General features: G+C 71.7%; 47 protein-coding genes and 1 tRNA gene (1 of these 48 running past the window's edge). 18 read left to right on the forward strand and 30 right to left on the reverse strand.

Going from position 1 to position 56,585, the window contains the following annotated elements; genetic code table 11:
* Nucleotides 1-37: 37 nt before the first annotated feature.
* From KUF83_RS32610 to KUF83_RS32625, 4 genes are read right to left on the reverse strand one after another with little or no spacing between them, the layout of a single operon-like run.
* A complete protein-coding gene (locus tag KUF83_RS32610) occupies nt 38-1,372 on the reverse strand; it encodes an AAA domain-containing protein (RefSeq protein WP_217458616.1) in 1,335 nt (444 codons plus the stop codon).
* Nucleotides 1,369-3,180 (reverse strand): hypothetical protein, encoded by a 1,812-nt coding sequence (locus KUF83_RS32615; RefSeq protein WP_254644704.1) that lies wholly within the window; start codon nt 3,178-3,180, stop codon nt 1,369-1,371. The genes KUF83_RS32610 and KUF83_RS32615 overlap by 4 nt, the downstream gene beginning before the upstream one ends.
* The gene (locus tag KUF83_RS32620) at nt 3,171-4,418 is read right to left on the reverse strand and encodes a hypothetical protein (RefSeq protein ID WP_217458617.1); all 1,248 of its coding nucleotides are present in this window, start codon (nt 4,416-4,418) and stop codon (nt 3,171-3,173) included. Before KUF83_RS32620 ends, KUF83_RS32615 begins: the two co-directional genes overlap by 10 nt.
* Nucleotides 4,342-5,325: a phosphatase PAP2 family protein gene (locus tag KUF83_RS32625; protein ID WP_217458618.1), complete on the reverse strand. Its 984-nt coding sequence runs from the start codon at nt 5,323-5,325 to the stop codon at nt 4,342-4,344. The genes KUF83_RS32620 and KUF83_RS32625 overlap by 77 nt, the downstream gene beginning before the upstream one ends.
* Before the next feature lie 208 nt (nt 5,326-5,533).
* Here KUF83_RS32625 and KUF83_RS32630 point away from each other — a divergent pair, with 208 nt between their 5' ends.
* The gene (locus KUF83_RS32630; RefSeq protein WP_217458619.1) at nt 5,534-6,130 is read left to right on the forward strand and encodes a histidine phosphatase family protein; all 597 of its coding nucleotides are present in this window, start codon (nt 5,534-5,536) and stop codon (nt 6,128-6,130) included.
* 35 nt (nt 6,131-6,165) lie between these two features.
* On the opposite strand, the gene KUF83_RS32635 is transcribed toward KUF83_RS32630, so the two are convergent.
* Nucleotides 6,166-7,677 (reverse strand): hypothetical protein, encoded by a 1,512-nt coding sequence (locus KUF83_RS32635; RefSeq protein ID WP_217458620.1) that lies wholly within the window; start codon nt 7,675-7,677, stop codon nt 6,166-6,168.
* A gap of 261 nt (nt 7,678-7,938) precedes the next feature.
* On the opposite strand from KUF83_RS32635, the gene KUF83_RS32640 reads away from it, so the two are divergent.
* On the forward strand, nt 7,939-8,376 hold the full coding sequence (locus tag KUF83_RS32640; RefSeq protein ID WP_374106220.1) for a hypothetical protein: 438 nt from the start codon (nt 7,939-7,941) through the stop codon (nt 8,374-8,376).
* A 253-nt stretch (nt 8,377-8,629) separates the two neighbouring features.
* A complete protein-coding gene (locus KUF83_RS32645) occupies nt 8,630-9,415 on the forward strand; it encodes a spermidine synthase (protein ID WP_254644708.1) in 786 nt (261 codons plus the stop codon).
* A gap of 67 nt (nt 9,416-9,482) precedes the next feature.
* Here the strand turns inward: KUF83_RS32645 and KUF83_RS32650 are convergent, their stop codons facing one another.
* A complete protein-coding gene (locus KUF83_RS32650; protein WP_217458623.1) occupies nt 9,483-10,007 on the reverse strand; it encodes a hypothetical protein in 525 nt (174 codons plus the stop codon).
* A gap of 154 nt (nt 10,008-10,161) precedes the next feature.
* Here KUF83_RS32650 and KUF83_RS32655 point away from each other — a divergent pair, with 154 nt between their 5' ends.
* The 3 genes from KUF83_RS32655 to KUF83_RS32665 all read left to right on the forward strand — a co-directional run bounded on the left by KUF83_RS32655 (nt 10,162) and on the right by KUF83_RS32665 (nt 13,951).
* Entirely contained in the window at nt 10,162-10,893 is a 732-nt protein-coding gene (locus KUF83_RS32655; protein WP_217458624.1) for a response regulator transcription factor, read from the forward strand.
* Complete coding sequence (locus KUF83_RS32660) at nt 10,890-12,344, forward strand: HAMP domain-containing sensor histidine kinase (RefSeq protein ID WP_217458625.1); 1,455 nt, start codon at nt 10,890-10,892, stop codon at nt 12,342-12,344. Before KUF83_RS32655 ends, KUF83_RS32660 begins: the two co-directional genes overlap by 4 nt.
* 137 nt (nt 12,345-12,481) lie before the next feature.
* Nucleotides 12,482-13,951 carry a cellulose binding domain-containing protein gene (locus KUF83_RS32665; protein ID WP_217458626.1) on the forward strand — a complete coding sequence of 490 codons (1,470 nt, stop codon included), beginning with the start codon at nt 12,482-12,484 and terminating at the stop codon, nt 13,949-13,951.
* A 170-nt stretch (nt 13,952-14,121) separates the two neighbouring features.
* On the opposite strand, the gene KUF83_RS32670 is transcribed toward KUF83_RS32665, so the two are convergent.
* The 4 genes from KUF83_RS32670 to KUF83_RS32685 all read right to left on the reverse strand — a co-directional run bounded on the left by KUF83_RS32670 (nt 14,122) and on the right by KUF83_RS32685 (nt 18,968).
* On the reverse strand, nt 14,122-15,543 hold the full coding sequence (locus KUF83_RS32670) for a GH1 family beta-glucosidase (RefSeq protein WP_217458627.1): 1,422 nt from the start codon (nt 15,541-15,543) through the stop codon (nt 14,122-14,124).
* A 163-nt stretch (nt 15,544-15,706) separates the two neighbouring features.
* Nucleotides 15,707-16,621, reverse strand: coding sequence for a carbohydrate ABC transporter permease (locus KUF83_RS32675; RefSeq protein WP_217458628.1), 915 nt, complete (start codon nt 16,619-16,621; stop codon nt 15,707-15,709).
* Nucleotides 16,618-17,646, reverse strand: a complete 1,029-nt coding sequence (locus KUF83_RS32680; protein ID WP_217458629.1) for a carbohydrate ABC transporter permease — start codon at nt 17,644-17,646, stop codon at nt 16,618-16,620. Before KUF83_RS32680 ends, KUF83_RS32675 begins: the two co-directional genes overlap by 4 nt.
* Nucleotides 17,643-18,968 (reverse strand): ABC transporter substrate-binding protein, encoded by a 1,326-nt coding sequence (locus KUF83_RS32685; protein ID WP_217458630.1) that lies wholly within the window; start codon nt 18,966-18,968, stop codon nt 17,643-17,645. The genes KUF83_RS32680 and KUF83_RS32685 overlap by 4 nt, the downstream gene beginning before the upstream one ends.
* Nucleotides 18,969-19,418: 450 nt before the next feature.
* On the opposite strand from KUF83_RS32685, the gene KUF83_RS32690 reads away from it, so the two are divergent.
* Nucleotides 19,419-20,474, forward strand: a complete 1,056-nt coding sequence (locus KUF83_RS32690) for a LacI family DNA-binding transcriptional regulator (protein ID WP_217458631.1) — start codon at nt 19,419-19,421, stop codon at nt 20,472-20,474.
* A 190-nt stretch (nt 20,475-20,664) separates the two neighbouring features.
* Here the strand turns inward: KUF83_RS32690 and KUF83_RS32695 are convergent, their stop codons facing one another.
* From KUF83_RS32695 to KUF83_RS32715, 5 genes are all read right to left on the reverse strand, one after another.
* Nucleotides 20,665-21,354, reverse strand: coding sequence for a hypothetical protein (locus KUF83_RS32695; protein ID WP_217458632.1), 690 nt, complete (start codon nt 21,352-21,354; stop codon nt 20,665-20,667).
* 168 nt (nt 21,355-21,522) lie between these two features.
* Nucleotides 21,523-21,595 (reverse strand) — tRNA-His (locus KUF83_RS32700).
* A gap of 107 nt (nt 21,596-21,702) precedes the next feature.
* Nucleotides 21,703-22,305, reverse strand: a complete 603-nt coding sequence (gene orn, locus KUF83_RS32705; protein WP_217458633.1) for an oligoribonuclease — start codon at nt 22,303-22,305, stop codon at nt 21,703-21,705.
* 130 nt (nt 22,306-22,435) lie between these two features.
* Nucleotides 22,436-23,668, reverse strand: a complete 1,233-nt coding sequence (locus tag KUF83_RS32710) for a helix-turn-helix domain-containing protein (RefSeq protein ID WP_217458634.1) — start codon at nt 23,666-23,668, stop codon at nt 22,436-22,438.
* Between the two features lie 386 nt (nt 23,669-24,054).
* Nucleotides 24,055-24,390 carry a hypothetical protein gene (locus KUF83_RS32715; RefSeq protein WP_217458635.1) on the reverse strand — a complete coding sequence of 112 codons (336 nt, stop codon included), beginning with the start codon at nt 24,388-24,390 and terminating at the stop codon, nt 24,055-24,057.
* 409 nt (nt 24,391-24,799) lie between these two features.
* On the opposite strand from KUF83_RS32715, the gene KUF83_RS32720 reads away from it, so the two are divergent.
* Nucleotides 24,800-25,324, forward strand: a complete 525-nt coding sequence (locus KUF83_RS32720) for a universal stress protein (RefSeq protein ID WP_217458636.1) — start codon at nt 24,800-24,802, stop codon at nt 25,322-25,324.
* A 180-nt stretch (nt 25,325-25,504) separates the two neighbouring features.
* Nucleotides 25,505-26,068: a GPR1/FUN34/YaaH family transporter gene (locus KUF83_RS32725; protein ID WP_217458637.1), complete on the forward strand. Its 564-nt coding sequence runs from the start codon at nt 25,505-25,507 to the stop codon at nt 26,066-26,068.
* Between the two features lie 189 nt (nt 26,069-26,257).
* On the opposite strand, the gene glmS is transcribed toward KUF83_RS32725, so the two are convergent.
* The gene (glmS, locus tag KUF83_RS32730; protein ID WP_217458638.1) at nt 26,258-28,075 is read right to left on the reverse strand and encodes a glutamine--fructose-6-phosphate transaminase (isomerizing); all 1,818 of its coding nucleotides are present in this window, start codon (nt 28,073-28,075) and stop codon (nt 26,258-26,260) included.
* 11 nt (nt 28,076-28,086) lie between these two features.
* The gene (locus KUF83_RS32735; protein ID WP_217458639.1) at nt 28,087-28,344 is read right to left on the reverse strand and encodes a hypothetical protein; all 258 of its coding nucleotides are present in this window, start codon (nt 28,342-28,344) and stop codon (nt 28,087-28,089) included.
* Nucleotides 28,345-28,506: 162 nt separating this feature from the next.
* Here KUF83_RS32735 and KUF83_RS32740 point away from each other — a divergent pair, with 162 nt between their 5' ends.
* Nucleotides 28,507-30,069, forward strand: coding sequence for a metallophosphoesterase family protein (locus KUF83_RS32740; RefSeq protein WP_217458661.1), 1,563 nt, complete (start codon nt 28,507-28,509; stop codon nt 30,067-30,069).
* A 69-nt stretch (nt 30,070-30,138) separates the two neighbouring features.
* Here the strand turns inward: KUF83_RS32740 and KUF83_RS32745 are convergent, their stop codons facing one another.
* Entirely contained in the window at nt 30,139-31,002 is an 864-nt protein-coding gene (locus KUF83_RS32745; RefSeq protein WP_217458640.1) for a DUF4429 domain-containing protein, read from the reverse strand.
* 62 nt (nt 31,003-31,064) lie between these two features.
* Between KUF83_RS32745 and KUF83_RS32750 the strand changes: the two genes are divergently transcribed.
* Nucleotides 31,065-32,660 (forward strand): beta-N-acetylhexosaminidase, encoded by a 1,596-nt coding sequence (locus tag KUF83_RS32750; protein ID WP_217458641.1) that lies wholly within the window; start codon nt 31,065-31,067, stop codon nt 32,658-32,660.
* Between the two features lie 88 nt (nt 32,661-32,748).
* On the opposite strand, the gene KUF83_RS32755 is transcribed toward KUF83_RS32750, so the two are convergent.
* The 6 genes from KUF83_RS32755 to KUF83_RS32780 all read right to left on the reverse strand — a co-directional run bounded on the left by KUF83_RS32755 (nt 32,749) and on the right by KUF83_RS32780 (nt 39,978).
* Nucleotides 32,749-34,521, reverse strand: coding sequence for an IucA/IucC family siderophore biosynthesis protein (locus tag KUF83_RS32755; protein WP_217458642.1), 1,773 nt, complete (start codon nt 34,519-34,521; stop codon nt 32,749-32,751).
* Entirely contained in the window at nt 34,518-35,093 is a 576-nt protein-coding gene (locus KUF83_RS32760) for a GNAT family N-acetyltransferase (protein ID WP_217458643.1), read from the reverse strand. The genes KUF83_RS32755 and KUF83_RS32760 overlap by 4 nt, the downstream gene beginning before the upstream one ends.
* Entirely contained in the window at nt 35,090-36,382 is a 1,293-nt protein-coding gene (locus KUF83_RS32765) for a lysine N(6)-hydroxylase/L-ornithine N(5)-oxygenase family protein (protein WP_254644705.1), read from the reverse strand. The genes KUF83_RS32760 and KUF83_RS32765 overlap by 4 nt, the downstream gene beginning before the upstream one ends.
* Nucleotides 36,366-37,808, reverse strand: a complete 1,443-nt coding sequence (desA, locus tag KUF83_RS32770) for a lysine decarboxylase DesA (protein ID WP_217458644.1) — start codon at nt 37,806-37,808, stop codon at nt 36,366-36,368. The genes KUF83_RS32765 and desA overlap by 17 nt, the downstream gene beginning before the upstream one ends.
* A gap of 137 nt (nt 37,809-37,945) precedes the next feature.
* Nucleotides 37,946-38,803, reverse strand: coding sequence for a siderophore-interacting protein (locus tag KUF83_RS32775; RefSeq protein ID WP_217458645.1), 858 nt, complete (start codon nt 38,801-38,803; stop codon nt 37,946-37,948).
* Nucleotides 38,804-38,928: 125 nt separating this feature from the next.
* Nucleotides 38,929-39,978, reverse strand: a complete 1,050-nt coding sequence (locus KUF83_RS32780; RefSeq protein WP_217458646.1) for an ABC transporter substrate-binding protein — start codon at nt 39,976-39,978, stop codon at nt 38,929-38,931.
* A 491-nt stretch (nt 39,979-40,469) separates the two neighbouring features.
* On the opposite strand from KUF83_RS32780, the gene KUF83_RS32785 reads away from it, so the two are divergent.
* A complete protein-coding gene (locus tag KUF83_RS32785; protein WP_217458647.1) occupies nt 40,470-40,682 on the forward strand; it encodes a hypothetical protein in 213 nt (70 codons plus the stop codon).
* A gap of 3 nt (nt 40,683-40,685) precedes the next feature.
* Here KUF83_RS32785 and KUF83_RS32790 read toward each other — a convergent pair whose 3' ends face one another.
* From KUF83_RS32790 to KUF83_RS32805, 4 genes are read right to left on the reverse strand one after another with little or no spacing between them, the layout of a single operon-like run.
* Nucleotides 40,686-41,846, reverse strand: a complete 1,161-nt coding sequence (locus KUF83_RS32790) for an acyl-CoA dehydrogenase family protein (RefSeq protein ID WP_217458663.1) — start codon at nt 41,844-41,846, stop codon at nt 40,686-40,688.
* Nucleotides 41,847-41,857: 11 nt separating this feature from the next.
* Nucleotides 41,858-42,814 (reverse strand): hydroxymethylglutaryl-CoA lyase, encoded by a 957-nt coding sequence (locus KUF83_RS32795; RefSeq protein ID WP_217458648.1) that lies wholly within the window; start codon nt 42,812-42,814, stop codon nt 41,858-41,860.
* Nucleotides 42,811-44,805 (reverse strand): acetyl/propionyl/methylcrotonyl-CoA carboxylase subunit alpha, encoded by a 1,995-nt coding sequence (locus KUF83_RS32800; RefSeq protein WP_217458649.1) that lies wholly within the window; start codon nt 44,803-44,805, stop codon nt 42,811-42,813. The genes KUF83_RS32795 and KUF83_RS32800 overlap by 4 nt, the downstream gene beginning before the upstream one ends.
* Nucleotides 44,806-44,848: 43 nt before the next feature.
* Complete coding sequence (locus KUF83_RS32805; protein WP_217458650.1) at nt 44,849-46,465, reverse strand: carboxyl transferase domain-containing protein; 1,617 nt, start codon at nt 46,463-46,465, stop codon at nt 44,849-44,851.
* A 122-nt stretch (nt 46,466-46,587) separates the two neighbouring features.
* Between KUF83_RS32805 and KUF83_RS32810 the strand changes: the two genes are divergently transcribed.
* The 3 genes from KUF83_RS32810 to KUF83_RS32820 all read left to right on the forward strand — a co-directional run bounded on the left by KUF83_RS32810 (nt 46,588) and on the right by KUF83_RS32820 (nt 49,434).
* A complete protein-coding gene (locus tag KUF83_RS32810) occupies nt 46,588-47,178 on the forward strand; it encodes a TetR/AcrR family transcriptional regulator (protein WP_217458651.1) in 591 nt (196 codons plus the stop codon).
* Between the two features lie 171 nt (nt 47,179-47,349).
* Nucleotides 47,350-48,507: an acyl-CoA dehydrogenase family protein gene (locus KUF83_RS32815; RefSeq protein WP_217458652.1), complete on the forward strand. Its 1,158-nt coding sequence runs from the start codon at nt 47,350-47,352 to the stop codon at nt 48,505-48,507.
* Between the two features lie 45 nt (nt 48,508-48,552).
* Entirely contained in the window at nt 48,553-49,434 is an 882-nt protein-coding gene (locus KUF83_RS32820) for an acyl-CoA thioesterase II (RefSeq protein WP_217458653.1), read from the forward strand.
* A gap of 75 nt (nt 49,435-49,509) precedes the next feature.
* Here the strand turns inward: KUF83_RS32820 and KUF83_RS32825 are convergent, their stop codons facing one another.
* Both KUF83_RS32825 and KUF83_RS32830 read right to left on the reverse strand, forming a co-directional pair.
* Complete coding sequence (locus KUF83_RS32825; RefSeq protein ID WP_217458654.1) at nt 49,510-50,307, reverse strand: phosphatase; 798 nt, start codon at nt 50,305-50,307, stop codon at nt 49,510-49,512.
* 369 nt (nt 50,308-50,676) lie between these two features.
* Complete coding sequence (locus KUF83_RS32830; protein WP_217458655.1) at nt 50,677-52,221, reverse strand: PucR family transcriptional regulator; 1,545 nt, start codon at nt 52,219-52,221, stop codon at nt 50,677-50,679.
* A 199-nt stretch (nt 52,222-52,420) separates the two neighbouring features.
* On the opposite strand from KUF83_RS32830, the gene KUF83_RS32835 reads away from it, so the two are divergent.
* The 3 genes in view from KUF83_RS32835 to KUF83_RS32845 are tightly spaced (at most 53 nt apart) and all read left to right on the forward strand, a layout consistent with a single transcriptional unit that may run on beyond the window.
* Nucleotides 52,421-53,884 (forward strand): sodium:solute symporter, encoded by a 1,464-nt coding sequence (locus KUF83_RS32835; protein ID WP_217458656.1) that lies wholly within the window; start codon nt 52,421-52,423, stop codon nt 53,882-53,884.
* A gap of 53 nt (nt 53,885-53,937) precedes the next feature.
* Nucleotides 53,938-54,939: an agmatinase gene (gene speB, locus KUF83_RS32840; protein ID WP_217458657.1), complete on the forward strand. Its 1,002-nt coding sequence runs from the start codon at nt 53,938-53,940 to the stop codon at nt 54,937-54,939.
* Nucleotides 54,936-56,585: the 5' portion of a thiamine pyrophosphate-binding protein gene (locus KUF83_RS32845; protein WP_217458658.1), read on the forward strand. It continues 36 nt past the right edge of the window; the window shows 1,650 of its 1,686 coding nt (coding positions 1-1,650); it begins with the start codon at nt 54,936-54,938; the stop codon falls past the right edge of the window. The genes speB and KUF83_RS32845 overlap by 4 nt, the downstream gene beginning before the upstream one ends.

Raw genomic sequence — 56,585 nt, forward strand, 5'->3', positions numbered from 1 at the left:
GCCGGACGTGTGTGTCGTGCGCCCACTTGTGGCCCCTTCACGCCTTCCACGCGACCCGGTGTTCCGAGAGATGGGACAGCACCGCGTGGTTCGCCTCCCAGCCGTCGGGGAACTTCACCGTGACGCCGAGCTGGACCGGTTCCGTGGAGGGGTGGTCGTCGAGGAGGTCCGTGACGCCCGCTCGGCAGACGACGATGCAGGCGTGGCGGTGCCGGGAGGCCAGGACGCACAGGCGGCCCGTCTCCAGGTGGAAGGCCGTCGCGTCGGGGCGGCCCGACAGGGGGTGCAGGACGACGGTCACGTCGAACTCGCGTCCCTGCAGACGGTTCGCCGTGTCGACGGTCACCTCCGGCACACCCAGCTCGGCCAGCGCCGCGCGCACGGCCGCCGCCTGGTCCCGGTGGGCCGTGCCGACCGCGATGCGGTCGGCGGTCAGAGGGGCCGGGTCCGGTGCGCGCTCCGACGTCGCCGCGCCGCCCCGGTCCAGGAGCCGGCGTACGACCAGGGCGAGCGCCCGGATCGCCTCCGGGTCCGTGCGCGGGGTGTGCCGGGCCGGGAGCTCCAGCAGACCCCAGCCCGATTCCGCCGCCTCGTCGATGACCCGGTCGGGGCCCGAACCGTCCGACGGGACGGCGAAGGCGAGCCGGCGGTCTCCGTGACCCGTGCCGCTGCGGAACGGTGTGAAGGGGTAGAACGCGTCCGAGACCAGCGGCGCCGCCGACGCCGGCAGCCGCCAGGAGACGGGGAGCCGGTGCTGCGGCAGCTCCGGGTTGTGGGCGAGGAGTGTCGTCACGGCCGAGGCCGACGGATCGTAGGACAGCCCCGCCCACTGCTCCGAGCCGACGATCGCGAACGGGTCCAGCTGGCCCGGGTCGCCCACGAACAGCGCCCGCTCGAACAGCCCGGCCACGGCCAGCAGCGCGTCCGACCGCATCTGGTACGCCTCGTCGACGATCGCGTGCCCCCACGGCTCGACGCCCTTGACGTGCGCCCACTTCGCGGCCGTCGAGATGACCACGTCGAGCCCGGCCAGGTCCCCGGCCTTCGCGGACTTGCGGACGTGTGGCAGGTCGTCGAGCGCCTTGTCGTACGGGTCGGAGTCGCTGCTGTGCAGCCGGCCGACGGGCAGTTCGGGGTTCTTCTCGGCCAGCCGCAGCACCAGGTCGTCGACCTGCGCGTTCGTCTGGGCGATGACCATCAGCGGGCGCCCCGCTTCCGCCAGTTCGAGCGCGGCCCGCACCACGAGCGTGGACTTGCCGGCGCCGGGCGGCGAGTCCACCACGACCCCGCGGTCCGTCCCGCGCAGGGTGTCGCGCAGGATCGCGTCGGTGGCGCGGGCGGCCTCGGCCCCCGGGTCGAACACGGTGGTCACAGGACGTCCTCCTCGGTCACGGCGTCGGGCCGCGGGGCGGTGTCGGGCTCTCCGGGCGGCCCGCCGTGCGTCCACGGGGTGTCCTCCGGGTCGGGCAGCTTCGCGCCTCCCCGCTGCTCGTGCTCGAAGAGCGTGAAGCAGAGGAGGTCGCCCTTCTCCGGCACGGATCCGGGCTCGGGTTCCTTGCCGCGGCCCATCTTGTCGACGACGCGCAGCACGACGAGCGTGCCGCCCCGCCTGGAGGCGGCGTCGTGCTCGGCGGCGGCGCCGTGCTCGGAAGAGCCGCCCGAGTCCGGGAAGCCGTTTGAGCCGCCCGAGCCGCCCGAGCCGCCGGAACTGCTGGAAGCGAGCGAGCTGTCGGAGCCGGGGGAGTCGCCGGAGCCGTCGGAGTCGCCGGAGTCGCCGGAGGCGTCCGCCCCGAGCGCGCCGTTCGCCCCGCCAGATCCGTCGTCCTCGTACCCCACGAACTCCGCCGCCTGCGGCTTTCCGCCGAGCGAGCGGAAGACCCTGGCCCGCTCGCCGAGATGCGGCCGGTCGTCCGTGCGCACGGTCACCAGGGGGCGCGGGCTGGGCCGCTTCCCCTCGCCGTACGCCATCACGACATCGGTGACCTCGCCCGCGAAGGCCTCTCCCGCGAGCCGCCGTCCGGCCATGACCAGCGGGTCGTCGAGGGCCTCCTGCGCCTCCAGGCGGGCCTGTTCGCGCTCGCGCGTGGCGAGTTTGTTCGCCGCCGTGACCGCGTCGTCCCGGCGCGGCTGCGGCGGCTCGCCGGCGAGGACCCGGTCCCGGTGGCCGGTGAACGACCAGCGGTCGCGGGTCCACCGCTCGGCGGTGCGCGGGCCCTCGGGCAGGGTCCGCAGCAGGTCCAGTCCGTGCCACACCGCGTCCCACGTGGGGCGGGTGCGGCTCGCCACCAGCTCGCGGATGTGCCGCTCGGCGGCCGTGAGTTCACCGAGCCGGTCGTCCGCCTCGATGCCGTCCTCGGCGGCCGCGAGCGACGTACGCGCGCGGTCGTAGCGCTCGATGGCGGGAGCCAGCAGCTTGTTGTCGAAGGCCGGGTCGGTGGCGGGCCCGGCGGGCGGGTGGACGAGCTGCCCCTGGGCGTCCCGCAGCAGCTCGGCCCGCAAGGCCGCCTCGGCGCCGGATCCGGCGTCCGGCGGGTCGATCCAGGCGAGCAGTGCCCCCAGGTGCTGGTCCTCCAGGGTGGACTGACCGGTGGCCCAGTGCCGTGACAGCACGTCCGTGAGCGCGAGCAGGAGCGACGAGCCCGGCACCCGCGCACGCTCCCCGTAGTGCGTGAACCACCGTCCGAGCAGCGGCACGCGCGGCGGTGCCGGATGCGGTGTCTCCGGGTCCTGCTCGGCGGTGCGCCTGAAGCGCATGGAACGCCCGAGCAGCCGTACGAAGTCGACACCGGCCCGGCTCGGCAGGATCAGCTGCGGTGCGTCCGCGCACAGCTCGACCTCGACCTTGACCCGCTTGCCGGTCTCCGGGTCGGTCTCGCTGCGCTCGGCGGCCTCGACGTCCTGCGCGTGGTCGTCGATGTACGGCAGGACGACGCCCGCCAGTTCCGCGAGGAACGCGAACCTCAGGTCGCGGTCCCGGGGCTGCGGTACGACGAGCAGCCGCGGCGCGTCGCGGTCCGTGCCGACGAGTGCGCCCAGCGGGGCGCCGGCCTCCCCGGCGGTGGTGAGCGGCACGAGGACGAGCGGCCGCTCGACGAGGTGCCGGTGCCGGACGGTGGCGAGGGGCTGGGCCCGGCCGCTCTCCACGGCCTCCAGCCGGGCGAGGGTCGCGATCAGGGACATACGGCTCCCTCCCGGCCGGTTCGCCCAGCGAGCGGTGAGGGGCCGCCCGCGAGTGGGCCGGGGCCGGTCGCGCGGCTCTCCGCGCCGCCCACGACGGGGGCCGCGACGCCCAGGGCCTCGGCTCGCAGCCTCGCCGCCCTGCGCAGTGCCGCGACCGTCGGGTCGGCCGGGTCGCCCGACTCGCCGCGGGCCGCCGACAGGACGTCGCCGACCGACGTCAGGCCGCCGAGCTCGGCCCGCAGGGACCGGCCGAGCGAGGTCACCGCACCCTGCGCGCGGGAGCGGTCGCGGCAGTGGAAGGCCAGTTCGCACGCGGAGAGGCACTCGGGGGCGTAGGTCGCCGGGACCGACTCCACCGCTGCCGTCAGGTCGGCGGCAGGGAGATCGGGGGCGAAACAGGTGCCCTCGGGGAGCGCGTCGGCGATGTCCTCGATGCGGGTGAGGCGCTCCAGCTGGCGGCGGGTCACCGAGCGCTGCTTGCGGACGTCCACGGCGGACGCGGTGGGAAGGTTCGAGAAGTCCTTCGGGCAGACCAGCAGCACCGTGTGCCGCACCTCGGGCGGGGGATCCAGCCGCTCCGCGACCTGCTCCAGCGCCAGTACGTACACCGCGGCCTGGCGGGCCGCCGCGCCCACCTTGGCCGCGTCCGCCGAACCGTCCAGCATCGGGAAGGACTTGATCTCGACGACCGTCCAGCGGCCGTCGGGATGCACGACCACCGCGTCCGGCTCCAGGAAGGCGGGGGAGCCCGCCACGTCCAGGGCGAGCAGCGGGTGGTCGAGCAGTGTCCAGCCGCCCGCCGCGGTGGCCTCCCGCAGGGCCAGGGCCGTACGGGCCGTGCGGCCCTCGGGGCCGACGGCGGTGAGGTCGGGAACGGCTCCGGCCGTGGGCGGCTCGGCCTGCGCGTCCAGCCGCTCGTGCACGAGCCGCAGCAGCTCCGCGCCGCCGTCGGCCTTGACCCGCGCCTCGAAGGCGTTGCCCCGCATGAACGCGAACTGTGACTGGCCGAAGGCCGACGGCGAGCCGAGCGCGCTCGCCAGCACCGCCTTGTTCACGCCCGCCCCGTCGAGGATCGCGCGCCGCCGGCAGCCCGGATTCGCGGCGAGTGCCGCGAGGGCGCGCGCGTCCAGCGGCTGCGGCGGGACGGCCGGACCGCGCAGCTCAGCGAGCCGCTGCCGGAGTCCCGTCCCCGGCGTCGGTGGGACTCGCTCCCGGTTCGGCTCCCGGCTCGGCGGCACCCGGGGTGGCTGGGACCTTGCGCTGTCGGGGAATTCGCTCACTCGCGGAAGTCTGGCACCCCGCACTGACAATTGAGGAACCTGCGCCGTGCGGGACGCCTGTGGGGCCGCCGCGGGCGTGCGGGAAGGGCCGGATCCCGAACCGCGCCCGGACCGTGTCCGCGAGCCGCAGCACCGGCCGGGTCAGCAGGAACCCGACGCCCATGACGGCGAAGCCGGCGACCGCGTCGAGGAAGTAGTGGTTGGCGGTGCCCATCACCACGATGGTCGTGATCAGCGGGTACAGCACGCCCGCGACCTTGGTGAGCCGTGTGCCGCCGTACATCCAGAGCATCACACCGCACCACAGGGCCCAGCCGCAGTGCAGGCTGGGCATCGCCGCGTACTGGTTGGTCATGCCGCCGAGGCCGCGGGGCGCGCTCGCCTCGCCGCCCCACCAGCCGTAGTCGCTGTACTGGGCCATCGTGTCGACGAACCCGTGGCCCGCCGACAGCAGTCGCGGCGGGCAGGTCGGCAGCAGCGTGAAACCGATCAGGCCGATGAACGTGGACGTCATCAGCCAGGTCCTGGCGGCTCTGTAGCGCACCGCACGCGACCGGAACAGCCAGACCAGGACCGCGGGCGTGACCAGGTAGTGCAGTGACGCGTACCAGAAGTCCGCCGGGATGCCGATCCACGGCTCACGCGTGAAGAGACGGTTCAGCGGGTGCTCGGCGTTGAGGAAGAAGAACTTCTCGACGCGCAGGATCGCCAGGCCGTGGTCGACGGCGCTGGTCACGTCCCCGCGCGCGAGGAGCCGTCCTGCCGAGTACGCCCCGTACACCAGCAGGATCAAAGGCAGCTCGGTCCACCAGCGGAGGCGGGTACGTGGCGCCGCCTCGGTGCTCGGTGCATCGGTCAGCAGCATCCGATCCCTCCCCCTCCTGCTCTCCCCCGGCCGCAGTTCCGCGGACCAATGTACGGTCTGTGCGCTTCCCCTGTGGGGGCGCCCCCGGTGCTCAAAGACGCAGAGATCGCTCTCGGGGTTGCTCCACCGGCACGTGCGCGATGATGGAGTGATCCACCCCTCGTTCTCCTGCGGTTCACCGCTCGATCCTCCCGGAAGGGCTCTCTTCATGGCACCGCGCATCCTGCTGGCCCGGCACGGACAGACGGAATGGTCGCTGTCCGGCAAGCACACCGGCAGGACCGACATCCCGCTCCTGGACGAGGGCAGGCGCGGCGCCAAGCTGCTCGGCGAGCGTCTGCACCGGGCGCCGCTGAACGGACTTCCCGGAGCGGAGGTCCTCACCAGTCCGCTGGCACGCGCGCGTGAGACGTGCGAACTCGCCGGCTTCGGCGACCGCGCGGCCCCCTGGGACGCGCTCATGGAGTGGGACTACGGCGCCTACGAGGGCCTGACCCCCGACGAGATCCGGGCCGGGCGTCCCGACTGGCTGATCTGGCGGGACGGGGTGCCCCGGGGCGAGACCCTCGCGGAGGTCACCGCGCGCGCGGACGAAGTGGTCGAAAGGGTCCGCTCCGGGGAGCGTGACGTGCTGGTCTTCGCCCACGGCCACATCCTGCGCTCGATCGGAGCCCGCTGGCTCGGCCTCGGCCTGGACTTCGGGGCCCGCGTCCGCCTCAACCCCACGTCCCTCTCGGTCCTGGGCTGGGCCTACGGAGAGCCCGCGATCGAGACCTGGAACGACTGCGGCCACCTGACCGCGTGACCCCGTCGCCGCCCCGGCCCGCGCACGGGCTCCCGCTATGCCGTCCGTGGCAGGGCCCCGTGGCGTTCGAGGAAGTCGGAGACTCCCGAGGCGCGGCGGTGCGGCAGCAGGACCCTGGCCGTTCCCGCCAGCATCGTCTGCACCCGGGACGACTGGACCTCGTCCAGCAGGTCCAGGACGCGCAACCCGGCCGCGGCGGCCTCGTCGGGGTGCCCGGCGCGGGCGAGGTCGTCGGCGAGTTCGGCCGTGTAGAGCGCGAGGTTGCGCGTGAAGTGCGGGTCCTGGAGGCGGGTCGCCCGGCGGGCCTGGTGGGCGGCGCGCGGCCAGTCGCCCAGCGTCGACCAGCACTGCGCTTCGAGCCCTGCCAGTTCGGCGTCTCCGTAGAAGCTCATCCACTCCGGATCGGCGTCACAGGGGCCGCGCCCGTACAGGGCCTTCGCCCGCGTCAGTGCCTGCTCGCAGCCCGTCCGGTCGGCCAGCCCCGCCCAGCCGCCCGCCTCGCGCAGCGAGAGCAGCGACAGGAGCCGGGCCGAGCCGAGGGGCCGCGCCGCGTACTGCGCCGCCTGCGCCGCCCGCACCGCCTCGCGCGGGCGTCCCGCGTCCCGGGCGAGGAACGACGTGTTGCAGAAGGCGTGCGCCTCCAGGGCCGGGTCCCCGGCCACCCGGGCCGTGGCCAGCGCCTCCGCGTAGTGCGAGCGCGCGTCGTCGAAACGCCCCGAGTCGTGTGCCAGCCAGCCCACGGAGATGGCCAGTTCACCGGCCCCCGTGTGCAGCCGCTCGGCGGTCGCCTGCCGCGCCGCACCGGCGTCCAGCAGGGCGTACGCGGACCGCAGCGGAGCCGCCGCCCGCCGGTACAGCCCGTCGGCGCCGTGCCGGTCGTCCAGCAGCCGGATCTTGCGTACGGCCTCTTCCAGCGCCCCTGCCTCGGCCTCGCCGGCCCGGCGCACGGGACGCTCCGCGGCCGCGGCCGCGGAGCCGAACGCGAGCCCCCATGGGCCCAGGGAGGCGGCCGCCACCGTGGCGGTGCCGCCGCTCATGAATGCGCGACGTTGCACGTCGCTCTCCTCGTGGTTCTGATCGTCGATCTCGTGCGGGTCGCACGATTGATACGGGTGATACGGGTGATACGGATCGTGCGGATCATGCGTGCCGTGTGTCGCTACATACGGCTCGCACCCCCCGTCCGTCTCATGCGGGGCGTACAACGGGCTCGTGGTGTGTGGAGCGGGCGCCATCCCGGGGTTGCGCGCCCCCCGGCCACGCACCGCCGAACGGGGCACGAAGCCCAGGTCGGCCAGTGTCCGGCCGGGGAACATGTGCAGGAACACCCGCTCGTACGCGTAGTTGGGGCAGCGGATCTCGCCCGCCTCGACGCGCCCGATGTAGCGGGCGTCACAGCTGACCTGCTCCTCGATCTCCCGGGCGGCCCGCCGCACCGCCGCGGCGAACTCGCCCGGCGAGCGCTGCCCGCGCAGGCGCCGGAAGGCGAGATTCGGCCGCGGCGGCCGAGGCGACTGTGACGACGAGGTCATCGGTGACGACGCCATGGCCGGGCCCTCTCTCACGAACCGTCGAACCATGCCGGAACCAGGGCGAGTTGATCATGAAGTCGATCGAGCCGTACCCGTGTTTCCAGCGGGCACGAACGTACCCGCTGTGACGAGACCACCACGCGGGGTTTGGCTACAAACCGGATATCTCATCCCTGATCTGCCATGAACTGCCATCCTTTGCGGCCGAGTTTCGCCGTAGCCGTTGACGTGGTGGGGCGTTGAACCATGCGGTGCGCTCGATCGAGGAGGGGTTCCGTGGTGGAGGCCAGGATGGAGACCAGGCAGGGCGTCGATTCGTGTCCCCCGCTCGGGCCGTGCGGCGGTGAGCGTGGCGAGGGCTCCGGGGATCCCTGCGATCTCGTCACCGTGCCCGCCCGGCAGGGGCTGGAGGCCGTCGACATCCTGCGCAGGGGCGCCGCCGCCGAGGCGGTCGGTCCCGTGCTGCACGACGACACCTGCGGCACGCTCGGATTCCTGGTGCCGCCGGGGACGGCTTCCGCCTGGGACGTCCCGGGCAGTACGTGCACGCGGACGGACGGACGGGGGGTCCGGCTGGCGCCGGAGCCGCCGGTCGAGGGATCGGACTGGCTGCTGCCGCCCGGCGAGGCCGACCTGGCCACGGATCCGGCCGTGCTGCGGGCCGCGCTGGGGGAGGCGGCCCGGTTGATCGAGGCCGCGGACAACTGCCGTTGAGGACGGCCGCGCGGTGAGTCGTGAGCTGTGGGCGAGCCGGTGGACGCCGGCCGCGCCCGGCGGCGGAACCGCACGACGCCGCAGCTCCGCGCTCCTGGAGGAGTGCCGCCGCTGAGCCGGGCCGTTCCGGCGGGTCGATAATGGGCGGATGGCGAGGGCGAAGAACAAACGTGCGGACGACAGACGGGCGGGTGGCAGGCGCGTCGACCCCTCGGCCGTCGTCGAGAGCGTCGACGGAGGTCTCGCCGAGCTCATGCCCGACCGGGAGCGTGCGCGGGCCTGGACGCTGCTCATCGACGGAGCCCCGCAGTCGCACGTCGACCTCGACGATCCCTCGTACCTGAGCTTCGAGTACCAGCGCCGGCTCGGTCATGTCATCGATCTCGTCGCCCCGCCCGGCAAGCCCGTGCAGGCCGTCCACCTCGGCGGCGGCGCCTTCACGCTCGCCCGGTACGTGGCCGCGACCCGGCCCCGCTCCACCCAGCAGGTCGTCGAACGGGACGCGGCGCTCGTCCGACTGGTCCGGCGCGAACTGCCGTTGGACCCGAACGCCCGGATCAGGGTGCGGTCCGTCGACGCGCGCGAAGGGCTCGCCAAGGTGCCGGACGACTGGGCCGACCTGGTCATCGCGGACGTGTTCAGCGGGGCGCGCACACCCGCCCATCTGACATCGGGGGAGTTCCTCACCGAGGTGCGCAGGGTCGTGAAGGCGGGTGGCCTGTACGCCGCCAACCTCGCCGACGGCCCGCCCCTGGCGCATCTGCGCGGCCAGATCGCCACCGCCGCCGGCGTCTTCCCCGAACTCGCCCTCGTCGCCGACCCCACGGTCCTGCGCGGCAAGCGCTTCGGCAACGCCGTCCTGGTCGGATCGGACCGGCCGCTGCCCGTCGCGGAACTGACCCGGCGCGCGGCCTCCGACCCCCACCCCGCACGGGTCGAACACGGCAGGGCCCTGCGGGACTTCACGGGCGGAGCGGCCCCGGTGACGGACGCCGCGGCGGTCGCCTCACCGGCGCCCCCGCCCTCGGTCTTCCGGTAGCCGTACGACCGGCCGGGGGCCCCACGGGCAGTCGGCCCACCCGAGCCGGTCGTACGGCTACCGGCGCTCAGTAGTCGTTGATGTCGACCCGCGGCGCGGAGTCGTGCCACGTGCAGAACACCGACACCCGGTCCGCTCCGGAGGAGAACTCCACCCGGATCCACGTCTCGGTCTTCCACACCTGCATGGACCACCCGGACGCGGGCGTCGCGGACACCAGGGACGCCGACGACGGGCCGAGGTCGAAGACGACCCGGCCCCCGTCGGTGTCGTAACTCCTCACCGCGCCCGAGGCGCCGGCGCTCGGAGTGGGACTCGCCGGCTGCGAACGCGAGGGCGACGACGAGGGCGTGGCCGACGGGGAACGGCTCGCACTCGGCTCGCGGCTCCTCGACGGCTCGGGCCCGGGCCGACTCGTGGAGGAGGACAGCGGCTTCGCCCTCTGCGCGGTCCCGTCCGCCGTGATCGGCAGCGCGCGCGGCGGGTCGTAGGCCGTTCCCGTCATCACCGTGTGGACACCCCACCACGACAGCGTGACCGCCGCGCCCGTGGCGAGCGACCAAGCCAGTACGTGTACGAGTCCTCTGCGCATCGACGGCCATCCTGCCCCACGCGCCCCGTGCGTGTCCCCTGTGCGGTCCCGTCCGGGACCCCGGCGAACCCGCCGGGAGCACGCCCGGAGCGCGGCGCGGGCAGTTGTCCACAGGCCCCGGCTCGCCTGACTCGTATGGCGTACGGTGCGGGCCATGGCAAGTGTGCTCGTGGTCGAGGACGACCAGTTCGTACGCTCGGCCCTCATCCGGCATCTGACCGAGGCGGCGCACACGGTGCGCAGTGTCGGTACGGCCCTTGAGGCGCTGCGCGAGGTCGCCCATTTCCGCTTCGACGTGGTGATCCTGGATCTCGGCCTGCCCGACCTGGACGGGTCGGAGGCGCTGAAGATGCTGCGCGGCATCACCGACGTGCCCGTGATCGTCGCGACCGCGCGGGACGACGAGACGGAGATCGTCCGACTGCTGAACGACGGGGCGGACGACTACCTCACCAAGCCCTTCTCGGTCGAGCATCTGGCGGCCCGGATGGCGGCGGTGCTGCGCCGCGCCCGGTCCTCGGCAGGGGAACCCCCGCCCTCACCGGAGATCCGGGTCGGCGGCCTCGCCATCGACCCCCTGCGCCGCCAGGCCGAACTGGACGGCGTACGACTGGACCTGACCCGGCGTGAGTTCGACCTGCTGGCCTTCCTCGCGGGGCGGCCCGGCGTCGTCGTGGCCCGCAGGGAGCTGCTCGCCGAGGTGTGGCAGCAGTCCTACGGCGACGACCAGACCATCGACGTCCATCTGTCCTGGCTGCGGCGGAAGCTGGGCGAGACGGCGGCCCGGCCGCGATATCTGCACACCCTGCGCGGCGTCGGCGTGAAGCTGGAGCCGCCGGGACCGTCCGGGGCGCCGGGGCCGGCGGGCATGGGGCCGGCGCGATGAGATGGGCGCTGGTCAAGGTCTGTGTGGCCGTCACCGCGATGGTCGTGGTGGCCTTCGCGGTCCCGCTCGGGCTGGTGATCAGGGAGATGGCGAGGGACCGGGCGTTCTCGAACGCCGAGCGGGAGGCGGCGGCCATCGCCCCCGCACTCTCGATCACCACGGACCGGGACGAGTTGGAGCGGGTCGTCGCCTCCGCCGGCTCGGACGCGGGGATGGCCGTGCACATACCCGCGAGCGACGGCGACGGCGACGGCAGAGACAGCGGCAGCGGGGGTGACGGCGGCGGCGAAGGGCAGCAGGCGGTCGACATCGGACGGCAGCGTGCCGCCGACAAGGACATCGCCACGACCCGGAAGCTGGGCCGGGCCTCCACCACCGAGGTGCCCGGCGGCTCCACGCTGCTGCAGCCCGTCGCGCTGAGCTCGGGCGAGATCGCCGTCGTCGAGGTGTACGTCCCCGAGTCGGAGGTCACCAACGGCGTGGCCACGGCCTGGGCCGTCCTCGCCGGGGTCGGTGTCGCGCTCATCGTCGGCTCGGTCGCGGTGGCCGACCGGCTCGGCGTACGGATGGTGCAGCCCGCGCGGCGCCTGGTGGAGAGCGCGCACGAGCTGGGGGAGGGGAAGCTGGGCGCCCGCGTGCCCGAGGAGGGCCCGACCGAGCTGCGGCTCGCGGCGGTCGCCTTCAACTCGATGGCCGACCAGGTCGTTCAACTTCTCGCGAACGAAAGGGAGTTGGCGGCCGACCTCTCGCACCGGCTGCGTACACCGCTGACGGTGCTGCGGCTGAACGCGGCCTCGCTCGGCGACGGGCCGGCCGCCGAGCAGACCCGGGCCGCCGTCGCGCAGCTGGAGCGCGAGGTCGACACGATCATCCGGACGGCCCGTGACGCCAAGCCGCAGACAGCGGCGGTCGGGGCGGGCGTCGGGTGCGACGCGGCCGAGGTGGTCCGGGAGCGGATGGACTTCTGGTCGGCGCTCGCCGAGGACGAGGGGCGCAAGGTGCGGGTGGCCGGGGTGGACCGGCCCGTACGGATACCCGTGGCCCGCGCCGACCTGGTCGCCGCCCTCGACGCCCTGCTGGGGAACGTGTTCCGGCACACGGCCGAGGGCACCGCCTTCGCGGTCGACGTGCACAACGGCGAGGACGCCGTGATCGTCCTGGTCTCGGACGCGGGGCCCGGGATAGCCGACCCGCGGGCGGCGATGGCCCGTGGCCGCGGATCCGGCGCCGACGGCTCGACCGGACTCGGGCTCGACATCGTGAGCCGGCTCGCCGAGTCGACCGGCGGGGACGTCCGGATCGGCCGCTCCGTCCTCGGCGGGACCGAGGTCAGGATCTGGATCCAGCTGGACGGGCGGGAGCCGGTGCGGCGGGGTCACCGGGGAGCGGTGCGAAGGCGCCGGCGCACGAAATTGGTCTCGACCTTTAATCGTCCCCGATCGCATCCTTAAGCGCACCCTAAGATCCGCAACCGCCGTCCGGATCAAGCGTTTTGCCCGGTTCCGGGTCGCTAGCGTGCTGCCGCACCCCCACCCTCGGTCTCCTTCGCGGGCAACCGGGGACCCCGTACAGCGAAGGCAGGCACGCGATGAGCACGCACCGGCGCACGGTCAGTGGCAGGAACAAGGCGATCGGCGGTGTGGTCGCCGCGGCCGTGGTCGGCGGCGGAGCCCTCGCGTTCTCCGGTACGGCACAGGCGGCCGGGGTCGGCGCCGCGTACACCAGGACCAGCGACTGGTCGACCGGCTACACCGCGCAGTACGTCGTCACGAACGACAGCGGCGGCGCGAAGAAGGACTGGACACTGGAGTTCGACCTGCCGGCGGGGGCGAAGCTCGGGTCCCTGTGGAACGGCGAGTCGAAGGTGAGCGGCCGCCACGTCACCGTGAAGCCCCCGTCCTGGGACAGGGACGGGCTCGCCAGGGGTGAGACGGTGACCGTCGGATTCGTGGTGAACGGCACCGGTGACCCGACCGGCTGTCGAGTCGACGGCGCCACCTGCTCGGTGGACGACGGGGCGACGCCCGAGCCCACCGGCCGCCCGACGCGGCCCCCGACGGCGACGGCGTCACCGGAGCCGACGAAGCCCACCGCGACCGCCACCCCGACCCGGAGCACGAGCCCCACCCCGACGCCCACCGGGACCACCGGCGGCGGCACGGCCGACAGCGCCGGATTCGCGCCGTACGTCGACACCTCGCTCCACCCCGCCTTCGACCTGCTCGCCCACTCGGCGGCCACCGGGGTGAAGGAGTACACCCTCGCCTTCGTCACCGACGGCGGCGGCTGCACCCCCGAATGGGGCGGCGTCACGGACCTCGGCAGCGACGCGGTCGCCGCCCGGATCGGCGCGCTGCGCGCCCAGGGCGGTGACGTCCGCGTCTCGTTCGGCGGCGCGGCCGGCTCCGAGCTGGCGCTGAACTGCTCGACGGCGGACGCCCTCGCGGCGGCGTACGGCAAGACCGTGGACGCGTACGGGCTCACGAAGCTCGACTTCGACGTGGAGGGCGGCGCGCTCCCGGACAAGGCGGCTAACACCCGCCGCGCGAAGGCGATAGCCCAGCTCCAGCGCGAACACCCGGACCTGGACGTCTCGTTCACGCTCCCCGTCATGCCCGAGGGCCTCACCCAGGACGGCGTGGACCTGCTCGCCGACGCCCGGTCGAACGGCGTCGGCATCGACACCGTCAACATCATGGCGATGGACTACGGACCGGCGTACAGCGGCGACATGGGCACCTACGCGGAACAGGCCGCCACGGCGACCCAGGCGCAGATCAGGGGAGTCCTCGGCCTGTCCGAGTCCGCCGCCTGGAAGACGGTCGCCGTCACCCCCATGATCGGCGTCAACGACGTGACGACGGAGATCTTCGGGGTCGACGACGCCACGCAGCTCGTGGACTTCGCCAGGACGAAGGGGATCGGCCGGCTCTCCATGTGGTCCGCCACCCGTGACAAGCAGTGCCCGGGCGGCACCAAGCCCTCCGCCGACGCGACCTGCAGCTCGGTCCTCCAGGACACCCACGCCTTCTCGAAGGCCCTCGCCGCCTACAAGTAACCCCCGAGCGGCAGCCCCGGACGCCCCCGCCGGCCACGTACGGACGGGGGCCACGCGCCCCGGCCGGTCTTCCCCCCACCCGGCCGGGGCGCGCAGGCACACCGCGGGGCGCGGCACTCCCCTCACTCGTGCCGCGCCCCGCCCCGCCCGCTTCCCCCCAGGAGGGGCGTCTATTCGACCGGGTTCACCGGCGGAAGCTCCCCGGTCCGGGCCGCCTCGCGGTACCAGAGGGCACTCGACTTGGGCGTACGCGCCTGCGTCGCGTAGTCCACGTACACCGCGCCGAAGCGCTTGCCGTAGCCGTACGCCCACTCGAAGTTGTCCATCAGGGACCAGAGGTAGTAGCCGCGCACGTCCGCCCCGTCGGCGATCGCACGGCGGACCGCGCGCAGGTGCCCGTGCAGGTACGCGATCCGCTCCGGGTCGTGGACACGGCCCTCCGGGTCCGGCTTGTCGTCGTACGCGGCGCCGTTCTCCGTCACGTACAGCGGCAGACCCGGCGCCTCGCGCGTGTAGCGCATGATCAGGTCCTGCAGACCTGTCGGGTCGATCGTCCAGCCCATCTCCGTGCGCTCACCGGGAGTCTGGTGGAAGGCCACGTCGTCCGCGCCGGGCCAGGGGGAGAACGAACTCGACCCGTGGCCGTCCGCGCGTGGCCCCGACGCGTCCTTCGGCGCCGCCGACACCAGCGTCGGCGTGTAGTAGTTCAGCCCGAGCGCGTCCAACGGCTGGTTGATCAGGGCGAGATCGCCGTCCAGCACGTACGACCAGTCCGTCACCGAGGCCGTCGCCGCGAGCAGGGTCTCCGGGTACGCGCCGTGCAGCATCGGGCCGTGGAAGACACCGTTGGCCAGGTCGTCGATGCGCCGGACCGCGGCCAGGTCTGCGGCATCCCGCGTCAGCGGCCTGACCACCGAGGAGTTGAGGCTCACCGCGATGCTGTTGCGGGCGGGCATCGCGGCGCGCAGGGCCGTGGTGCCGAGGCCGTGCGCCAGGTTGAGGTGGTGCGCCGCCCGCAGGGACGCCTCCGGGTCGGTGCGGCCGGGCGCGTGCACTCCGGACCCGTACCCCAGGAACGCGCTGCACCACGGCTCGTTGAGCGTGATCCACTGCTCGACACGGTCGCCGAGCGCCTCACCGACGATCTGCGCGTACTCGGCGAAACGCAGCGCCGTGTCCCGCTCGGGCCAGCCGCCCGCGTCCTCCAGCTCCTGGGGGAGGTCCCAGTGGTAGAGGGTGAGCGCGGGCTTGATGCCGTGGGAGAGCAACTCGTCGACCAGGCGCCGGTAGAAGTCGAGGCCGCGCTGGACGGCGGGGCCGCGGCCCGTCGGCTGCACCCGGGACCAGGACACCGAGAAGCGGTACGCGGTCAGGCCCAGCTCCGCCATCATCGCCACGTCGTCGCGGTAGCGGTGGTAGTGGTCGTTGGCGATGTCACCGGTCTCGCCGCCGGCCGTCTTGCCGGGCGTATGGCTGAAGGTGTCCCAGATCGAGGGCGTGCGGCCGTCCTCCCGCACCGCCCCCTCGATCTGGTACGCGGAGGTCGCCGCACCCCAGAGGAAAGCGGGCGGGAAGGTCACAGGCTCAGGCATGGAAGCGCTCCCATGGGAGGAAGGTCGTAGGAGACCAGGGGTATGGGGTCGGAGGGGGGAGGGGCCGAGGCGGCGGTGACCCGGCCCGTCGGCCGGTCGCTGCGGCTCGGCCCCGTCGGGCGGGCGCCGGAGGGTCGGCGCCGTGGGGCGGAGGTGTGGTGGCTCAGCCCTTGATCGCGCCCTGCATGATCCCGCCCACGATCTGCTTGCCGAACAGCAGGAAGGCGATGAGCAGGGGCAGGGTGCCGAGGAGCGCGCCCGCCATGATCACCGCCTGGTCGGGAACGTAGCCGGTGCCGAGCGAGTTGAGGGCGACCTGCACCGTGGGGTTCTGCTGGTTGAGCGCGATGATCGGCCACAGGAAGTCGTTCCAGGCCATCACGAACGTCAGCAGCCCGAGCACGGCCATCGCCGGCCGCGCCGCGGGGAAGACGACGTGCCACACGATGCGCAGACTGCTCGCGCCGTCGACCCGCGCCGCCTCGATCAGCTCGCTGGGCAGCGCCTGCACCAGGTACTGCCGCATGAAGAACGTGCCGAAGGCGCTGACCAGGGTGGGCAGGATGACCGTCTGCAGCTGGTTGGACCAGCCCAGCTCGCTCATCCACAGGTACAGCGGCACGACCGCCAGCTGCGGCGGGATCATCATCGTGCCGATGGTCAGCAGCAGCAGGACGTTCGAGAACTTGAACCGCAGCTTGGCGAAGGCGAACCCGGCGAGCGTGGAGAACAGGACCGTGCCGACGGTGATGGTCGTGGCGACGATCGTGCTGTTGAGCATCGCGGTGCCGAGTCCGCCCTGCTCCCACGCCGCCTCCAGGTTCTTGAAGAGGTTCCCGCCGATCCACAGCGGCGGGGGCGTCTCGGCGAGCCGCTGGTTGGTGCGCGAGGCCGCGACCACCGTCCACAGCAGCGGCGCCAGCGAGACGAGCGCGAAGACCGCCAGGACGACATACGTGACGGGCCCCGCGTGCAGTTGCTTGCCCGCGCCGAGAAACCGGCGGCGCCCGGGGCCGGCCCTGTTCTCCTTCTCCGCCGCATCCATCACCTGAGGGGGTGTCAGTTCACGTGTGGTCATTGTGACTTCCTCAGCCGTCGGGTGATCAGCAGGTTGACCGCGGCGACGATCAGCAGGATCAGGAACATCGTCCAGGCGATGGCGGACGCCTTGCCGAGGTTGCCGATGATCCAGCCCTGGTCGTACATGTAGAGACCGAGCGTCTGGTACTGGTGCTCGGAGCCGCCCTTGGAGCCGCTGGCCCCGCCGAACAGCAGCGGTTCACCGAAGAGCTGCGTCGCGCCGATGGTGGAGACGACCACCGTGAACAGGATCGTCGGCCGCAGCATCGGGATCGTCACATGGCGGAACTGCTGCCAGCGGCCCGCGCCGTCCAGGGCCGCCGACTCGTACAGGTCGGCGGGGATGGCCTGCATCGCCGCGAGGTAGATCAGGGCGTTGTAGCCGGTCCACCGCCAGATCACGATGGAGGAGACGGCGAACTGCGAACCCCAGGTGGACTCACGCCAGTTGACCGGGTCGACCCCGACGAAGTCCAGCAGCCAGTTGATCATGCCGCCGTCCCACGAGTACAGCAGCACGAACACCAGGGTCGCCGCCGCCACCGAGGTGGCGTACGGGGTGAGCATCACGACCCGCCACACGGTCGAGCCGCGCAGCTTGTAGTTGAGCAGGTGGGCGATGCCGAGCGCCATGATCAGCTGCGGCACGGTCGAGATGACACCGATGGTGAAGGTGTTCTTCAGCGCGGTCCAGAAGAAGTCCGAGGAGATCAGGTTCCGGTAGTTGTCCAGGCCCACCCAGGTCTGCTGGTCCAGGTTGGACAGCTGCACGTTGTGCAGCGAGTACCAGGCCGTGTAGAGCAGCGGGATCAGCCCGAAGGCGCCGAAGAAGATGAAGAAGGGGGCGATGAACGCGTACGGCGACGCCTTCATGTCCCAGCGGTACAGCCGGCTGCGCCAGGAGTCGGGGCCCCGGGGCGGTGTACCGCGACCTTGAGCACGGCGCGCCGCGCCCGGCTGGTCACCGGGCGCGGCGTCGGCGCTCGACGCGGATCGCGCGAGAGCCTGCTTGGAGCTGGTCACTGGCCGAGCACGTCCTTGATCTCCTTGGTGGCCGCGTCCCAGCCCTGGGCCGGGGACTTGCCCTTCTGCTCGACCTGAAGGATGCCGATGTCAGTGATGGCGGTACCGATCGGCTGGTCCTTGACGCCGAAGATCTGCGTCGGGATGGTCTTCGCCGAGTCGGAGAAGATCTGCGTGATCGGCGCGTTCGAGAAGAACGCCGTCGTGGCGGCCTGCGGCTTCAGGCTCGGGTACGCCGCCGGGATCGACGGGAAGCTCGCCTGCTTGGCGAAGACCTTCGCCTGCTGCTCGGGGGCGGTCAGCCACTTCGCGAGGGCGATGGCCTCCTTCTGGTGCTTGCCCGCCGTGGGAACGCCGACGAACGCGCCGCCCCAGTTGGCCGCGGTGGGCGCCGCGGCGATGTCCCACTTGCCCTTGCCGGCGTCACCGGACTTCTCCTGGATGTAGCCGATCATCCAGGCGGGGCAGGCCACGGTCGCGAACTTGGCGTTGGCGAAGGCCTGGTCCCACGGCTTGTCGAACTGCTTCAGCTTCGCCGACATGTCACTGGTGGCCACCTCCATCGAGGCGTCCCAGGCCGTCTTCACTCCCGAGGACTTGTCCCAGATGACGTTGGCGTCCTTGTCGTAGTAGCGCTCGGGCTCCCCACCGAGTGCCGCGTTGTAGACCGAGGAGGCGGAGTCCACGAACTTGGTGCCCTTGGGCGCCTTCTTCATGTAGTCCTTGCCGACGTCCACGTACTTGGACCAGTCGCCCTTCCACTGCTCGGCGAGCTTGGTGCGGTCCGTCTCGAGGCCCGCCGCCTTGAAGAGGTCCTTGCGGTAGCAGACCGCCATCGGGCCGATGTCGGTGCCGAGGCCGATGGTCTTGCCGTCCTTGGTGGTGGCCTGGGCGGTCTTCCAGTCCAGCCACTGGGACTTGTCGACCTCCTTGCCGAGGTCGACGAACTTGTCCGCCTGCGTCTGCACCGCCTCGGCGATGTTGCCGATCTCGATGGCCTGGAGGTCGTCGGTCCCGGAGCCGGCCTGCAGACGGGTGAGGGTCTTCGGCCAGTACACGTCGGTACGGGTGGTGACGTTCTCCTTGATGGTGATGTCGGGGTTCTGCTTCATGTACTCGTCGTAGAGGCCGGCCTGCTTGTAGCCGAAGACACCGAAGGTGCCGACGGTCAGCGTGGTCTTGCCGCCGCCGCTGGTACCGCCGTCCGAGTTCGACGAGCCGTCGTCCCCGTCGTCGGCGCAGCCGGCCAGCAGCCCCGTCGTAAGTGCGGCGGCGGCCGCGAGGGCCACCAGCCTGCGGGACCCGCGGGTACTCGTGCGCATTGCGTCCTCCTGTTGCCTGACGTGCCGACCCCCCGGCCAACTGCATTGTTGGGCCCGTGTGTTCACGCTGCGGCTCGGGCGGGGAACGTGCGGGATGTGTATGTGTCAGGTACTGTGGGAGCGCTCCCACAGGTGATGTGTTGAAGGTTCGTCGCTCGGCGCGGGGGTGTCAAGGGAGAGGACATAGAGATATGTCTTCAGTTATCGGGCTGTTAGCTAACGGCGGTTGGGTTCGGGAGAGTAGGTCTCCGACGGTTTCGGAAAGGCTTCGGGACGGCTCCGGATCGGCCTCGGAGTGCTTCGCCCCGGACTCGCCGAGGAGCCCCGGGCGGGGCGCCGGGCGGGTACGGCCGGGGCGCGGAGGACCCGTCTCCGGGAGCCCGGCCCCGATCACGACTGTTACATTCCAGGCCAAGCGCGGTGCGAGCCGTGTCGGACGGGAGGCGGACCATGGCAGTCCACGGAGCGCGGAGCCGGAGCGGCGGGCGGCCGACCCTCGAGGAGGTCGCCGCGCGCGCCGGGGTGGGCCGCGGCACGGTCTCCCGTGTGATCAACGGCTCTCCGCGGGTCAGCGACGCCACCCGGGCGGCCGTCGAGGCGGCGGTCGCGGAGCTCGGTTACGTGCCGAACACGGCCGCCCGCGCGCTCGCCGCCAACCGCACCGACGCGATCGCCCTGGTCGTTCCCGAGCCCGAGACGCGCTTCTTCGCCGAGCCGTACTTCTCCGACATGCTGCGGGGCGTGGGCGCGGCCCTCTCCGACACCGAGCTGCAGCTGCTGCTGATCTTCGCCGGCAGTGACCGGGAGCGGCGGCGGCTGGCCCAGTACCTGGCGGCGCACCGCGTGGACGGGGTCCTGCTGGTCTCGGTCCACGCGGACGACCCGCTGCCCGATCTGCTGGCCCAGCTGGAGATCCCGGCGGTGATCAGTGGTCGCAGGTCGGCGGACGAGACGCTGCCGTCCGTGGACTCGGACAACTTCGGCGGCGGCCGTTTCGCCGTGGAACACCTCATCGCCCAGGGCCGCCGCACCATAGCCCATCTCGCCGGACGCCTCGACGTGTTCGGCGCCCAGCGCCGCGTGGACGGCTACCGCGCGGCCCTGCGCGACGCGGGCCACGAGGTCGACGAACGGCTGATCGTCCCCGGGGACTTCACGGAGGAGGGCGGCCGTCGCGCGATGAAGGAGCTGCTCGCCGTCTGCCCGACCCTCGACGCGGTCTTCGCCGGGTCGGACGTCATGGCGGCCGGCGCCCGGCAGGTCCTGCGGGAGGAGGGCCGCCGTATACCCGAGGACGTGGCCCTCGTCGGCTACGACGACTCGGCGATCGCCCGCCACATGGACCCGCCCCTGACGAGCGTGCGCCAGCCGATAGAGGACATGGGCCGCGCGATGCTCGACCTGCTGATCGACGAGATCGCGGACCGCCGCCCGGCGGTCTCCCGGGGCCTGGAGCGGCGCCAGCTGGTACTTCCCACGGAGCTGGTGGCACGCCGCTCGTCGTAGGGCGGGCGGTGGCAACCGGGCGGGCGGCGGACGAGGCCCGGCCGTCGGGCGGTACGGCGCCGCCGGGCGGGCGCCGGTCGGCGGGCTACGGCGGCACGGGCGGGGCTGTCGTCATCGCGGCAGGGACGGGCGGGGACAGAGCAGGGACAGGGCAGGGGTCGCGCTGTCAGTCGCGCTGTCAGTTGCGCTGTCATCGGGTCAGGGACCACACCGCCCAGGCGACGAGGACCGCGCCGACGACGACCAGCGCGGCGGACACCGGTCGCGGCAGGCGAGCCCGGGCCCGAGTCGGTGAGGGGGGCGGGCCCGACGGCCTGTCGGCCGCTCGGTAGGCCGTCCCGGGCTGCGCGTAGGGAGCCACGTTGGGGGCCTGGCCGTCCCAGCCTCCGCCGGCGAGTCCCCGTTCGAGGAGACCCGTGGCATACCGCCGCCACCGCGCTCCCGCCGCGTCCGTGAACTCCACGACCCCGAGCGCCGGGTTGTGCACCACGTCGCTCACGGGCAGTACGGCACCGGCCCCCTGCCCGGCGTGCAGAAGACCGCCCGCGAGGCCCGTCGGAAGCGGCAGGCCGTCGTAGCGCGGGGCGACCTCCCTGATGGGCTGGTCGCTGCCGTTGGTCACCTGCAGTTCCCATCCGGCCCACTGCTCGGCCAGCGGCGACCGCCGGCTTCTCATCATGACCTGGACCAGGGACGCCTGGGCCACCTCCGCCCGGTGCGAGGCCTCCCGCACGAGTCGGCTCTCGCGCTCCGCGACCGCCCGTTCCAGCGACGCCACCCGGGCCGCCTCCCGGACGGAATGCCGGTGTCCGGCGTAACTCGTCACCACCCCGGCCACACCCACCACGGCCCCGACGACCGCCACGACTGCCTCAAGCATGGTCATCACTCTGGCGGGGTGCGGGAGGGCAGTCCAGTACACCGGTCGATCCGAGCAGGCCGTGCGGGGGAGCGGGGCCTGTCGTACGGGACGCGGGCACACGGTCCGCCGCTCCGGAAAGCACTCGAGGGCCGACCCGCTCTCGCGGATCGGCCCTCGAACCATCAGGGTGAGTGACGGGACTTGAACCCGCGACTTCCTGGACCACAACCAGGTGCTCTACCAGCTGAGCTACACCCACCATGACCGGCAATTCCTCTGGTGATTCACCATGAGTGGTTCACCGACCGGCCGAGAAAAAGTGTACAGGGTCTCAAGGGGTGCTCGCGCCCGAGTTCCTGGAGGGGGTCACTGCGCGGGCAGGACGTGCTTCGAGGCGATGGTGCGGGCCGTGTCGGAGTCGGGTCCGGGCTGGGGTACGAAGATCGCCTCGCGGTAGTAGCGGAGCTCGGCGATCGACTCGCGGATGTCGGCCAGCGCGCGGTGGTTGCCGTTCTTGTCGGGGCTGTTGAAGTACGCCCGGGGGTACCAGCGGCGGGCCAGCTCCTTGACGGAGGAGACGTCGACGATGCGGTAGTGGAGGTACGCGTCGATGGCCGGCATGTCCCGCAGGAGGAAGCCGCGGTCCGTGCCCACCGAGTTGCCGCAGAGCGGGGCCTTGCCCGGCTCCTTGACGTGCTCACGGATGTAGGAGAGGACCTGCTCCTCGGCGTCCGCCAGGGTCGTGCCCGCGGCCAGCTCGTCGAGGAGGCCCGAGGAGGTGTGCATGGCGCGCACCACCTCCGGCATCGTCTCCAGCGCGGCGTCCGGCGGGCGGATCACGATGTCCACCCCCTCGCCGAGCACGTTGAGCTCCGAGTCCGTCACCAGCGCGGCCACCTCGATGAGCGCGTCGTCCGACAGCGAGAGACCGGTCATCTCGCAGTCGATCCACACCATGCGATCGTTCATGGGGTCACCCTACGGCCCGCTTCCCCGCCCGGGCAGGCCCGGGACCTCGGCAGTCGTGGTCTCGGGCCGCACACGGCGCCGGCCCCGGACCGCAGAGGGTCCGGGGCCGGTACACAACGCCACCACGTGGCTACGGCGCGCTTCGCTGTCCCGGCAGACTGTGCCGCCCGGCCGCGTACAGCTCCGCCCCGGCCCGCCCCGTCTCCGTGGAGAAGGACGACGTCGCCGGGCCGACCGCGTGGGCGGCCGCCGTACGACGGGTCTGGAACGGGACGGGTGCCTCGTGCTGCGGCACCGGCGGCGGCGGTGGCGCGGAGCCGTCCGGATCCGTCTGCTTCTCACCCTGCGGGCGGCGCGCCCGGTACGCGGCGCGGTACGCCGCGGGTGAGGAGCCGAGCTGGCGGCGGAAGTGCCCGCGCAGCGCGACCGGCGAACGGAATCCGCAGCGTCCGGCGACCTCGTCCACGGAGTAGTCGGACGTCTCCAGGAGCCGCTGCGCCTGGAGCACCCGCTGGGTGATCAGCCACTGCAGGGGAGCGCTCCCGGTGAGCGAGCGGAACCGGCGGTCGAACGTACGCCTGCTCATGTACGCGCGTGCCGCCAGCGTCTCCACGTCGAACTGCTCGTGGAGGTGCTCCAGGGCCCAGGCGACGACCTCCGCGAGCGGGTCGGCGCCGATCTCCTCCGGTAAAGACCGGTCGAGATAGCGCTCCTGGCCGCCACTGCGCCGGGGTGGCACCACCAGACGGCGGGCCAGTGCTCCGGCGGCCTCGTTGCCGTGGTCCGTCCGCACTATGTGCAGACAGAGGTCGATCCCGGCCGCCGTGCCCGCCGACGTCAGTACGTCGCCGTCGTCCACGAACAGCTCACGGGGATCGACGTGCACCGACGGATAGCGCTTGGCCAGCGTCGGTGCGTACATCCAGTGTGTCGTCGCCGGACGGCCGTCCAGCAGTCCGGCCGCCGCCAGGACGAAGGCGCCGGTGCACAGCCCGACTATGCGGGCGCCCTCCTCATGTGCCCGGCGCAGTGCGTCGAGCGCCTCCTCCGGTGGCGGTGAGGTGATCGACCGCCAGGCCGGCACGACGACGGTGCCCGCCCTGGAGATCGCCTCCAGCCCGTTGGGCGCGGTGAGTTCCAGGCCTCCTGTGGTCCGCAGTGGGCCATCCTCACCGGCACACACCAGTAGTCGGTACCGCGGCACGCCGGCGTCCTGGCGGTCAATCCCGAACACCGACAGCGGTATCGAACTCTCGAAGATGGGGCCGCCGCTGAACAGCAGCACCGCGACGATCTCCTTGCGGCGTCGCCCGGAAAGCTTCCGGGCCGCGGCTTCCGGCGCGGCAGTGGAGTCGTGGCTCATACTGCTAAGCCCCCCTCGGTGGTCGCGGCTCCCTCTACCTTTCGGGTCTGTCGCTCCAACACGTTTCCCCTCGGTCCTGCACGAGTCCCCCGCCGTAAGACGTCAAGATCGAATCTACTGTGTCGCATGGTGCCGAGGTGGCCAGTTCAGCACTCGGCAGATTGTCGACATGGCAACTTGGCGTGAAGCATTCGATCACGAAGCGTTGCACTCGTGGGCCGCACAGGGAAGTGCGCCTCGTCCCCGTGGCCGGTCCCCATAGGGTGCGGGCACCTTACTGGACCCTTTCGGTGCAGGTCGAACGAGGGTTGGGGGCCCGTTCGGCCAAGGGATGCGCGGTGTGCAGAAGTTGGCTGAAAACCAACGGGCCCGTGCGTACAAACCGGTCAGTCGACCGGACCGCTTCCGCCCGCGTGCCGGCCCCCGCGACGGGCGCCCGCGCCGACCTTCTCGTGCCGCACATGATGGGGTGTCTGCTCCTCGGTGCGCAGCCGCACCGCGCCGCGCTCGGACCGGCGCAGCAGGACCCGGCAGGCCCCGGTCACCGCGGCGAGGCCGAGGGCCGTACCGGCCGCGCCCGCCAGTGAGGTCCCGTAGCCGACGAGGACCACCGGGACGAGGACGCAGCTGAACGCCGCCCAGCGGACCACGTCGCTCACCGTGTCCTGGGCTGCGGGCGTCCCGGAGGGCGGGCGGGGCGCGGTCGAGGGTCGTCCGGACACGGTGGTGCTCCCTGAAGCGGTGGCTTACCGGGGTTCAACGCGTGTTCGACCGGCCGGTCACGGGGTGTTTCCCCGGGATGCCCCGGCAGGCTCCGCGGGCTTCACCCCGGGCCGGAGCGGCGCCCGCGGCTGCGCGGTCCGCTGATCGCGCGGTTTCGGCCCGCCGTCGAGGGGTGCGGGGCCTGCCCGGGGGCGCCCTGTGCAAACCGCCTGTACGGGGCAGCAACCATTGCGTTACGGGCGCCCTCTCGTGCATGCTCCGGGGAACCCTCCCGTGCCGAGAGCGGGATATGGGCAGAGGAGGCGTGCCGCCGTACCCTTGGGGGTATGGGGTTGGGAAGATGATTCCCGGACACAGCCCCGCCGTATCTGTCGTCCCACCCACGAGGATCCGAACGCCGAGACACTCATGGCCGGTCACGAATTCGAACCCGCGGACCGCAAGCGCCCCGTCGCCGATTCCACGGCGGCCGAGCCCTTGGCGGCGGAAGAGGCACGTCAGTCCTGCGACCCCGCTTTCAAGCACGGTGTCGTCGTGGGCTTCGACGGCTCGACGTCCAGTGAGCGCGCCCTCGCGTACGCGATCGGAATGGCCTGCCGCTCCGGCTCGGGCCTGATCATCGTCCACGTCGCCAACCGGCTGCCCACCACCGTGTGGGCCGGCTGCGAGCCGCCGGTCTTCGTCGACGTGCCGGACCACCGCACCGAGGTGCTCGGACTGGAGCTCGCCTGCGCGGAGTACCTGGCCGAGGTCCCCTGGATCCTTGTCGAGCGCGGCGGCGACATCTGCCACGAACTCGAAGAGGTGGGGCGGGAGTACGAGGCCGACGCCATCGTCGTCGGCTCGACCCACGGCATCGTGGGGCGCATCTTCGGCTCGGTCGCGGGCCGGCTCGCGAAGCGCGCGCAGCGCCCGGTGGTCGTCATTCCGTGATCCGGCGCTTCCGCCGTTGTCATACCGTAACTCGACGTTGTCCCAGGTGAGATGAGCCGTGGGAAGCGTCAACCCCCTTTGCCCGTCCGGTGAATCTACTGGCGCGTAAATGTGTTTGTGCGCTTGTGAAGGGCATAAAGGGGTCACCGCACAACAGCACATGCACGAAGGGAGCCCGCCGTGGACAATGACGTCTCCGCGGGAAGCACCACCACGATCCTCGGCCACCTCGCGCTCGGACTCACCCTGCTGGCCTTCGGCCTCGGGCACACCGGGATGATCGACGGCGTCACGGCGGCCGACTCCGTCCCCCTCGCCACCTACGTGGGCGGCATCGCGCTCTTCGTAACCGGTCTCATGGCCTTCCGCGACCGCGACGCGTTCACGGGCACGGCCTTCGCCGGACTCGGAGCCCTCTGGTTCACCTGGGGCGTCGCCGCGGAAGCCTCCGGCAACGCCGCGGGACTGTTCCTGCTGCTCTTCGCACTCGTCGCGCTCAGCCTGACCCTCGGGGCGTCCGCCTCGGCTCCGCTGACGCGGGGCGTGTACGGGCTGCTGTTCGTGGCGATGCTGCTGCTCGCCGTCGCCCGCTTCGGCGACTCCGCGGGGCTCGCCGAGGTGGGCGGATGGTTCGCGGCGGTCGGCGGACTGGCCGCGTGGTACGCGGCGACCGCGGCGCTGGCCCACTGGCCCGCGGCCCTGCCACGACGTGCTGCCGGCCGGGGCGTGACGGCTCCTGGCTGACGGCAGCCGGCCGGGGTAATGGGCGGCCCCGGCGACGAGAACGGACCCTCCGTGTCTGGTGGCGACACGTGAGGGTCCGTTCCGTCTGTCGGACCTCCGCGGGGGCATGGAGGGATCGCGCCCACGCGGCGGAGCCGTGGATGTCACAGCCCCGCGCCCCCTGAGGGGCGCGGCCCTGTACGGGGAGGCCTACTCCACCGTCACCGACTTCGCCAGGTTCCGCGGCTTGTCGATGTCGCGGCCGAGGAACAACGCCGTGTGGTAGGCGAGGAGTTGGAGCGGGATGCCCAGCAGGATGGGGTCGAGTTCGTTCTCGTTCTTCGGGACGACGATCGTCTGGTCGGCCTTCTCCTGCTCTTCGTGGGCCACGGCGAGGATCTTGCCGCTGCGGGCCTTGATCTCCTCCAGGGCCGCGCGGTTCTTCTCCAGCAGGTCGTCGTTCGGGACGATCGCGACCGTCGGCAGCGCGGGCTCGATCAGTGCGAGCGGGCCGTGCTTCAACTCCGAGGCGGGGTAGGCCTCGGCGTGGATGTACGAGACCTCCTTCAGCTTCAGCGAGGCCTCACGGGCCACCGGGTAACCGCGGACCCGGCCGATGAAGAGCATCGAGCGCGCCTCGGCGTACTGCTCGGCGAGCTTCTTGATCTCGTCCTCCTGGGCGAGGATCTCCGTGATCTGGCCGGGCAGCTTCCGCAGGCCCTCGATGATCCGCTTGCCGTCGGAGACCGACAGGTCGCGGGTGCGGCCCAGGTGCAGCGCCAGGAGCGCGAAGGCGACCGTGGTGTTGGTGAAGCACTTGGTGGAGACCACGCACACCTCGGGCCCGGCGTGCACGTACATGCCGCCGTCGGCCTCGCGGGCGATGGCCGAGCCCACGACGTTCACGATGCCGAGGACGCGGGCGCCCTTGCGCTTCAGTTCCTGCACCGCGGCCAGGACGTCGTACGTCTCACCGGACTGCGACACCGCCACGTACAGGGTGTCGGGGTCGACGACCGCGTTGCGGTAGCGGAACTCCGAGGCGGGCTCGGCGTCCGCGGGGATACGGGCCAGCTCCTCTATCATCTGGGCGCCGATCATGCCCGCGTGGTACGAGGTGCCGCAGCCGAGGATCTTCACCCGGCGGATCAGACGCGCCTCACGGGCGTCCAGGTTGAGGCCGCCGAGGTGCACGGTCGAGAACCGGTCGTCGATCCGGCCGCGCAGCACCCGGTCCACGGCCTCGGCCTGCTCGTGGATCTCCTTGTGCATGTACGTGTCGTGGCCGCCCATGTCGTAGGAGGCGGCCTCCCACTCCACGGTGGTCGGCTCGGCCGTGGTGCGGGTGCCCTCCGTGGTGTACGTACGGAAGTCGTCGGCCTTCAGGGTGGCCATCTCGCCGTCGTCGAGGGTGACGATCTGGCGGGTGTGGGTGACGAGTGCGGCGATGTCCGAGGCGACGAACATCTCCTTCTCGCCGATGCCGAGGACGACCGGGGAGCCGTTGCGGGCCACCACGATGCGGTCGGTGAAGTCGGCGTGCATCACGGCGATGCCGTACGTGCCCTCGACGACCCGGAGGGCCTCGCGGACCTTGTCCTCCAGCTTCTCGGCCTGGGAGCGGGCGATCAGGTGGGTGAGGACCTCGGTGTCGGTCTCGGAGAGGAACTCGACGCCGTCGGCCTCCAGCTTCTTCCGCAGGTCGGAGGCGTTGTCGATGATGCCGTTGTGGACGACGGCGACCTTGTTGTCGGCCGACATGTGCGGGTGCGCGTTCTCGTCGGAGGGGGCGCCGTGGGTGGCCCAGCGGGTGTGGGCGATACCCGTGGTGCCCGCGAAGCGCTTGGGGACGCGGGCCTCCAGGTCGCGGACGCGGCCCTTGGCCTTGACCATCTTCAGGCCGGCCGTCTTCGGGGACGTCACGACGATGCCCGCCGAGTCGTAGCCGCGGTACTCCAGGCGCTGCAGGCCCTCCAGGAGGAGCGGCGCCACGTCACGCCTGCCGATGTATCCCACGATTCCGCACATACAGAAGGTTCCTAGCCGTAGACGATGCGGCGCACCTGCCGGAGCGTGAGCTCCGGGGGTGCGACCGCGCGGTATTTGAGGTCCGCCGTGATCCTTTCGAAGATCGCCGAGTTGACCAGGCCCTGTGCCTGGAGCTCCCGGTGGCGGCGACGGACGAAGTCCTCGGTCGTCTCGTCGAAGTAGGCGAGCACGTCCTGGATCACCCGCAGTGCCTCGCCCCTGCTGAGGGGCGAGGAGCGCGTCAGGTGATCAACAAGTTCGTCGTGCACCCGTCGATCCTGAGGTAAAGGGCTGGCAATCGCAAGAATCCTGCCCGATTTCGGGCAGGAGGCTGTTGAAACTCTTATGGGGGCCTGTTCGGGGCCTGTTCACTCTGTGGTCCGCGGCGCGATGGTTGCCAGGAGCACCTTTCGGCCATGGACACTCCACGCATGGGCGTACCGGACGAGCTCGCCGCGCGCATGAACATGGCCGAGCAGCACGAATACCTCCGCGCCAGATTCTCGCGGCGCACGATGATCAGGGGCGGCGCCGTCACACTGGGCGCCGTCGCGGGCGGGGCCTTCGTGCCCGGCGCCGTCGCACAGGCCGCCGTACCCACGCGGACGGCCACGAAGGCCGAGAAGGTCGACGGCGCTCTCGTCGCCCCGTTCGGCCGCCACCTGGCCTGGGGCAACGACCCCCGCACGGAGATCACCGTCTCCTGGCAGGTCCCGGTCGCGGTGAAGAAGCCCTTCGTCCGCGTCGGCGCCCACCCCTGGGACCTCTCCCACAAGATCGACGCCGAGGTCCGCACCCTCTTCACCCCGGCCGGCGTCGGCGCGAGCGGCAACCACACCCAGTACTACGTGCACGCCAAGCTCACCCACCTGCGGCCCGGCCGGACGTACTACTACGGAGTCGGCCACGCGGGCTTCGACCCGGCCGAAACCCATCTGCTGGGCACGCTCGGCACCTTCACCACCGCTCCCGCGCACAAGGAGCCGTTCACCTTCACGGCCTTCGGCGACGAGGGCGTCAGCTACCACGGTCTCGCCAACAACAGCCTCCTGCTCGGCCAGAACCCGGCCTTCCACCTGCATGCCGGGGACATCGCGTACGCCGACCCGTCCGGCTCAGGCCAGGCCTCCGACACCGGTTTCGACTCGCGGGTCTGGGACCAGTTCCTCGCACAGACCGAGTCGGTGGCCAAGTCCGTGCCGTGGATGCCCGCCTACGGCAACCACGACATGGAGGCCTGGTACTCGCCGAACGGCTACGGCGGCGAGGAGGCCCGCTGGAACCTCCCGGACAACGGGCCCGACCGGAAGAACCTGCCGGGCGTCTACTCCTTCGTCTACGGCAACACGGCGGTCGTCTCCCTCGACGCCAACGACATCTCCTTCGAGATCCCGGCCAACCTCGGCCTCTCCGGCGGCACCCAGACCAAGTGGCTGGAGGCGCAGCTCAAGAAGTTCCGCGCGGACAAGGACATCGACTTCGTCGTGGTCTTCTTCCACCACTGCGCGTACTGCACCTCCACCGCGCACGCCTCGGAGGGGGGCGTGCGCCAGGAGTGGGTGCCGCTGTTCGAGAAGTACACGGTCGATCTGGTCATCAACGGCCACAACCACCAGTACGAGCGCACGGACGTCATCAAGGCGGGCAAGGTCGCCAAGAAGCTCCCGATCGGGGGCACGGCGTACCCCGAGACCGACGGTGTGGTGTACGTGACGGCGGGCGCGGCCGGGCGCAGCCTGTACGCGTTCACCGCCCCCCTCTCCTACGAGGGGCACGAGAACGAGGTCGACTCCGTCGCCTCCTTCATCAACACCAAGGAGGGCAAGGTCGACGAGACGGTCACCTGGTCGCGGGTGCGCTACCTCGACTACTCGTTCCTGCGGGTGGACGTGACACCGGCGTCACGGGGGCGTCTCGCCACGCTCAAGGTGCGGGGGATCGCGGAGACGGGCGAGGAGGTCGACCACTTCACCGTGGCGCGTCGGGTCCGCTGAGCCCGGCGTGCCGCGGCGGCCGTGGGCGGGCGGGGGTCGGGCGAGCCGTCCCCCGCGCCCCCGGAGGGACTACATGCCCCTGAGCACCGCCTGTTTGGCCAGGGTGAACTCCTCGTCCGTGAGGACGCCGGTCCGGTGCAGGTCGCCCAGTTCGCGCAGGCGGCGCAGCAGGGCGTCGTGGTCGGGAGCAGGGGCGGCGGCGAGCTGCTTCGGCGGCGCGTCCGCCGCCGCCGTGGCCGACGGATGCGCCAGCCGGGCCTGGACCGCCGCCGCGACCAGGGCCATCGGGTCCTTCTTGAAGCCCCACAGCTCCACGGCGTTGGGGTCGTACTTCGGCGGTACCTTCGTGGGCGCGCCCCGGACGGTGAAGCGCAGGTGTCCGCTCTCCAGGCCGACCGCGGGATGCCACTCCACGGACCGGATGTCGGCCAGGTCGAGCGTGCGGGCGCCGGCGGCCGCCTTGGCCTCCTCCGTCTTCCAGTTCCACTCCAGGTGGACGCGCTCCCCGTCGAAGCTCACGGTGCCGTCACCGGCGGAGACCGACAGGGGCACCGCGGGACCGGGCAGCAGATAACGGTCGACGGCGGTGGCCGGTACCTCGTTCAGGAGCAGCGCGCCCCGGATCTCGTCCACGAAGTACTCGGCGACGCCGTAGCGGTCCGACTCGACCGTCAGCTGGTAGGGGTCGGCGGAGTCCACGAGCCGACCGCCGGTCGCCTGGAGCAGCGGATCCGCGCCCTCGCGCAGCCGGAGCCTGAGCCGGCCCGACTTCCTGCCCTGCTCGAACGAGACTCCCGCCAACGCGGCCAGCGGGACCGTCAGTTCACCCAGCGTCCTGCGCAGCGGGCCCACGCTCTTGTCGCGGCCCGGTACCAGCAGCAGAGCCTCGCCGTCGAAGGTCCAGGTGCCGTTCCGCTGGATGATTTCCGCCATGAGGGGGATTGTTTCACCGGCTCTGCGGGAGAGTGGTCTATACCCATTCGAAGGGAGCGCATGTGAGACAGCACAGAACGCCCCGTCTGCTCGGTACGCTGCTGCTCGTGGCAGCCGCAGGTATCTCCGTGGTCGGCGCGGCACCGTCCGCGGCCGACCGTACAGTCACTCCGCTGAGCCGGGTGGTCCCGGCTCCCGCCTCGGTCGACCCGGGCGGATCCCCCTACCGGATCACCGGCGCCACACGCATCCGCGTGGACGACTCACGGGAGTCCCGCCGCATCGCCTCGTACCTCGCCGGAGTCCTGCGCCCCTCGACCGGCTACCGCCTCCCGGTCACGGACGGCCCGGGCGACGACGGCATCCGGCTCCGCCTCACCCGCAAGGACGCCGCTCTCGGCGAGGAGGGCTACCGGCTGAAGAGCGGGAAGGGCGCTGTCACCATCACGGCCCGGGAGCCCGCCGGGCTCTTCCACGGCGTGCAGACCCTGCGCCAGCTCCTGCCCGCCGCCGTCGAGAGCGACTCCGTGCAGCCGGGCCCCTGGCCGGTCGCCGGCGGCACCGTCACGGACACCCCCCGCTACGGCTACCGCGGCGCGATGCTGGACGTCTCCCGGCACTTCTTCACCGTGGACCAGGTCAAGCGCTACATCGACCAACTGGCGCTCTACAAGATCAACAAGCTGCACCTGCACCTCAGCGACGACCAGGGCTGGCGCATCGCGATCGACTCCTGGCCGCGGCTCACCACGTACGGCGGGTCCACCCAGGTCGGTGGCGGCGCGGGCGGCTTCTACACGAAGGCCCAGTACAAGGACATCGTCCGGTACGCCTCCTCGCGGTACCTGGAGGTCGTGCCCGAGATCGACATGCCCGGGCACACCAACGCCGCACTGGCCTCGTACGCGGAGCTGAACTGCGACGGAGTCGCCCCGCCGCTCTACACCGGCACCGAGGTCGGCTTCAGCTCGCTGTGCGTCGACAAGCCGGTGACGTACGACTTCGTGGACGACGTGATCCGTGAGCTGGCCGCGCTCACACCGGGCGAGTACCTCCACATCGGCGGCGACGAGGCCCACTCGACGAGCCACGAGGACTACGTGGCGTTCATGGACAGGGTCCAGCCCGTCGTCGCCAAGTACGGGAAGACCGTGGTGGGCTGGCACCAGCTGACCGGGGCGACCCCCGCGAAGGGCGCGCTGGCCCAGTACTGGGGCCTGGACGGTACGAGCGCCGCCGAGAAGGAGCAGGTCGCGAAGGCGGCCCGGAACGGCACCGGGCTCATCCTCTCCCCGGCCGACCGGGTCTACCTCGACATGAAGTACACCGAGGACACCCCTCTCGGCCTCGACTGGGCGGGCCTGGTGGAGGTGCGGCGGTCGTACGACTGGGACCCGGGCAACTACCTTGCCGGGGCGCCGGGTTCGGCCGTACGGGGTGTCGAGGCGCCGCTGTGGACGGAGACCCTCTCGACCTCGGCGCACCTCGAGTACATGGCGTTCCCGCGGCTGCCGGGCGTGGCCGAGCTGGGCTGGTCGCCCGCCTCGACGCACGACTGGGACCGTTACAAGGTGCGGCTCGCGGCACAGGCACCGCGCTGGGACGCGCTGGGCATCGACTACTACCGGTCGCCGCAGGTGCCCTGGCCCGCCGACTAGTCGACGCGACGGCGGGCGCCCCCTGGGACCGTACGTGGGGACGCCCGCCTGCTGGTGGGGCCGCGGGGCCGATGCCCGCGACCGGTGACTACAGCCCCGCGATGGGGTTCTTCAGGCTTCCGACGAGCTGGAGGGCCCCGGCCGGATCGGCGAGGTCGACCATCTGCTCGTTGTCGCGCAACTGGAGCCGGTTGAGGCAGGACAGCGCGAACTCGGGCGCGAACATGTCGTACTGCGCGAACTTGTCCGCGAGTTCGGGCGTGGCCGCCTGGTAGTCGCGTACGCAGTCGGCGACCGTCCGCCAGAAGTCGGCCTCCTCCAGGACGCCCTCGCTCGCCAGGTTCGCGGCCAGGAAGCGGAAGAAGCAGTCGAAGACGTCCGTGAAGAGCGACAGCAGCTTCTTGTCCTCCGGCACGTCCACGCGCAGCCGCTCGACCGTCGGCGGCAGGACCGCGTCCGGGTCCATCACGGCGATCTCCTCGGCGATGTCCTTGTAGATCGCCCGCTCGACCACGCCGTCCTTCAGGACGAGGATGACGTTCTCGCCGTGCGGCATGAACACCAGGTCGTACGCGTAGAAGCTGTGCAGCAGCGGCGTGAAGTACGCGCGCAGATAGCGGCGCAGCCACTCCACCGGCGGCAGCCCCGAGCGCTCGATCAGCGCGGCCGCGATCGAGGAGCCCTCGTGGTCCACGTGGACGAGGGAGGCCATGGTGGCCAGGGACTCGCCGTCCCCGAGCGAGGAGACCGGGCTCTCGCGCCACAGGGCGGCGAGCATCTTGCGGTACGGGGAGTAGCGGTCGGTGGCGGCCTCGTACTCCAGGTGCCGGTAGCCGACGGCCGCCCGCTCCCGGATGATCGACAGGCCGGTGGACCGCAGCAGCGGGTCGTTGTCGATGAGCTGCGCCAGCCAGTCGTTGATGGCCGGGGTCGCCTCCATGTACGCGGCGGACAGCCCGCGCATGAAGCCCATGTTGATGACCGACAGGGCCGTCTTCACATAGTGCTTCTCGGGCGCGCTCCTGTTGAAGAACGTCCGGATCGACTGCTGGGCCAGGTACTCGTCGTCGCCCTCACCCAGGCACACGAGGTGCTGCTGGGCGACCTCGGCGGCGAAGGTCACCGTGAGCTTGTTCCACCACTGCCAGGGGTGGACCGGGATGAAGAGGTAGTCGGCCGGGTCGAGGCCCTGGTCGCGGAGCGTGCCGTGGAAGCGGTCCACGGTCTCCTTGCCCAGCTCGTCCCGGAGGAACGACTCGTACTCGATGCCCACGCCGGCCGTGAACGCGGCCCGCGAACGGTGCGCGGCCAGCCACACCAGCCGTACGGGGCTCGCCGTCTCCGGCGCGTACGACAGGTACTCGTGGACACCGAAGCCGAGCCGTCCGTTGTTGGCGACGAAGCAGGGGTGGCCCTCGGTCATGCCCGTCTCGATCTCCTGGAAGCCGCTCTCCGCGAGCTCGGCGGAGGTGAGTTGCGGCTTGGTGAGCTTGTAGCAGGTGCCGGAGAGCGTGGAGGAGATCTCCTCCAGGTACACCGGCAGCACCTTGTCGCTCAGGCCCAGCGACTTCTTCAGCTCGATGAAGAAGTCCAGTGCGGCGAGCGGGAGTTCGGCGCCGTCACGGGTCCGCGTGATCGAGTCGGCGTCGACCTGCCAGTGGTCGAGGAGGTGCTCGGCGGCGGTGAAGCGGTAGTGGGTGAGGCCGTCGTCGCTGCGGACGACGTACGAGCCGTCGCCCCGCGCCTCGGGCGAGATCAGCCGCTCGTGGGCGAACTCGGCGAGCGCTTTGCGGATGAGGAGGCGGTTGGCCCGCGCCCAGCGGTGGGGGGACAGGTGCGCCACGGCGTCGGACAGGGTCATACGGCCACTCCTCGGGTCGCCAGGCTGCGTCGGTGCAGGAAGCTCTCGCGTGTGCAGAAGGAGAGCAGCGCACGCTTCTCCGGCTTCTGGATCTCGTGCGCCGGTACGAAACCGACCATCTCGTTCAGTGCGTGCACCGCCTTGTTGGTGACGTCCGGTTCGACGACGACCCGGCGGGTGCGCGGGTCGGCGAACAGCTCGTCCATCACCGCGGTGATGACGGCCCGGGTGAAGCCGTGCACGGGCCGGTCGGTGGGGGCGACCAGGAAGTGCATGCCGACGTCACCGGGCTCGGGCTCGTACAGCCCCACCAGCTCGATGTACCGGGGGTCGTACTTCTCCATCAGGAACGCGGGCCGGCCGTCGTGGAGGCCGAGATACGCGTGATGGTGCTCGCTCGCCGCGATGGACATGTACTCCCGCTCCACGTCCTGCAGCTTCGCGTCCTGCATCAGCCAGAACGCCGCCTTGGGGTGCGTCACCCAGGAGTGCAGCAGCTCGGCGTCCTTGAGGGGGTCGAGCGGGCGGATGCCGAGCGTGCCCACGGTGTTGCCGGTTCCGGCGGCGCTCATACGGCGAACTCCTGGAACGCGATGGACTTCTCCACCGGGTAGTACTCGGTGCCGAGCAGCTCCCGGATGATGCACGCGTTGCGGTACGCGCCCATGCCGAGGTCCGGTGACGTGATCGAGTGGGTGTGGACGCCCGCGTTCTGCAGGAAGATGCCGCGGCCGGTCGTGTCGATGGCGTAGTTGCGGGCCACGTCGTGGTTGCCCTGCTCGTCGTACAGGATGCGGTCGCGCACGGGCTTCAGGAAGGCGGGCTCCACGTACTTGTAGCCGGTGGCCAGGATCAGGCCCTCGGACTGCAGCTCGTAGTCCTTCTCCTGCTCCTCCTGGCGCAGGCCCAGGGTGTACGTGCCGTTCTCGTGAGCCACCGTGCCGAGCGAGGAGTTGGTGAGCAGGCGGGTGGGGACCGGGCCGCCGAGGTTCTTCTGGTAGAGCAGGTCGAAGATCGAGTCGATCAGCTCGCCGTCGATGCCCTTGAACAGGCCCTTCTGCTCCGTCTGGAGGCGGTAGCGGGTCCGCTCGGGCAGCGCGTGGAAGTAGTCGATGTACTCCGGGGAGGTCATCTCCAGCGTCAGCTTGGTGTACTCCAGCGGGAAGAACCGCGGGGAGCGCGTGACCCAGTTCAGCCGGTAGCCGTGGACGTCGATCTCGCTCAGCAGGTCGTAGTAGATCTCGGCGGCGGACTGCCCGCTGCCGACGAGCGTGATCGACTTCTTGGCCTGCAGCTCCCGCTTGTGCTGCTGGTAGCGGGAGTTGTGGATGAAGTCCCCGCCGAGGCCCTCGCAGGCCTCCGGTATGTGGGGCGGAGTGCCGGTGCCGAGGACGAGGTGGCGGGCGCGGAACACGTCACCGGCCGTCGTGCGGACGGCGTACACGTCGTCCTCGTACGTCACCTCCTCGACCGTCGTGCTGAAGCGGACACCGGAGAGCTTCGAGGCGGCCCAGCGGCAGTAGTCGTCGTACTCGACGCGCAGCGGGTAGAAGTTCTCGCGGATGTAGAACGAGTACAGACGGCCCGATTCCTTCAGGTAGTTGAGGAAGGAGTACGGGGACGTCGGGTCGGCCAGGGTGACGAGGTCCGACATGAACGGGGTCTGGAGGTGCGCGCCCTCCAGGAACATCCCGGAGTGCCACTCGAAGTGGGGCTTGGACTCCAGGAAGACACCGTCGAGCTCGTCGATCGGTTCGGTGAGGCAGGCGAGGCCGAGGTTGAAGGGGCCCAGGCCGATACCGATGAAGTCGTGGATGCGCACGGCGGATCCAGGAAGCGCGGGTTCAGGAAGCGCGGTCAAGGGACTCTCCCAGGTACTGCTCGGCGTGGCCGGCGATCAGGTCGAGCACGGCGGAGATGTCGTCCGTCGTGGTCTCGGGATTGAGCAGGGTGAACTTGAGGAAGTGGCGGCCGCCGACCTTCGTGCCGGCGACCACCGCGTCGCCGGAGGCGAACAGGGCCTTGCGGGCGTACAGGTTGGCGCGGTCGATCTCGGCCGGGTCGGTCACGGCGGCCGGTATGTAGCGGAAGACCAGGGTGGAGAGGGACGGCTCGACCACGACGTCGTACCGCGGGTCGGCGGCGAGCAGCTGCCAGCCCTTCTCAGCCAGTTCGCAGACCTCGTCGAAGAGCTGCCCGATGCCGTCGGCGCCCATCACGCGCAGCGTCATCCACAGTTTGAGGGCGTCGAAACGGCGGGTGGTCTGCAGGGACTTGTCCACCTGGTTGGGGATGCGCTCCTGCACCGCGCGGCGCGGGTTGAGGTACTCCGCGTGGTAGGTGGCGTGTCCCAGGGTGGCCGCGTCGCGGACCAGGACGGCGGACGAACTCACCGGCTGGAAGAAGGACTTGTGGTAGTCCACGGTCACGGAGTCGGCGCGCTCGATGCCGTCGATGCGGTGCCGGTTCCTCAGGGACGCGAGGAGGCCGCAGCCGTACGCCGCGTCCACGTGCATCCAGGCGCCGAACTGGTCGCACAGCTCGGCGATCTCGGGCAGCGGGTCGATCGAGCCGAAGTCCGTGGTGCCGGCGGTCGCGACGACGGCCATCGGGACCAGACCCTCGCGCCTGCAGCGCTCCAGCTCGTGGGCGAGCGCGACCGTCTGCATGCGCTTGTCGCTGCCGACGGGGATCGACACGACGGAGTCGGCGCTCAGACCGAGCAGTTTGGCCGACTTCCTGACACTGAAGTGGCTCACCTCGGAGGCGAAGATCCGCAGTTCGGCGTGCGAGCTGCTCTTGGCCTCCTCGCGGGCCAGCAGCAGCGCCTGGAGGTTGGACTGCGAGCCGCCGGAGGTGAACACGCCGTCGGCGGCGGGCCCGAAGCCGATGCGCTCGTTGGTCCAGTCGATGAGCCTGCGCTCGATGAGGGTGCCGCCGGCCGACTGGTCCCAGGTGTCGAGGGAGGAGTTGACGGCGGACAGGACCGCCTCGCCGAGCACGGCGGGTATGACCACCGGGCAGTTGAGGTGGGCGAGGTAGCGGGGGTGGTGGAAGTAGATCGCGTCCCGGAGGTAGACGTCCTCCAGCTCGTCCAGCACCGCGGTGGTGTCGTGCAGGGGCTTGTCGAGGTCGATGCCCTCGATGCGGGGCGCGAGGGCGTCGACCGTGACACCCGTGAACGGACGGTCGGTGGTGGCGAGTTTGGCCGCCACCCGCTCGATTCCTTCGGTCACGGAGCGGCGGTACCGCTCCGCGGTCGTGTCATTGAGCAGGTGAGAGCGCATGGGGGAGTCCTCCGGGGGCAGGAGAGAAACGGGCGCGGGAAGGGAAGTGGGGGGCGGGGTTCAACTTAGGTTAGCCTAACCTAAGTTCCTGTGAGGTTCGGCTCCACCCGCCACGCTGCGACGTGGCCTCCCTCACGTCACCCGCCCTGCTCGCGCAGCTGCTCCTCGCTGAGCCCGCGCCGCCAGTAGCCGACGAACGTGACGCGCCTGCGGTCGATCTCCCGCTCCCGTACGAGATGACGCCGCAGCTCCTTCACGCGGCCGGACTCACCCGCGATCCAGGCGTACGGAGCCCGCGCGGCGGGGAGCCGGGCGGCGCGGATCGCCTCGACCGCTGTGGGGGAGCCCTCGTCGCGCACGAGCCAGGTGATCTCCGCGTCGGCGGCCGTGACGGGCGGTACGCGGTCGCCGGCGTGCGGGACCTCCAGCCAGACGCGGGCTTTCGTCCCGGCCGGCAGCGACTCCAGGATGGCCGAGGCGGCGGGCAGGGCCGTCTCGTCGGCCCAGACGACGACCAGGTCGGCGTCGGCGGGCGGACGGAAACGAATCGCCCCGTTGTCGGCGACGGACGGGCCGAGCAGCGCGACCCGGTCACCGGCCCCGGCACCGGCGGCCCAGCGTGAGGCCGGGCCCGCGGGGGTGGCGGCGCCGGGTTCCGTGCCGTGCAGGACGAAGTCGATGTCGATCTCGCTCGTGGCCCCGTCGGCGCCTCGGCGCAGGGCGCGCAGCGTGTACGAGCGCATGAAGGCCCGTACGTCCTCGGGGGTGTCGATCCAGGCCTGGCGCCAGCCCTCGCCGTACTCCATCGGCAGGACGGGCTCGGGCTGGCCCGGGCGGGGGAGGAAGAGCGAGAGGCTCTGGTCCAGGCCGTCGGACGCGAAGGCGTGCAGGTCGGGGCCGGTGAAGGTCACCCGGACCAGGGACGGGCTCAGCCGCCTCGTCCGTGTGACCTGAAGGGTGAAGAAACGGAACGGGGCGGCTGTGGCCGTCGGCATGGTTGCTCCTGCGGCGGGGTGGGGGGCGTTGTCGGGTTCGGGCCGCGGGCCGGTGGGGGCTGGTCGCGCAGTTCCCCGCGCCCCTGAGGGGCGCGGGCCGAGGGGCCCGGCAAGGGGTGTGGCCGTCAGGCGACCTTCTTGGCCTTCTCGATGGCCTCGGCGAGGTTGTCGAGCATCGGGGTGCACTTGTCGTAGGAGAGGATCGGCTCGGGCGTGCGGCCGATGACCTGGCCGGCCTTCACGGCGGGCAGCTTCTTCCAGGTCGCCTCGGTGATGTCGGCGGGCTGGATGGTCGCGGTGCGGTCGTCCATGATGATGACGTCCGCCGCGTACTTGTCGACGTTCTCCCAGCTCAGGTTCTCGAACCAACCACCGCTGGCCTTCAGGGCCTTGGCGGACGGCTCGACGAGGTTCACGCCGAGGGCCTTGAAGTACTCCAGGTCGATGGAGAAGTTCGAACCGGAGACGTAGAAGATGTCCTGGCTCGCGGAACCGGCGAGGACCTTGATCTCCGGGCGGGCCTTGGCGGCCTTGCGCAGCCGCTCGGCGGCCGTCTCGAACTTCTTCTTCGCCTCGACGGTCCTGGCCGCCTTCACGTCCGCGCCGAGCGACTCGGCGAGGGCGAGCATGCGCTCCAGTGGCTTGGGCAGCTGGCGGTCGAAGACGGAGATGCCGACGCTCGGGGCGAGCTTGAGGATCTTGTCCGCGGACTCCTCCGGGACGTACCAGAGGGTGCCGGCGTCGTCGAACATCGTGGAGAGCAGCACGTCCGGGGCCAGGGCCGCGTACTTCTCGATGTTGAACTCGCCCCAGGTGTTGCCGAGGATCGTCAGCTTGCTGACGTCCATGTCGCCGGCCTGGACGTCGGCCTTGCCGTCCTTGGTCTTCGTCGGGCCGAAGACGCCCTTGACCTCGATGCCGTAGTCGTGGAGGGCGGCGGCGACACCGGTGAACGCGACGATGTTCGCCGGGATCCTGTCGAGCTTCACCGTCTTGCCGCGGTCGTCCTCGAAGCTCCAGGGCCCGGATGCGGCGGCGCTCTTCGTCGCGTCCGCCGAGCCACCGCTCTTCGAGTCTTCGTCACCGCAGGCGGCGAGAGCGGCACCGAGACCGAGGGCGCCGCCCGCGGCGAGGATGCCGCGTCGGGTGAGGTGGGAGGCACGGGCGTTGGACATGGCGTGGCTGCTTTCGAACAGGGTGGTCGACCCACCGGACAAGTGCCAAGGTAGGTTAGCCTAACCTCACTAGGTGTCCAGCGGGTGGGGCTGACCTGCGGGGATGCCCGGAGCGGCCTGGAACAGGTCCTGTGGGGAGTCTGTGCGAACGGCATGACTCGGCGCTACGGGGCCGTTGGCGGCGTGACCTTTTCGGCCGACGAGTACCGGGCGCGGCCGGGCCGCTGCCCGTCAACCCCGGTCCCGCCCCCGGTCCCGCCCCCGGNGGTCCCGCCCCCGCTCCCGCTCCCGGCCGAGCGGAAAGGCCCGCGTCAGCCGGTACGGCCGACCGGCGGGCCGGAGTCCGTCCGCCTCGGTGAAACCTGGTGTCACGACGGCCGGCCGGGCCCTGCCCGGTACGTCAACCACCGTCGTGGGCAAGGGATTTGATTGCGGATCCGGGGCACGCGGAATTCCACGGCACGTCAGAGACGGCACGGGGAGGCGGATTCATGACTGACCGACGCACCGGGCGCGACGGCGGGGACCGCCGACGAGCGTGGCGGAACCTCGCCCTCGCGTTTCTCGCTCTCTACTTCCTGATGGGTGTGAGCCTGATGGTCACGGGCACCTCCACGGCGGATGCCTGGATCCGCCCGCTCGGGCTGGTCGCCCCCGCGCTCGGAATGGCGCTCGTGATCCGCAACAGGCGCCCGAGGGCCTGAAGCTCAGCCCGTCAGCCCCAACTCCCTGGCGATCAGCATCCGCTGGACCTCGCTCGTGCCCTCGCCGATCTCCAGGATCTTGGAGTCGCGCCACATGCGGGCCACCGGGTACTCGTTCATGAAGCCGTAGCCGCCGTGGATCTGGGTGGCGTCCCGGGCGTTGTCGACGGCGATGGTGGAGGAGTGGAGCTTCGCCAGGGCCGCCTCCTTCTTGAAGGGCTCGCCCGCGACGAGGCGGGAGGCCGCGTCGCGCCAGGCCAGACGGGCCGTGTAAGCCCTCATCTCCATGTCCGCGATCTTGAACTGGATCGCCTGGTTCGTGCCGATCGCGCGGCCGAAGGCGTGGCGCTCCTTCGCGTACTTCAGTGATTCGTCCACGCAGCCCTGGGCGAGACCCGTTGCCAGGGCCGCGATGGCGATGCGGCCCTCGTCGAGGATGCGGAGGAACTGGGCGTAACCGCGGCCCTGTTCGCCGAGCAGGTTCGCGGCGGGGACGCGGACGTCCGCGAAGGACAACTCGCGGGTGTCCGAGGCGTTCCAGCCGACCTTCGAGTAGGGGGCGGCGACCGTGAAGCCCGGAGTGCCGGACGGCACGATGATCGAGGAGATCAGCGGCTTTCCGTCGGGCTTGCGGCCCGTGACGGCCGTGACGGTGACCAGGCCCGTGATGTCCGTCCCCGAGTTGGTGATGAAGCACTTGCTTCCGTTGATCACCCACTCGTCCGTGGTCTCGTCCAGGCGGGCGGTCGTACGGGTCGCGCCCGCGTCCGAACCGCCGTCCGGCTCGGTCAGACCGAAGGCGCCGAGGATCTCGCCGGAGCAGAGCCGGGGAAGCCACTCGGCCTTCTGCTCAGGGGTTCCGAAGAGGTGGATCGGCATGGCGCCGAGGGAGACGCCCGCCTCCAGGGTGATGGCCACCGAGGAGTCCACCCGGGCGAGTTCCTCCAGGACGATGCCGAGCGCCAGGTAGTCGCCGCCCATGCCGCCGTACTCCTCCGGGAACGGCAGCCCGAACAGGCCCATACGGCCCATCTCGCGGACGATCTCGTACGGGAACTCGTGACGCTCGTAGAAGTCGCCGATCTTCGGCGCCACGACGTCACGGGCGAACTCGGCGACCGTCCGCCGCAGTTCGTCGAGCTCGGGGGAGAGGCGGTGGTCCAGGGACATGGAGGTCACTCCTTGTGGGAGAGGGCGCGGACGGTACGGGACGGGCTGGGTCGGCCCAGTCGTTCGGCCATCCACACGCTCGTGGCGGTGAGGAGGTCGAGGTCGACTCCGGTGTCGATGCCGAGGCCCGTCAGCATCCACACGAGGTCTTCGGTGGCGAGGTTGCCGGTGGCGCTCTTCGCGTACGGGCAGCCGCCGAGGCCGCCCGCGGAGGCGTCCACGGTCGTGACGCCGTACTGGAGCGCGGCGAGCGTGTTGGACAGGGCCTGGCCGTACGTGTCGTGGAAGTGCACGCCGAGGGAGGCGGTCGGAACGCCCGCCTCGCCGAGCGCCACGAGGAGCCGGCGCACGTGCCCCGGGGTCGCCACGCCGATCGTGTCGCCCAGGCTCAGCTCGTCGCAGCCCATGTCGAGCAGCGCCCGGCAGACGCGGACGACCTGCGGGACGGGCACCGGGCCCTCCCACGGGTCCCCGAAGCACATCGACAGATAGCCGCGCACGTGGGCGTCCTGAGCCCTGGCCCGCTCGACCACCGGCTCGAACATCGCCAGGGCCTCGTCCACGGTCCGGTTGAGGTTGGCCTTCGCGAAGGACTCCGTGGCACTGGCGAAGACCGCGATACGGGTCGCGCCGAGCGCGAGGGCCCGGTCCAGGCCCCGCTCGTTCGGTACGAGGACGGGAAGGGCTGTCCCGGAGAGGTCGCCCAGATCCTGCACGAGGGGGAACAGCTGCTCCGCGTCGGCCAGTTGGGGCACCCACTTGGGGTGCACGAAGCTGGTCGCCTCGATGGTGGTCAGGCCCGCGTCGGCCAGCCGGCGGATGAACTCGGCCTTCGTCTCCGTCGGGACGGTCGCCTTCTCGTTCTGCAGTCCGTCGCGGGCGCCGACCTCGTGGATACGGACGCGGGCCGGGAGTCCCTCGGCCGGTACGGTCATGGGCAGCCCGAGTTCGGGGGTGGTCATGCCTTCTCCTCCCGGGACGGATTCCGCGACGCCTCCGGCGATGTCTCCTGTGAGGCCCCCTGCGGGTCCTCCAGCGGCGCGACCACGGCCAGGATCTGGTCCATGGCGACGGTCGTGCCCGGGGTGACGTCCAGCTCGGTGACGGTGCCCGCGTGCGGGGCGGAGACGACGTGCTCCATCTTCATCGCCTCCACCACCAACAGGCTCTGCCCGGCGGCCACCTCGTCCCCCACGGCGACCTTCACGACGGTCACCGTGCCCGGCATGGGCGCGGTGAGGGAGTCCGCGCCCGCGTGCGCGGCGCCGGTGAGGGAGGCGGCGACGGGGTCGTGGTCCAGCACGTGCCAGGCGTCGCCGTCCCGGCCGAGCCAGTCGCCGGCCCGGTGGAAGGTGTGGCGCACGCCGTCGACGGTGACGGACACACGGTCGAGGGTGACCTCGGTGCCGGGCGGGGCGTGGTGAGTGACGGGTTCAAGTCCCGCTACGCGCAGGTCGAAGGCCAGGGGTGCCGGTTCACCGCCGAGCCGCCAGCCGCTCGGCACGGAGAACGGGTCGGTCCAGCCGCCGGCGGCGGGGGCCAGCGCGTCCAGGCGGACGCCCGCAGCGGCCTCGTACACCTCGTCCGGCACCTCGCCCGGGACCAGCCCCTCGGCCTCCCGCTCCACGAGTCCCGTGTCCAGCTCGCCCGCGACGACCGCCGGATGGGCCAGCAGTCTCCGCAGGAACCCGGCGTTCGTCTGCACCCCCAGCGTCACCGTCTCCGCCAGCGCGCCCCGGAGCCTGCGCAGGGCCGTCGCCCGGTCCGGCCCGTACGCGATGACCTTGGACAGCATCGGGTCGTACAGCGACCCGACCTCCGTGCCCTCCGACAGCCCCGAGTCCGTGCGGACGCCGTCACCCCGGGGCTCGGACAGCCGCAGGACCGTGCCGCCGGACGGCAGGAACCCCCGGGAGGGGTCCTCCGCGCAGATACGGGCCTCGACGGCGTGTCCGGTGAGCGTGACGTCGTCCTGGGCGAAGCCGAGGCGCTCGCCCGCCGCCACCCGCAGCTGCCACTCCACCAGGTCCAGGCCGGTGATCAGCTCGGTCACCGGGTGCTCGACCTGGAGGCGGGTGTTCATCTCCATGAAGAAGTAGGAGGCCGGGTCGTCGCCCGGCACGATGAACTCGACCGTGCCCGCCCCCGCGTAGCCGCAGGAGCGGGCCGCCTGGACGGCGGCCTCACCCATCGAGGCTCGGGTCCGCTCGTCGAGGAACACACTCGGCGCCTCCTCGATGATCTTCTGGTGGCGGCGCTGGAGCGAGCACTCGCGTTCGCCGAGGTGCACCACGTTCCCGTGGGTGTCCGCCAGGACCTGGATCTCGATGTGCCGGGGCCGGTCGACCCACCGCTCGACGAGCAGTGTGTCGTCCCCGAAGGAGGCCCGGGCCTCCCGTCGTGCGGCGGCGATCTCGTCCGGCAGCAGGGCCGCGTCCCGCACCAGCCGCATGCCCTTGCCGCCGCCGCCCGCCGACGGCTTCAGCAGCACCGGCATCCCGATCTCCCGGGCGGCGTCGGCCAGTTCGGTGTCCGTGAGGCCGCTGCCTGACGAACCCGGCACCACCGGGACCCCGGCCGCCCTCACCGTCTCCTTGGCGCGGATCTTGTCGCCCATGAGCGCGATGGCGGCCGCCGGGGGCCCGATGAAGACGAGCCCCGCGTCCGCGCACGCGCGGGCGAAGCCGGCGTTCTCCGCGAGGAAGCCGTAGCCGGGGTGCACCGCCTGTGCGCCCGTCCGTGCCGCGGCCTCCAGCAGCCGCTCCACCGACAGGTAGCTCTCGCCGGCCGGGGCGGGGCCGATCCGAACCGCCGTGTCGGCCTCGCGCACGTGCCGGGCGTCGGCGTCCGCGTCCGAGAAGACGGCCACCGAGCGCACGCCCAGCGACCGCAGCGTCCGGACGACCCGGACGGCGATCTCACCGCGGTTGGCCACAAGTACCGTGTCGAACATCGTCGTCCGTTCCCTCGCAGTCCGTCCCCTCACAGCCGTCCCCTCACATCCGGAAGACGCCGAACTGGGGGTCTCCCAGGGGCGCGTTGGCACAGGCGGTCAGGGCCAGACCCAGCACCTGCCGGGTCTCCATCGGGTCGATCACACCGTCGTCCCAGAGCCGGGCCGTCGCGTAGTAGGCGTTGCCCTGGGTCTCGTACTGGGCGCGGATCGGGTCCTTGAAGGCCTCTTCCTCCGCCGCCGGCCAGGACTCGCCGCGCCCCTCCAGCTGGTCGCGCTTGACGGTCGCGAGGACCGACGCGGCCTGCTCGCCGCCCATCACGGAGATCTTGGCGTTGGGCCACATCCACAGGAAGCGCGGGGAGTACGCCCGGCCGCACATCGAGTAGTTGCCCGCGCCGTACGACCCGCCGACCACCACCGTCAGCTTCGGTACGCGGGTGCAGGCCACCGCCGTGACCATCTTGGCGCCGTGCTTGGCGATGCCGCCCGCCTCGTACTGGCGGCCCACCATGAAGCCCGAGATGTTCTGCAGGAACACCAGCGGGATGCCGCGCTGGTCGCACAGCTCGATGAAGTGGGCGCCCTTCTGGGCGGACTCGGAGAACAGGATGCCGTTGTTCGCGACGATGCCGACCGGGTGCCCGTGGATCCGGGCGAAGCCGGTGACGAGGGTCTGCCCGAACTCGGACTTGAACTCCGCGAAGCGTGAGCCGTCCACGACGCGGGCGATGACCTCGCGCACGTCGTAGGGGGTGCGGGAGTCGACCGGCACCGCGCCGTACAGCCCCGCGGGGTCGACCTTCGGCTCGACGCCCTGCGTGACCGACCAGGGCAGCGGGCCACGGCCGGGGAGCGTGGAGACGATCGTCCGGACGATCCGCAGGGCGTGCGCGTCGTCCTCCGCGAGGTGGTCGGTCACCCCGGAGACCCGGGAGTGGACCTCGCCGCCGCCCAGCTCCTCCGCCGTGACGACCTCGCCGGTCGCGGCCTTCACGAGGGGCGGGCCGCCCAGGAAGATCGTGCCCTGTCCGCGCACGATGACGGCCTCGTCGCTCATCGCCGGGACGTACGCCCCGCCGGCCGTGCACGAGCCGAGAACGGCCGCGATCTGGGGGATCCCCGCCCCCGACATCCGGGCCTGGTTGTAGAAGATGCGGCCGAAGTGCTCGCGGTCGGGGAAGACCTCGTCCTGCATGGGGAGGAAGGCGCCGCCCGAGTCGACCAGGTACACGCACGGCAGCCGGTTCTCCAGGGCCACCTCCTGGGCGCGCAGGTGCTTCTTCACCGTCATCGGGTAGTACGTGCCGCCCTTGACCGTGGCGTCGTTGGCGACGACCACGCACTCGCGCCCGGCGACCCGGCCGATGCCGGCGATGACGCCCGCCGCCGGGGCCTGGCCCTCGTACAGCCCGTCGGCCGCCAGCGGGGCCAGCTCCAGGAACGGGGAGCCGGGATCGAGCAGTGCGTCCACGCGGTCGCGCGGCAGCAGCTTGCCGCGGGCGGTGTGCCGGGCGCGGGCCCGCTCGCCGCCGCCGAGGCGGGCCGCGGCCAGCTTCCGGCGCAGCTCGTCGACGAGCTCCCGATGTGCCCTCTCGTTGCCCCGCCAGGCCTCCGACGCGGGGTCGGCCGCGCTGTGGAGCTCCGGTGCCTCGTGCATCCTGCGGTCCCCTCACCCGGTGGTCACCGGTCACTGAACCAAGTCGCCGAATCAAGTTAATGAGCGTTAACGCGTTTCCATCAGGTTAACGAGCGCTAACCTCCCTGTCTAGAATTGCATCCATGGCCATGAGAACCGACGCCCTCACCCGCCGCGAGCAGATCCTCAAGGAGGCCGCGCGGCTCTTCGCCGAGCGCGGTTTCCACGGGGTGGGGGTCGACGAGATAGGTGCGGCGGTCGGCATCAGCGGGCCGGGTCTGTACCGGCACTTCGCGGGCAAGGACGCGATGCTCGCCGAGCTGCTGGTGGGGATCAGCGAGCAGCTGCTGACCGGCGGCAAGCGCCGCGTGGCGGAGTCCGACGGGAACGCGGAGGCGCTCCTCGACTCGCTCATCGAGGGGCACATCGACTTCGCGCTGGACGACCGCCCGCTGATCACCCTGCACGACAGGGAGCTGGACCGCCTCCGGGACAGCGACCGCAAGCTCGTCCGCCAGCTCCAGCGCCAGTACGTCGAGCTGTGGGTGGAGGTCGTCCGCGAGATCCACCCCGCCCTGGCCGAGCCGAGTGCCCGCTCGGCCGTGCACTCGGTCTTCGGACTCCTGAACTCGACGCCCCACCTGGGCCGCCCCGGCTCGCTCCCGGGACGCGCGGGCACGGCGGAGCTGCTGCACCGGATGGCGAGGGGAGCCTTCGCGGCCGCGGGGGAGTGACGAGCGTTACGGGGGTGCTGGTCTGGACGCTGCTGCCTACTCGCCGGTACGGTGAATGAGCAAGCGCTTAGCCATGGGCCGGGGGCCGCGACCATCCATTGAGCGCCCCCCCACGGCGAGCAACCACATCCGCGAGAGCGGCGCCGGTTCAGGCGCAGAGAGGGGCCGGCGGTGCGCCGTACGGTGTTCAACGAGGACCACGAGGCGTTCCGGGAGACCCTGCGGGCCTTCATCGAGGCCGAGGTCGTCCCCGTCTACGACGAGTGGTTCGCGGCGGGCCAGGCGCCGCGCGACTTCTACTACAAGCTCGCCGAGCTGGGCGTCTTCGGCATCCGCGTGGACGAGGAGTTCGGCGGCGCCGGCATCGACTCGTACAAGTTCGAGGCCGTCATGTACGAGGAGACCGCGCGCGCCGGTGTCCAGTTCGGCGGCTCGGGCGTGCACGTGCTGCTCGGCCTGCCCTACATCAAGTCGCTCGCCACCGACGAGCAGAAGAAGCGCTTCCTGCCGAAGTTCGTCTCCGGTGAGGAGATGTGGGCCCTCGCGATGACCGAGCCGGGCACCGGCTCCGACCTCGCGGGCATGAAGACCACCGCGAAGCTCTCCGAGGACGGCTCGCACTACGTCCTCAACGGAGCCAAGACCTTCATCACCGGCGGCGTGCACGCCGACCGTGTGATCGTCTGCGCCCGCACCTCCGCGCCCACGGCCGAGGACCGCCGCTTCGGCATCTCCCTGTTCGCCGTGGACACCAAGGCCGAGGGCTACTCGGTGGGCCGCAAGCTCGACAAGCTCGGCCTGAAGACCTCCGACACCGCCGAGCTGGCGTTCGTCGACGTGAAGGTCCCCGTCGAGGACCTCCTCGGCGAGGAGAACAAGGGCTTCTACTACCTCGGCCACAACCTCGCCTCCGAGCGCTGGGGCATCGCCTTCGGCGCCTACGCGCAGGCCAAGGCCGCCGTGCGGTTCGCCAAGGAGTACGTCCAGGACCGCACCGTCTTCGGCAAGACCGTCGCGTCCTTCCAGAACACCAAGTTCGAGCTGGCCGCCTGCCAGGCCGAGGTCGACGCGGCCGAGGCCGTCGTCGACCGCGCACTGGAGGCCCTCGACGCGGGCGAGCTGACCCCCGCCGAGGCCGCCAGCGCCAAGCTGTTCACCACCGAGGTCGCCCACCGCGTCATCGACCGCTGCCTCCAGCTGCACGGCGGCTACGGCTTCATGAACGAGTACCCGATCGCCCGCCTGTACGCGGACAACCGCGTCAACCGCATCTATGGCGGCACCAGCGAGATCATGAAGTCGATCATCGCCAAGAACATGGGCCTGTAAGGCCCGGGAAACCACCCGAGAATCACTGCACGGTACAACTGACACATGAGTCAGGCACTTGAGGACCTGCTCGATCTGCTCGACCTCGAGCGGATCGAGCAGGACATCTTCCGCGGTCAGTCACGCTTCGCCGTCGTCCCGCGCGTCTTCGGCGGGCAGGTCGCGGCGCAGGCGCTGGTCGCCGCGGGGCGTACGGTCCCCGCGGACCGGCCCGCCCACTCCCTGCACGCGTACTTCCTGCGCGCCGGGGACCCGGGCGCACCCATCGTCTACACCGTCGACCGGATCCGCGACGGGCGCTCCTTCACCACGCGCCGTGTGGTCGCCGTCCAGCACGGGCAGCCGATCTTCCATCTCTCCGCGTCGTTCCAGACGTACGAGGAGGGCCTGGAGCACCAGGCCGAGATGCCGTCCGCGCCCGACCCGGAGACCCTCCGGACGACCGCCGAGATGCTGCCGCTGTACCTGGACGCGTGCGGCGACGAGAGCGTCGCCCGGCGGATGCTGCAGGCCCGGGCCGCCGTCGACCTCCGCTATGTCGACGCGCCGCCGTACGCCAGCGTCGGGCAGGCGCGCGAGCCCCGCTCCCAGGTGTGGTTCCGCACCAACGGCAAGCTCGACGGCGTCATCGACGAGCCGCTGCTGCACGTCTGCCTCGCCACGTACGTCTCCGACATGACGCTCCTCGACTCGGTGCTGCTCGCCCACGGGCGCGGCGGCTGGGTCACCGGGGACGTCGTGGGGGCCTCCCTGGACCACGCGATGTGGTTCCACCGGCCGTTCCGCGCCGACGAATGGCTGCTGTACGACCAGGAGTCGCCGTCCGCGTCCGGCGGGCGGGGCCTGGGCCAGGCCCGTATCTACACGCAGGACGGGCGGCTGGCGATCACGGTGATCCAGGAGGGGGTCGTACGGGTTCCTCGGTGACGAGGCCGGCCCGCAGGCGCAAGCCAAGACACAGGGTGGGGCGGAGAGGCAGGGGCCGGTTCCGGCCCCTGGGACCTACTCCTTGTCCGTGAGGCCCGCCGCGTCCAGCAGGTACGCCGTCATCGGGTCGTAGTGCCGCGGGCTCGTGACGTGGTCGTCCATGGGGACGGCCACCTGGACCGTGCCCTCGGACTCGGCGAGGAACAGGGCCGGGTCGTTGCAGTCCGCGTAGCCCACGGAGTCCACGCCCAGCTGGCCCGCGCAGCCCGCCCAGCCGTGGTCCGCGACGACCAGGTCGGGCAGCGGGCGGCCCTCGCCCTCCAGGGCCTTCAGGATCGCCCGCATCGGCTCGCCCGAGTGGGTGTGCCACAGCGTCGCGCCGTGCTCCAGGACCGCGACGTCGGCGAACTGGAAGACGTACCCCTCGTCCGTGGCCAGCCCGTCCGGGATCACCACGATCTCGCAGCCGGCCGTGCGCAGTGCGGCGGCCGTGGCGCGGTGCACGTCGAGGAGCCCGCCCGGGTGGCCCGTCGCGAACAGCACCCGCTGCCTGCCGGCCGCCGCCTTGCGCAGCCTGCCCGCCATCCGCTCCAGCGCGTCGACCGTCAGCTCCGGGTCGATGGTGTCCTGGCCGAACCGGTACTCCGGGTCGTCGTTCACCCCGCACCGCTCGGCCATCACCGCGAGGACGTCCTGCTCGTCGGTCCAGCGGTCGCCGAGTTCCAGGCCGAGCCAGTAGTTGCGGTCGCCGTTGGCCAGCTTGCGGTAGTGGGAGAGGTTGTTCTCGCGGGGGGTGGCCACGTCGCCCGCGATACGCGTCCGGACGAGGTGGTCGAGGAGGTCGGCGCGGCTGGGAGGTGCGGGTATCGGCATGCCCCCATTCTGCCGGTGAGTTCCGCCGGGTGGTGCCGGGTATCGAACCGTGGGATGTGCGTCACGTGGGGGTTTGGGGCGGATGGTTCGGTTGTCGGCCGGGTGCGGGTGGTGTGTGGCCGGTCGCGCAGTTCCCCGCGCCCCTGGGAGGCGGGGCTGCGGGCTTGCCTCCGGCCTGGGTTCGGGGCTGGTTTCGGGTGAGGGTGCGGGTGCGTGGGGGCTGGTCGCGCAGTTCCCCGCGCCCCTGGGAGGTGGGGCTGCGCCCCTGCCTCCGGCCTGGGTGCGGGTGCGTGGGGGCTGGTCGCGCAGTTCCCCGCGCCCCTGAAAAGCGGGGCCGCGCCCCTGGGAGGCGGGGCCGGAGGCGGTCCGTCACGTGTGGCGGAGGGCGAACCACAGCTCCATGCGGACGTCCGGGTCGTCCAGGTCCGTGTTCAGGAGGGTCGCGCAGCGGGCGACGCGCTGGCGGACCGTGTTGCGGTGGACCGAGAGGGCCACCGCCGTGCGGTCCCAACTGCCGTGCAGGGACAGCCAGGCGCGGAGGGTCTCCGTGAGGGCCGGATTCCCGGCGACGGGGGCGAGGAGTGCGCGGGCATGGGCCGCGGCGTCGGCCGGCGGTACGAGACCGTCGAGTCCGGTGTGCTCGCCGTGCCGGACCAGCCGCGCCCGCGTGGCCCGCGCCCGGGACAGGGCACGCGCCGCCTGGGTGTCGCCGGCCCCCCACTCGTGCGGCACGACGGGCGCGCTCGCGCCGCACGTCCAGCCGGCCTGTGCGACGACCTCGCGGCGGCCCGCGGGGACGAGCACCCGTACGAGGTCACCGGCCACGTCGACCAGCGGGGAACCGAGCGCCGCCCCGAGCGCCGACGCGGCGACCGCGTCCGCCGCGGGGCCGTCGGGGCGTGCGTGCACGACGACCCACCGCTCGCCGCCGTCCAGCAGGGACGCCACCTCCTCGGGCGCGGCGCCCAGCAGCAGGCGTACGAGAGCCGAGGAGCGGGCCGCGCCCGTGCCGCTCCGGTGCTCCCCGGTGAGGAGCGACAGGAGCACGGCGCCCACGGACGCGATGGTGTGGTCGCCCGGGTCGCGGCGCGGAGCCGCCACACCCAGGACGAAACCCTGGCCCGTGCCGAGGGCGTACGCGGCGAGGTGGACACCGGCGGCGGTGTCACTGGCGGAGGAGGGACCGGGGCCGGCCGCGGCCCCGCTGCCTCCGCCGCCCCCGGCCGCGGGGTCGGCCGCGGTGGCCGGCCGCACCACTGCCGTGAGCCGGGCCAGTGCCCCGCTCACCCGCGGGTCCACGCCCGGGTCCGCATCCGGCAGCCGTCCCGCCGCAGCCACCTCCTTGCCGTCAGGGGCGTACAGCGCGGCCCGGCCGCCGAGCCGCTGGGCGAGCTGCCGCAGGACCGAGGGGACGGGGTCGGGGCGCGCCGCGGCGGCGGCCAGGCTCTGCTGGGCCTCCGTGACGCGGCGCAGTTCGGTGTGCCGGGCCCGGGCCATGAGCTGCCAGACCGCCCGGGCCACACCGGAGAAGGTGGTGCGCGGCGGGACCTCCACGAGCGGCAGGCCGTGGTGGTCGCAGGCCTCGACCAGGGCGCGCGGAACGGTGTCGTGCACCGGCGCCACCCCGAAGCCGAGGACCGCGCCGCCCGCCTCGACGATCCGGGACACGTACGCGTCGAAGTACGTGCCCGAACCGGCGGCCTCCGGGATGTGCACCCCCGCCGTGAGGAGCATCTCGCCGCCGAGCAGGTACGGATACGGGTCCGCCATCTCCGAGGTGTGGGCCCAGTGGATCACCGTGGCCGGATCGCGTGGCCCCGCGATCTGCCGCAGGCCGAGGTCCTCCCGGGCCAGCAGGGCCGCCAGGGGGACCGGCGGGGTGGGCGGGACGGTGGGGGCCGCGGTGTCCGGCATGGTGGACGTTTCCTCCATTCGACCGCGTGGCTGTGGATGAAACGTACACTTCAGCGTTGCTTTCCGGCCACCTAGGGTCGTGCCCACCGGAGGCCGCGGGTACGGGCGGATGTCCCCGCGCAGCATCGCGAGCGATCAGCCGCCGGCGAACCCCCGTCACCCGCACGACACGCCACCGGACGCGCGAAGAGGAGCCCCCATGGCCGTCGACTACGCAGTGATCGTCGTCTATCTCGCCGGGATGCTGGCCATGGGCTGGTGGGGCATGCGACGTGCCAGGTCCAAGAGCGAGTTCCTGGTCGCGGGCCGGCGGCTCGGCCCGACGATGTACTCCGGCACGATGGCCGCGATCGTCCTCGGCGGCGCGTCCACCATCGGCGGCGTCGGCCTCGGCTACCAGTACGGCCTCTCCGGCGCCTGGATGGTCTTCACCATCGGCCTCGGGCTGCTCGCCCTGTCCGTCTTCTTCTCGGCCCGCATCGCCCGGCTGAAGGTCTACACGGTCTCCGAGATGCTCGACCTGCGGTACGGCGGCCGGGCCGGGGTGATCTCGGGCGTCGTCATGTGGGCGTACACCCTGATGCTCGCGGTGACGTCGACCATCGCGTACGCCACGATCTTCGACGTCCTCTTCGACATGAACCGCACGGTCGCGATCGTGCTCGGCGGTTCGATCGTCGTCGCCTACTCGACGCTCGGCGGCATGTGGTCGATCACCCTCACCGACATGGTGCAGTTCGTCGTCAAGACCGTCGGTGTGCTGCTTCTGCTGCTGCCCATCGCCGTGGTCAAGGCCGGCGGCTTCAGCGAGATGAAGGCCGAGCTGCCCACCGAGTACTTCGACCCGCTGGGCATCGGCGGCGAGACGATCTTCACGTACGTGCTGATCTACACGTTCGGCATGCTCATCGGGCAGGACATCTGGCAGCGCGTCTTCACCGCCCGCAGCGACACGACGGCCAGGTGGGGCGGCACGGTCGCCGGTACGTACTGCCTGGTGTACGCGCTCGCCGGCGCCGTCATCGGTACGGCGGCCAAGGTGCTCTACCCGAAGCTGGCCAGCCCGGACGACGCCTTCGCCACGATCGTGAAGGACGAACTCCCGGTCGGGGTGAGGGGGTTGGTGCTCGCCGCCGCCCTCGCCGCCGTGATGTCCACCTCCTCCGGAGCCCTCATCGCCTGCGCGACCGTCGCCAACAACGACATCTGGTCGCGGCTGCGGGGAGCCGTCACCGACAGGCCCGGCGAGGAGCGCGACGAGGTCAGGGGCAACCGCTTCTTCATCCTCGTCATGGGCATCGCGGTGATCTGCACGGCCATCGCGCTCAACAACGTCGTCGAGGCCCTGACCGTCGCCTACAACCTGCTCGTCGGCGGCCTCCTCGTGCCCATCCTCGGTGGCCTGCTCTGGAGGCGCGGTACCGCCCAGGGCGCCCTCGCCGCGGTCGTGGTCGGCGGCCTCGCGGTCGTCACCCTGATGGCGACCCACGGAATCCTCGCGAACGAACCCGTCTACTACGGGCTCCTCTCCTCGCTGGCCGTGTACGTGATCGTCTCGCTCGCCACCCCTGCGACCGACGCGGCCGTCCTCGCCGCCTGGCGCGAGCGCCTCGCGGGCCGCGGCTCCGAACCCGTGTCCGAACCCGCCCCCGCTCCCCAGTAGAGTCGAAGCAGTCGTACATACGCGACGAAGCGTAGGAAAGAAGGCAGAACCCCATGAGCAGCAACGAGACGTTCCGCGGACCCGTCGACTCGTCCCGCGTCCCGCGGTACGCGGGTCCGGCGACCTTCGCCCGGCTGCCCCGGCTCGACGAGGTCGGCACCACCGACGTCGCCGTGGTCGGAGTGCCGTTCGACGCGGGCGTCTCGTACCGGCCGGGCGCCCGCTTCGGCGGGAACGCCATCCGGGAGGCGAGCCGTCTCCTGCGGCCGTACAACCCGGCGCAGGACGCCTCGCCGTTCGCCCTCGCACAGGTCGCGGACGCCGGTGACATCGCCGCGAACCCGTTCGACATCAACGAGGCCGTGGAGACCATCGAGGGCGCCGCCGACGAACTCCTCGGCACCGGCGCCCGGTTGATGACCCTCGGCGGCGACCACACCATCGCCCTGCCCCTGCTGCGCTCGGTCGCGAAGAAGCACGGGCCGGTCGCGCTGCTGCACTTCGACGCCCACCTCGACACCTGGGACACGTACTTCGGCGCCGAGTACACGCACGGCACGCCGTTCCGCCGGGCCGTCGAGGAGGGCATCCTCGACACCGAGGCCCTCTCCCACGTCGGCACGCGCGGCCCGCTGTACGGCAGGCAGGACCTCACCGACGACGAGAAGATGGGCTTCGGCATCGTCACCTCGGCCGACATCTACCGCCGGGGCGCCGACGAGGTGGCCGACCAGCTGCGCCAGCGCATCGGCGACCGGCCCCTCTACATCTCCATCGACATCGACTGCCTCGACCCGGCCCACGCGCCCGGCACGGGCACACCCGAGGCCGGCGGCATGACCTCCCGCGAACTGCTGGAGATCCTGCGCGGGCTCGCCTCCTGCCACCTCGTCTCGGCCGACGTCGTCGAGGTCGCCCCCGCGTACGATCACGCCGAGATCACCTCCGTCGCCGCGTCCCACACGGCGTACGAACTCACCACCATCATGTCCCGCCAGATCGCGCAGGCGCGTGAGAAGAGCGCGCGGGCGCCCGAGGAGACCGACGCCAAGTGACCCACGACCACGACCTGGTGCTCCGCCCGACCGCCGCGCAGACGGAGGCCGCACTCAACCCGCCCCCCGGACGCAACGGCGGAGACCTGGTCGTGGAGACCCTCGCCGGCCTCGGCGCGACCACCGTCTTCGGCCTGCCCGGCCAGCACGCGCTCGGCATGTTCGACGCGCTGCGCCGCTCCGACCTCGCGTACATCGGCCTGCGGGTCGAGAACAACGCCGGTTTCGCGGCGGACGCCTACGGCCGCATCACCGGCGAGGCCGCCCCCCTGCTGCTGTCGACCGGCCCGGGCGCGCTGACCTCGCTGGCCGCCCTCCAGGAAGCGGCAGCCGCCAGCGCCCCCGTCCTCGCCATCAGCAGTCAGGTCCCGGGCGCGGGCCTCGGCGGCGGCCGCCACGGCTATCTGCATGAACTCCCGGACCAGCAGGCCTCGTTCAGGGGCGTGGTCAAGTCGGTCCACACGGTCCGTACGCAGTCGCAGATCCCGTCCGCCATCGCCGAGGCCTGGGAGTCGGCGCTCACCGCCCCGCACGGACCGGTGTGGGTGGAGATCCCGCAGGACGTGCTGCTCGCCGAGACGGCCCTGCCCGTCGTCACGGCCGTGGACGCCGCACCCCACGACCTGCCCCCGCGCCCCGAACTGACCGCCGTGGCCGCCGACCTGCTCTCGAACGCGGTCCGCCCGGCGATCATCGCGGGCGGCGGTGTCGTACGCGCCGACGCGTCGGGCAAGCTGCGGCAGCTCGCCGAGCGGCTGAACGCGCCCGTCGTCACCACCTTCGGCGGCAAGGGCGCCTTCCCCTGGAACCACCCGCTCTCGCTGCAGTCCTGGCTGGAGGACCGGCACACCACGGACTTCCTGGAGGACGCCGACGTCCTGCTCGTCGTCGGCTCCGGACTGGGCGAACTCTCCTCGAACTACTACACGTTCAAGCCCCGCGGCCGGGTCGTCCAGATCGAGGCCGACCTCGGCAAGCTGGAGTCCAACCACCCGGCCCTCGGCATCCACGCGGACGCCCGCCTCGCCCTGTCGGCGCTCCTCGAAACCGTGCCCGAGAGGGAGGACCAGACAGCGCCTGACCGCGTACGGACCGTGCTCGACCTCGTCCGCGAGCGCATCGACTCCCAGGAACTCGGCCTGGAACAGCGGGTGCTGGCCGCGGTCCGGCAGGCTCTGCCGGACCGGTCGCCCAGCTTCTGGGACATGACGATCCTCGCCTACTGGGCCTGGTCCGCCTTCGACGCCCGCCGCCCCAACACCATGCACTCCGCCCAGGGCGCGGGCGGCCTCGGCTACGCCTTCCCGGCGGCGCTCGGCGGCGCGGTCGCCGACCCCACCCACCCGGTCCTCGCGGTCTCCGGCGACGGCGGCGCGCTGTACTCCATCGCCGAACTGGCCACCGCCAGGCAGCACAACCTCGACGTGACCTGGCTCATCGTCGACGACGGCGGTTACGGCATCCTGCGCGAGTACATGACGGACGCCTTCGGCCGGTCCACGGCGACCGAGCTGTCCCGCCCGGACTTCGTGGCGCTCGCGGAGTCCTTCGGCGTCCCCGGCGTACGGACCACGCCGGACTCCCTGGCCGACGACCTCGCCAAGTCCCTTGCCACGCGCGGCCCTTCGGTGGTCGTGCTGCCTGCG

It is taken from the genome of Streptomyces sp. BV286 (assembly GCF_019090165.1).
Classification (GTDB): Bacteria; Actinomycetota; Actinomycetes; order Streptomycetales; family Streptomycetaceae; genus Streptomyces.

What these genes read in the sequence shown, in the direction of transcription:
- KUF83_RS32655 (WP_217458624.1), top strand. Translation starts at nt 10,162, where the DNA reads ATGGCAAGTGTGCTCGTGGTCGAGGACGACCAGTTCGTACGCTCGGCC.
- KUF83_RS32635 (WP_217458620.1), bottom strand. Translation starts at nt 7,677, where the DNA reads ATGGCGTCGTCACCGATGACCTCGTCGTCACAGTCGCCTCGGCCGCCG.
- KUF83_RS32695 (WP_217458632.1), bottom strand. Translation starts at nt 21,354, where the DNA reads ATGCTTGAGGCAGTCGTGGCGGTCGTCGGGGCCGTGGTGGGTGTGGCC.
- KUF83_RS32665 (WP_217458626.1), top strand. Translation starts at nt 12,482, where the DNA reads ATGAGCACGCACCGGCGCACGGTCAGTGGCAGGAACAAGGCGATCGGC.
- KUF83_RS32775 (WP_217458645.1), bottom strand. Translation starts at nt 38,803, where the DNA reads ATGCCGACGGCCACAGCCGCCCCGTTCCGTTTCTTCACCCTTCAGGTC.
- KUF83_RS32835 (WP_217458656.1), top strand. Translation starts at nt 52,421, where the DNA reads ATGGCCGTCGACTACGCAGTGATCGTCGTCTATCTCGCCGGGATGCTG.
- KUF83_RS32760 (WP_217458643.1), bottom strand. Translation starts at nt 35,093, where the DNA reads ATGAGCGCCGCCGGAACCGGCAACACCGTGGGCACGCTCGGCATCCGC.
- KUF83_RS32675 (WP_217458628.1), bottom strand. Translation starts at nt 16,621, where the DNA reads ATGACCACACGTGAACTGACACCCCCTCAGGTGATGGATGCGGCGGAG.
- KUF83_RS32685 (WP_217458630.1), bottom strand. Translation starts at nt 18,968, where the DNA reads ATGCGCACGAGTACCCGCGGGTCCCGCAGGCTGGTGGCCCTCGCGGCC.
- KUF83_RS32630 (WP_217458619.1), top strand. Translation starts at nt 5,534, where the DNA reads ATGGCACCGCGCATCCTGCTGGCCCGGCACGGACAGACGGAATGGTCG.
- orn (WP_217458633.1), bottom strand. Translation starts at nt 22,305, where the DNA reads ATGAACGATCGCATGGTGTGGATCGACTGCGAGATGACCGGTCTCTCG.
- KUF83_RS32645 (WP_254644708.1), top strand. Translation starts at nt 8,630, where the DNA reads ATGCCCGACCGGGAGCGTGCGCGGGCCTGGACGCTGCTCATCGACGGA.
- KUF83_RS32780 (WP_217458646.1), bottom strand. Translation starts at nt 39,978, where the DNA reads ATGTCCAACGCCCGTGCCTCCCACCTCACCCGACGCGGCATCCTCGCC.
- glmS (WP_217458638.1), bottom strand. Translation starts at nt 28,075, where the DNA reads ATGTGCGGAATCGTGGGATACATCGGCAGGCGTGACGTGGCGCCGCTC.
- KUF83_RS32825 (WP_217458654.1), bottom strand. Translation starts at nt 50,307, where the DNA reads ATGCCGATACCCGCACCTCCCAGCCGCGCCGACCTCCTCGACCACCTC.
- KUF83_RS32785 (WP_217458647.1), top strand. Translation starts at nt 40,470, where the DNA reads ATGACTGACCGACGCACCGGGCGCGACGGCGGGGACCGCCGACGAGCG.
- KUF83_RS32740 (WP_217458661.1), top strand. Translation starts at nt 28,507, where the DNA reads ATGGGCGTACCGGACGAGCTCGCCGCGCGCATGAACATGGCCGAGCAG.
- KUF83_RS32745 (WP_217458640.1), bottom strand. Translation starts at nt 31,002, where the DNA reads ATGGCGGAAATCATCCAGCGGAACGGCACCTGGACCTTCGACGGCGAG.
- KUF83_RS32795 (WP_217458648.1), bottom strand. Translation starts at nt 42,814, where the DNA reads ATGACCACCCCCGAACTCGGGCTGCCCATGACCGTACCGGCCGAGGGA.
- KUF83_RS32625 (WP_217458618.1), bottom strand. Translation starts at nt 5,325, where the DNA reads ATGCTGCTGACCGATGCACCGAGCACCGAGGCGGCGCCACGTACCCGC.
- KUF83_RS32800 (WP_217458649.1), bottom strand. Translation starts at nt 44,805, where the DNA reads ATGTTCGACACGGTACTTGTGGCCAACCGCGGTGAGATCGCCGTCCGG.
- KUF83_RS32720 (WP_217458636.1), top strand. Translation starts at nt 24,800, where the DNA reads ATGGCCGGTCACGAATTCGAACCCGCGGACCGCAAGCGCCCCGTCGCC.
- KUF83_RS32660 (WP_217458625.1), top strand. Translation starts at nt 10,890, where the DNA reads ATGAGATGGGCGCTGGTCAAGGTCTGTGTGGCCGTCACCGCGATGGTC.
- KUF83_RS32650 (WP_217458623.1), bottom strand. Translation starts at nt 10,007, where the DNA reads ATGCGCAGAGGACTCGTACACGTACTGGCTTGGTCGCTCGCCACGGGC.
- KUF83_RS32820 (WP_217458653.1), top strand. Translation starts at nt 48,553, where the DNA reads ATGAGTCAGGCACTTGAGGACCTGCTCGATCTGCTCGACCTCGAGCGG.
- speB (WP_217458657.1), top strand. Translation starts at nt 53,938, where the DNA reads ATGAGCAGCAACGAGACGTTCCGCGGACCCGTCGACTCGTCCCGCGTC.
- KUF83_RS32670 (WP_217458627.1), bottom strand. Translation starts at nt 15,543, where the DNA reads ATGCCTGAGCCTGTGACCTTCCCGCCCGCTTTCCTCTGGGGTGCGGCG.
- KUF83_RS32810 (WP_217458651.1), top strand. Translation starts at nt 46,588, where the DNA reads ATGGCCATGAGAACCGACGCCCTCACCCGCCGCGAGCAGATCCTCAAG.
- KUF83_RS32710 (WP_217458634.1), bottom strand. Translation starts at nt 23,668, where the DNA reads ATGAGCCACGACTCCACTGCCGCGCCGGAAGCCGCGGCCCGGAAGCTT.
- desA (WP_217458644.1), bottom strand. Translation starts at nt 37,808, where the DNA reads ATGCGCTCTCACCTGCTCAATGACACGACCGCGGAGCGGTACCGCCGC.
- KUF83_RS32755 (WP_217458642.1), bottom strand. Translation starts at nt 34,521, where the DNA reads ATGACCCTGTCCGACGCCGTGGCGCACCTGTCCCCCCACCGCTGGGCG.
- KUF83_RS32615 (WP_254644704.1), bottom strand. Translation starts at nt 3,180, where the DNA reads ATGTCCCTGATCGCGACCCTCGCCCGGCTGGAGGCCGTGGAGAGCGGC.
- KUF83_RS32830 (WP_217458655.1), bottom strand. Translation starts at nt 52,221, where the DNA reads ATGCCGGACACCGCGGCCCCCACCGTCCCGCCCACCCCGCCGGTCCCC.
- KUF83_RS32805 (WP_217458650.1), bottom strand. Translation starts at nt 46,465, where the DNA reads ATGCACGAGGCACCGGAGCTCCACAGCGCGGCCGACCCCGCGTCGGAG.
- KUF83_RS32690 (WP_217458631.1), top strand. Translation starts at nt 19,419, where the DNA reads ATGGCAGTCCACGGAGCGCGGAGCCGGAGCGGCGGGCGGCCGACCCTC.